Annotated in this window: 51 protein-coding genes (2 of these 51 running past the window's edge); 24 read left to right on the forward strand and 27 right to left on the reverse strand. The window is 43.1% G+C overall.

Features of this window, described 5'->3' with window-relative positions; translation table 11 throughout:
• The 5 genes from QV280_RS04825 to QV280_RS04845 all read right to left on the reverse strand — a co-directional run.
• Nucleotides 1-143, reverse strand: partial view of a multidrug effflux MFS transporter gene (locus tag QV280_RS04825; RefSeq protein WP_023404075.1) — the 5' end (the start) only. The gene continues 1054 nt to the left of window position 1, outside the view; 143 of the gene's 1197 nt are visible here — the first part of the coding sequence; its start codon is at nucleotides 141-143; its stop codon lies beyond the left edge, outside the window.
• A 191-nt stretch (nucleotides 144-334) separates the two neighbouring features.
• The gene (locus tag QV280_RS04830; RefSeq protein WP_152821989.1) at nucleotides 335-1723 is read right to left on the reverse strand and encodes a sensor histidine kinase; all 1389 of its coding nucleotides are present in this window, start codon (nucleotides 1721-1723) and stop codon (nucleotides 335-337) included.
• Entirely contained in the window at nucleotides 1720-2406 is a 687-nt protein-coding gene (locus tag QV280_RS04835) for a winged helix-turn-helix domain-containing protein (RefSeq protein ID WP_367869613.1), read from the reverse strand. Before QV280_RS04835 ends, QV280_RS04830 begins: the two co-directional genes overlap by 4 nt.
• A gap of 13 nt (nucleotides 2407-2419) precedes the next feature.
• Complete coding sequence (locus QV280_RS04840) at nucleotides 2420-3001, reverse strand: hypothetical protein (RefSeq protein ID WP_023404072.1); 582 nt, start codon at nucleotides 2999-3001, stop codon at nucleotides 2420-2422.
• Nucleotides 3002-3152: 151 nt separating this feature from the next.
• On the reverse strand, nucleotides 3153-4055 hold the full coding sequence (locus tag QV280_RS04845) for a 1,4-dihydroxy-2-naphthoyl-CoA synthase (protein WP_023404071.1): 903 nt from the start codon (nucleotides 4053-4055) through the stop codon (nucleotides 3153-3155).
• Nucleotides 4056-4276: 221 nt separating this feature from the next.
• Between QV280_RS04845 and QV280_RS04850 the strand changes: the two genes are divergently transcribed.
• Nucleotides 4277-5713, forward strand: coding sequence for a M48 family metalloprotease (locus QV280_RS04850; protein ID WP_023404070.1), 1437 nt, complete (start codon nucleotides 4277-4279; stop codon nucleotides 5711-5713).
• 93 nt (nucleotides 5714-5806) lie between these two features.
• Here QV280_RS04850 and QV280_RS04855 read toward each other — a convergent pair whose 3' ends face one another.
• From QV280_RS04855 to QV280_RS04865, 3 genes are read right to left on the reverse strand one after another with little or no spacing between them, the layout of a single operon-like run.
• Nucleotides 5807-6838 carry a DUF2955 domain-containing protein gene (locus QV280_RS04855; RefSeq protein ID WP_023404069.1) on the reverse strand — a complete coding sequence of 344 codons (1032 nt, stop codon included), beginning with the start codon at nucleotides 6836-6838 and terminating at the stop codon, nucleotides 5807-5809.
• On the reverse strand, nucleotides 6828-8018 hold the full coding sequence (locus QV280_RS04860) for an HlyD family secretion protein (RefSeq protein ID WP_152821991.1): 1191 nt from the start codon (nucleotides 8016-8018) through the stop codon (nucleotides 6828-6830). The genes QV280_RS04855 and QV280_RS04860 overlap by 11 nt, the downstream gene beginning before the upstream one ends.
• 44 nt (nucleotides 8019-8062) lie before the next feature.
• Complete coding sequence (locus tag QV280_RS04865) at nucleotides 8063-9292, reverse strand: DUF481 domain-containing protein (RefSeq protein ID WP_240432736.1); 1230 nt, start codon at nucleotides 9290-9292, stop codon at nucleotides 8063-8065.
• A 355-nt stretch (nucleotides 9293-9647) separates the two neighbouring features.
• Here QV280_RS04865 and QV280_RS04870 point away from each other — a divergent pair, with 355 nt between their 5' ends.
• Both QV280_RS04870 and udp read left to right on the forward strand, forming a co-directional pair.
• Nucleotides 9648-10064 (forward strand): CBS domain-containing protein, encoded by a 417-nt coding sequence (locus QV280_RS04870; protein WP_023404066.1) that lies wholly within the window; start codon nucleotides 9648-9650, stop codon nucleotides 10062-10064.
• Between the two features lie 273 nt (nucleotides 10065-10337).
• Nucleotides 10338-11105 carry a uridine phosphorylase gene (udp, locus tag QV280_RS04875; RefSeq protein ID WP_023404065.1) on the forward strand — a complete coding sequence of 256 codons (768 nt, stop codon included), beginning with the start codon at nucleotides 10338-10340 and terminating at the stop codon, nucleotides 11103-11105.
• 264 nt (nucleotides 11106-11369) lie between these two features.
• Here udp and QV280_RS04880 read toward each other — a convergent pair whose 3' ends face one another.
• The gene (locus QV280_RS04880; RefSeq protein WP_023404064.1) at nucleotides 11370-12530 is read right to left on the reverse strand and encodes a Card1-like endonuclease domain-containing protein; all 1161 of its coding nucleotides are present in this window, start codon (nucleotides 12528-12530) and stop codon (nucleotides 11370-11372) included.
• Nucleotides 12531-12750: 220 nt separating this feature from the next.
• Here QV280_RS04880 and hinT point away from each other — a divergent pair, with 220 nt between their 5' ends.
• The 6 genes from hinT (at nucleotide 12751) to QV280_RS04910 (ending at nucleotide 17893) form a co-directional block, all read left to right on the forward strand.
• Nucleotides 12751-13101 (forward strand): purine nucleoside phosphoramidase, encoded by a 351-nt coding sequence (hinT, locus tag QV280_RS04885; protein ID WP_152821993.1) that lies wholly within the window; start codon nucleotides 12751-12753, stop codon nucleotides 13099-13101.
• Between the two features lie 26 nt (nucleotides 13102-13127).
• On the forward strand, nucleotides 13128-14504 hold the full coding sequence (locus QV280_RS04890) for a COG3014 family protein (RefSeq protein ID WP_172972835.1): 1377 nt from the start codon (nucleotides 13128-13130) through the stop codon (nucleotides 14502-14504).
• Complete coding sequence (locus QV280_RS04895) at nucleotides 14504-14893, forward strand: YcfL family protein (protein WP_023404061.1); 390 nt, start codon at nucleotides 14504-14506, stop codon at nucleotides 14891-14893. The genes QV280_RS04890 and QV280_RS04895 overlap by 1 nt, the downstream gene beginning before the upstream one ends.
• 9 nt (nucleotides 14894-14902) lie before the next feature.
• Entirely contained in the window at nucleotides 14903-15493 is a 591-nt protein-coding gene (gene lpoB, locus QV280_RS04900; RefSeq protein ID WP_021712989.1) for a penicillin-binding protein activator LpoB, read from the forward strand.
• 240 nt (nucleotides 15494-15733) lie between these two features.
• On the forward strand, nucleotides 15734-16276 hold the full coding sequence (gene ycfP / locus QV280_RS04905; protein WP_023404060.1) for an alpha/beta hydrolase YcfP: 543 nt from the start codon (nucleotides 15734-15736) through the stop codon (nucleotides 16274-16276).
• Between the two features lie 327 nt (nucleotides 16277-16603).
• Entirely contained in the window at nucleotides 16604-17893 is a 1290-nt protein-coding gene (locus QV280_RS04910; protein WP_023404059.1) for an NAD(P)/FAD-dependent oxidoreductase, read from the forward strand.
• A gap of 255 nt (nucleotides 17894-18148) precedes the next feature.
• Here QV280_RS04910 and QV280_RS04915 read toward each other — a convergent pair whose 3' ends face one another.
• Together QV280_RS04915 and QV280_RS04920 are read right to left on the reverse strand one after the other, a co-directional pair.
• Nucleotides 18149-19081, reverse strand: a complete 933-nt coding sequence (locus QV280_RS04915) for an IS3 family transposase (protein ID WP_156916982.1) — start codon at nucleotides 19079-19081, stop codon at nucleotides 18149-18151.
• Nucleotides 18988-19497 (reverse strand): helix-turn-helix domain-containing protein, encoded by a 510-nt coding sequence (locus QV280_RS04920; RefSeq protein WP_039971417.1) that lies wholly within the window; start codon nucleotides 19495-19497, stop codon nucleotides 18988-18990. The genes QV280_RS04915 and QV280_RS04920 overlap by 94 nt, the downstream gene beginning before the upstream one ends.
• 203 nt (nucleotides 19498-19700) lie before the next feature.
• Between QV280_RS04920 and QV280_RS04925 the strand changes: the two genes are divergently transcribed.
• The gene (locus tag QV280_RS04925; protein WP_152821204.1) at nucleotides 19701-20582 is read left to right on the forward strand and encodes an amidohydrolase family protein; all 882 of its coding nucleotides are present in this window, start codon (nucleotides 19701-19703) and stop codon (nucleotides 20580-20582) included.
• A gap of 76 nt (nucleotides 20583-20658) precedes the next feature.
• Here the strand turns inward: QV280_RS04925 and QV280_RS04930 are convergent, their stop codons facing one another.
• Both QV280_RS04930 and mfd read right to left on the reverse strand, forming a co-directional pair.
• Complete coding sequence (locus QV280_RS04930) at nucleotides 20659-21441, reverse strand: peptidoglycan binding protein CsiV (protein WP_023404057.1); 783 nt, start codon at nucleotides 21439-21441, stop codon at nucleotides 20659-20661.
• A 164-nt stretch (nucleotides 21442-21605) separates the two neighbouring features.
• Nucleotides 21606-25061 (reverse strand): transcription-repair coupling factor, encoded by a 3456-nt coding sequence (gene mfd / locus QV280_RS04935; protein ID WP_152821202.1) that lies wholly within the window; start codon nucleotides 25059-25061, stop codon nucleotides 21606-21608.
• A gap of 228 nt (nucleotides 25062-25289) precedes the next feature.
• On the opposite strand from mfd, the gene lolC reads away from it, so the two are divergent.
• The 3 genes from lolC to lolE are packed head-to-tail and all read left to right on the forward strand — an operon-like array spanning nucleotide 25290 to nucleotide 28445.
• On the forward strand, nucleotides 25290-26498 hold the full coding sequence (lolC, locus tag QV280_RS04940) for a lipoprotein-releasing ABC transporter permease subunit LolC (RefSeq protein WP_152821199.1): 1209 nt from the start codon (nucleotides 25290-25292) through the stop codon (nucleotides 26496-26498).
• Complete coding sequence (lolD, locus tag QV280_RS04945) at nucleotides 26491-27204, forward strand: lipoprotein-releasing ABC transporter ATP-binding protein LolD (RefSeq protein WP_152821196.1); 714 nt, start codon at nucleotides 26491-26493, stop codon at nucleotides 27202-27204. Before lolC ends, lolD begins: the two co-directional genes overlap by 8 nt.
• Nucleotides 27201-28445: a lipoprotein-releasing ABC transporter permease subunit LolE gene (lolE, locus tag QV280_RS04950; protein ID WP_367869590.1), complete on the forward strand. Its 1245-nt coding sequence runs from the start codon at nucleotides 27201-27203 to the stop codon at nucleotides 28443-28445. The genes lolD and lolE overlap by 4 nt, the downstream gene beginning before the upstream one ends.
• 123 nt (nucleotides 28446-28568) lie before the next feature.
• Here lolE and QV280_RS04955 read toward each other — a convergent pair whose 3' ends face one another.
• Nucleotides 28569-29096 carry a DUF2062 domain-containing protein gene (locus QV280_RS04955; RefSeq protein WP_023404052.1) on the reverse strand — a complete coding sequence of 176 codons (528 nt, stop codon included), beginning with the start codon at nucleotides 29094-29096 and terminating at the stop codon, nucleotides 28569-28571.
• An 8-nt stretch (nucleotides 29097-29104) separates the two neighbouring features.
• On the opposite strand from QV280_RS04955, the gene QV280_RS04960 reads away from it, so the two are divergent.
• Genes QV280_RS04960 through kdsB form a run of 5 tightly spaced genes read left to right on the forward strand, consistent with a single transcriptional unit; the run spans nucleotide 29105 to nucleotide 35102 of the window.
• A complete protein-coding gene (locus QV280_RS04960) occupies nucleotides 29105-31393 on the forward strand; it encodes a DNA internalization-related competence protein ComEC/Rec2 (protein ID WP_253912576.1) in 2289 nt (762 codons plus the stop codon).
• A 32-nt stretch (nucleotides 31394-31425) separates the two neighbouring features.
• On the forward strand, nucleotides 31426-33174 hold the full coding sequence (msbA, locus tag QV280_RS04965; protein WP_152821194.1) for a lipid A ABC transporter ATP-binding protein/permease MsbA: 1749 nt from the start codon (nucleotides 31426-31428) through the stop codon (nucleotides 33172-33174).
• A gap of 3 nt (nucleotides 33175-33177) precedes the next feature.
• Complete coding sequence (lpxK, locus tag QV280_RS04970; protein ID WP_023404049.1) at nucleotides 33178-34176, forward strand: tetraacyldisaccharide 4'-kinase; 999 nt, start codon at nucleotides 33178-33180, stop codon at nucleotides 34174-34176.
• Nucleotides 34166-34345, forward strand: a complete 180-nt coding sequence (locus QV280_RS04975; protein ID WP_023404048.1) for a Trm112 family protein — start codon at nucleotides 34166-34168, stop codon at nucleotides 34343-34345. The genes lpxK and QV280_RS04975 overlap by 11 nt, the downstream gene beginning before the upstream one ends.
• A gap of 1 nt (nucleotide 34346) precedes the next feature.
• A complete protein-coding gene (kdsB, locus tag QV280_RS04980) occupies nucleotides 34347-35102 on the forward strand; it encodes a 3-deoxy-manno-octulosonate cytidylyltransferase (RefSeq protein ID WP_152821193.1) in 756 nt (251 codons plus the stop codon).
• A 76-nt stretch (nucleotides 35103-35178) separates the two neighbouring features.
• On the opposite strand, the gene QV280_RS04985 is transcribed toward kdsB, so the two are convergent.
• The 3 genes from QV280_RS04985 to QV280_RS04995 all read right to left on the reverse strand — a co-directional run bounded on the left by QV280_RS04985 (nucleotide 35179) and on the right by QV280_RS04995 (nucleotide 40093).
• Nucleotides 35179-36705, reverse strand: coding sequence for a SpoVR family protein (locus QV280_RS04985; protein WP_152821191.1), 1527 nt, complete (start codon nucleotides 36703-36705; stop codon nucleotides 35179-35181).
• 23 nt (nucleotides 36706-36728) lie between these two features.
• On the reverse strand, nucleotides 36729-38003 hold the full coding sequence (locus tag QV280_RS04990) for a YeaH/YhbH family protein (protein ID WP_023404045.1): 1275 nt from the start codon (nucleotides 38001-38003) through the stop codon (nucleotides 36729-36731).
• A 155-nt stretch (nucleotides 38004-38158) separates the two neighbouring features.
• Nucleotides 38159-40093, reverse strand: coding sequence for a PrkA family serine protein kinase (locus QV280_RS04995; RefSeq protein WP_023404044.1), 1935 nt, complete (start codon nucleotides 40091-40093; stop codon nucleotides 38159-38161).
• 255 nt (nucleotides 40094-40348) lie between these two features.
• Here QV280_RS04995 and QV280_RS05000 point away from each other — a divergent pair, with 255 nt between their 5' ends.
• On the forward strand, nucleotides 40349-41038 hold the full coding sequence (locus QV280_RS05000) for a MipA/OmpV family protein (protein ID WP_119006066.1): 690 nt from the start codon (nucleotides 40349-40351) through the stop codon (nucleotides 41036-41038).
• A gap of 54 nt (nucleotides 41039-41092) precedes the next feature.
• On the opposite strand, the gene QV280_RS05005 is transcribed toward QV280_RS05000, so the two are convergent.
• The 5 genes from QV280_RS05005 to QV280_RS05025 form a co-directional block, all read right to left on the reverse strand.
• On the reverse strand, nucleotides 41093-41593 hold the full coding sequence (locus tag QV280_RS05005; protein WP_023404042.1) for a YfbU family protein: 501 nt from the start codon (nucleotides 41591-41593) through the stop codon (nucleotides 41093-41095).
• 89 nt (nucleotides 41594-41682) lie between these two features.
• On the reverse strand, nucleotides 41683-42417 hold the full coding sequence (pflA, locus tag QV280_RS05010; RefSeq protein ID WP_023404041.1) for a pyruvate formate lyase 1-activating protein: 735 nt from the start codon (nucleotides 42415-42417) through the stop codon (nucleotides 41683-41685).
• A 127-nt stretch (nucleotides 42418-42544) separates the two neighbouring features.
• Entirely contained in the window at nucleotides 42545-43549 is a 1005-nt protein-coding gene (locus QV280_RS05015; RefSeq protein WP_152821189.1) for a lipid A deacylase LpxR family protein, read from the reverse strand.
• 607 nt (nucleotides 43550-44156) lie between these two features.
• Nucleotides 44157-46433 carry a formate C-acetyltransferase gene (gene pflB, locus QV280_RS05020; RefSeq protein ID WP_152821187.1) on the reverse strand — a complete coding sequence of 759 codons (2277 nt, stop codon included), beginning with the start codon at nucleotides 46431-46433 and terminating at the stop codon, nucleotides 44157-44159.
• Between the two features lie 332 nt (nucleotides 46434-46765).
• Nucleotides 46766-48307 carry a DUF3360 family protein gene (locus QV280_RS05025; protein ID WP_023405551.1) on the reverse strand — a complete coding sequence of 514 codons (1542 nt, stop codon included), beginning with the start codon at nucleotides 48305-48307 and terminating at the stop codon, nucleotides 46766-46768.
• 607 nt (nucleotides 48308-48914) lie between these two features.
• Between QV280_RS05025 and QV280_RS05030 the strand changes: the two genes are divergently transcribed.
• From QV280_RS05030 to QV280_RS05045, 4 genes are all read left to right on the forward strand, one after another.
• Nucleotides 48915-49685 carry an ABC transporter ATP-binding protein gene (locus QV280_RS05030; protein WP_023405550.1) on the forward strand — a complete coding sequence of 257 codons (771 nt, stop codon included), beginning with the start codon at nucleotides 48915-48917 and terminating at the stop codon, nucleotides 49683-49685.
• 65 nt (nucleotides 49686-49750) lie between these two features.
• A complete protein-coding gene (locus QV280_RS05035; protein ID WP_023405549.1) occupies nucleotides 49751-50527 on the forward strand; it encodes an ABC transporter substrate-binding protein in 777 nt (258 codons plus the stop codon).
• A gap of 249 nt (nucleotides 50528-50776) precedes the next feature.
• Entirely contained in the window at nucleotides 50777-51517 is a 741-nt protein-coding gene (locus QV280_RS05040) for an ABC transporter permease (RefSeq protein ID WP_152821184.1), read from the forward strand.
• 5 nt (nucleotides 51518-51522) lie between these two features.
• Complete coding sequence (locus tag QV280_RS05045; protein ID WP_367869589.1) at nucleotides 51523-52206, forward strand: ABC transporter permease; 684 nt, start codon at nucleotides 51523-51525, stop codon at nucleotides 52204-52206.
• Nucleotides 52207-52300: 94 nt separating this feature from the next.
• Here the strand turns inward: QV280_RS05045 and xthA are convergent, their stop codons facing one another.
• Genes xthA through dinG form a run of 5 tightly spaced genes read right to left on the reverse strand, consistent with a single transcriptional unit; the run spans nucleotide 52301 to nucleotide 56723 of the window.
• Nucleotides 52301-53107, reverse strand: coding sequence for an exodeoxyribonuclease III (xthA, locus tag QV280_RS05050; protein ID WP_152821182.1), 807 nt, complete (start codon nucleotides 53105-53107; stop codon nucleotides 52301-52303).
• Nucleotides 53108-53136: 29 nt separating this feature from the next.
• The gene (gene rsmS, locus QV280_RS05055) at nucleotides 53137-53298 is read right to left on the reverse strand and encodes a pleiotropic regulatory protein RsmS (protein WP_023405545.1); all 162 of its coding nucleotides are present in this window, start codon (nucleotides 53296-53298) and stop codon (nucleotides 53137-53139) included.
• Nucleotides 53298-53846, reverse strand: a complete 549-nt coding sequence (locus QV280_RS05060; protein ID WP_023405544.1) for a primosomal replication protein — start codon at nucleotides 53844-53846, stop codon at nucleotides 53298-53300. Before QV280_RS05060 ends, rsmS begins: the two co-directional genes overlap by 1 nt.
• 10 nt (nucleotides 53847-53856) lie before the next feature.
• Nucleotides 53857-54636 (reverse strand): sulfite exporter TauE/SafE family protein, encoded by a 780-nt coding sequence (locus QV280_RS05065; protein WP_023405543.1) that lies wholly within the window; start codon nucleotides 54634-54636, stop codon nucleotides 53857-53859.
• 17 nt (nucleotides 54637-54653) lie between these two features.
• The gene (gene dinG, locus QV280_RS05070) at nucleotides 54654-56723 is read right to left on the reverse strand and encodes an ATP-dependent DNA helicase DinG (RefSeq protein WP_152821179.1); all 2070 of its coding nucleotides are present in this window, start codon (nucleotides 56721-56723) and stop codon (nucleotides 54654-54656) included.
• Nucleotides 56724-57266: 543 nt separating this feature from the next.
• Here dinG and QV280_RS05075 point away from each other — a divergent pair.
• Nucleotides 57267-57671, forward strand: partial view of a porin gene (locus QV280_RS05075; RefSeq protein WP_152821178.1) — the 5' end (the start) only. 645 nt of this gene lie beyond the right edge of the window; the window shows 405 of its 1050 coding nt (coding positions 1-405); its start codon is at nucleotides 57267-57269; its stop codon lies beyond the right edge, outside the window.

Genomic DNA, 57671 nt, shown 5'->3' on the forward strand with positions numbered 1-57671 from the left:
AGCAGCTGAGCTTGGTCTAGAGAGATGGAGAAATCTTTGGCAATCCAGGGCAGTGAAGGATAGACCAGTCCCATACTCAATTGACCAATACTAATGATGATGCATGCCAGTAAGATAGGTTTTTTTCGAAATGCTTGAGTCATGAATGTCCGGTTTGGTTTTATACCCATAATGGTGATGACTGTGATGGGTATTCGATAGCCAATACGGTGTGCACAGATTAGTGTCGCGCCGAAAATGAAGTTGAACCAATAATTGAAGCCATAACATCTAAAACGATGAATTTAAAACAGTGGTTCAGCGCACAAGTATAACAATTTTACTTAGCTTTGACTCACACTTTTATGGTTGAGAGGTGTAAGACTATTTTAAAACCTGTTGCAGCTTGTGGATGAGTAAATTGAACATCAATATGCATGCCGTGCAGTTGTGCGACAACCGCGACTAATGGTAAACCCAGTCCAAAACCGGGGGTAGTGCGAGATTTATCGGCGCGATACAAACGTTGGAAAATCTTTTGTTGTTGATCGGCGCTGACTCCAGGCCCATCATCTTCTATGATCAATGCATTTTGCGTAAGATACAGCCGAACTTGTGTGTTTTCATCGCAATATTTGTGCGCATTATCCAGTAGGTTATACACCAAGCGAAACAGTAGCGAAGGCTCGCCTTTAAACGGCACCTTTTCAAGCTGTGTTATTAGTGATTGCTGCTTATCTTCAAATTGAGGCTCTATTAAATCAATAGCATCGGTAATGATGCGTGAGAGTTCGATATCGACAAAGCGACTGATGTCATTACCTGATTCTAATTTGCTCAGTTCAAGCATGGCATTGAAGGTCTGCAGTAATCGGTCAAAGTCATCTTGCAGTTGCTGGATTTGCTCACTGGGTAAAGGGTGTTGCTGTGATTGGTGTTGTAAGGTGGTCATTCGATTTTTTATCCGCGTCAAAGGCGTACGTAAATCGTGAGCGATGGCATCAGTGACACTTTGAATCTGGGTAATAGAGGACTCTATTTTATCCAACATGGCGTTGATGTAGTGCGCAATATTGTCCCACTCATCATGTGAATTATTGGTGTGGATACGTCCATTGAAATGACCTTGCTCAATTTGTGATACCACAGAATGTATGCCAGATAACTGTAATTTCATTTTTCGGCGTATGATCCAACTTGGGATCAGGGCGATAAAAAAGGTACAGATCAGCACTACAATGGCAGCATTTTCAAAGTTATCTTGTACTTGCCATAGATATTCACTGTCGGTCGCCATCAATACTGAATAACCTTTTATATCAAACTGACAGCCTTCTAATAATACAATGTTAGTGCCGTGGCCTCTTATTACAGGGAAGGGGGCAAGGTTAGGACATTGCGGTAATGAACTAGGAAAGTGATTAAGCGATCCATAGAGTTGTCCGCCATCGCTGCGCAAAACAGTGATGATGCCTTGCGGGCTGTAAAGGGTATCATCGAGAATATGCGGCAGTGTATTGGTGGAATTGGTTTCACTGGCGCTTTGCAGTTGCTGAGCATGTTGCAACAAGATTTGCTGGCGAGATTGAATTAACGGCTGAATACTTAACTGATAAATAGTGAACAGAGCCACAGCAACGGCGAGCCACAGCATAGCCGCAATGGATAGAGAAAGACGCCACAAGGAGTGACGACGCCATAAGCCGATGAGTTGCTGTTTGCTTTTATTAAGCAAGGAATTCATGCCACTTTAACCATTCGATAACCCGCACCGCGTACCGTTTCAATTAAATTGGGTTGACCTTCTGTTTCCAGTTTTTTTCTCAGCCGAGCAATATGCACATCAATAACATTGGTTTGCGGATCAAAGTTGTAATCCCATACTGCTTCAAACAACAGCGAGCGAGTCACCACTTGTCCTGCATGCTCAATCAGATAACGCAGTAGTTTAAACTCTTTGGCTTGCACCAATACTTTTTTTGAGTCAACCAGCACTTCTTGTGACAACAGATCTAACTGAATATGCCCGTTACGTAATTGGCTTTGCGCCGCATGGGTATTACTCGAGGTAGCTCGACTGGCCAATATTTCCACTCGCGCAATTAGCTCGGCAAGTGCAAAGGGTTTGGTGAGATAATCATCACCACCGTGTTTTAACCCTTTCACTCGCTCATCGACACTATCGAGAGCACTGAGTATCAACACTCGTGCTACGTTATTGGCGGCTCTAAGGGTTGAAAGTACGGTCAATCCATCGAGGGCGGGTAACATGCGATCTAGGATTATGACCTGATAGTCACCCTCTAGAGCTAAAAATAACCCATCTTGGCCATTATCAGCGCTATCGACTTCCCAACTTTGTTGCTTAAGGGACTGACACAGATACTCGCGGGTCTCTTTGTCGTCCTCTATGACCAGTACTTTCACTTAGTGGCTTACCTTATTTATGACTTTGACGATGCATCACTGGGATTTCTTCTCCAGTGGCGACGTTGATCAGCAGTTTTTGCATACCACGCTCTGTACTTGCTAACTCGACTTCATAAAAAACGACGCCTTTTTTGCTTTCCAGTTCCGCTTCTAGTGTTTTTGCTGAATATTTTGTCTCAAGTTCAATCAACTTTTTCACGATATCAAACTGTGCTTTTTCAACTTGTTCGATAGCGTTGCGATCTTCTCTATCTAAATCACTAAAGCCTAATGTACTTAGATTTTCAGATTTTTCTCTTAGTAAACTACCATCATTAATGGCATAGGTAAGTTTGAATTTTTTACCTGCTTTCGTATCGATAACTTTAAATTTATACGCGATTTGCGTGTCTTTGTAGTCATCAAGCTCTATTTCTGTGATAACGCCAGTAGATACAGTACGTACTTGAGGTGCCAGAGTGGTGATAGTGGCAGAACCAGAATTAAGTGCCATTAGGCCGATGGCCGCATCTTGTTGATCATTGGCATGAGCGATGGGCATAGTGATAAGAACTGCGCTCAATAGTCCGATGGTAGGTAGTGTCAGTTTCATTGGGTGATTTCCATGTTTATCAAGATGTAACCACTATAACTTGGCAAGGTAAACTCAAGATGGAGAGAAGATTAAATTTAGTTAATCTTCTCTCCATTCGTTTAATGACTTTTTTAGTAACCTGGCTCGTTTTTACTGACTTAGGTTTTGTTTAGTAGTGCCAAGGGAACTTAGTAAAGTCTTTGGCGCGTTTTTCTAAGAACGCATCACGGCCTTCTTGCGCTTCGTCAGTGCCATAGGCTAGGCGAGTCGCTTCTCCGGCAAACAGTTGTTGTCCAACCAAACCATCGTCAGGTAGGTTAAAGCCGTACTTGAGCATACGCATTGCTGTTGGCGATTTGCTATTGATTTCTTTTGCCCAGCGCAGAGCTTCGGTTTCTAAGTCAGCGTGCTCTATGACCTTATTGACCATACCCATATCAAAAGCTTCTTGAGCGGTGTAATCAAAGCCACAGAAGAAAATTTCTCGGGCACGTTTTTGACCTATCATTTTCGCTAAATATGCCGAGCCGTAGCCTGAATCAAAGGAAGCAACATCAGGGTCGGTTTGTTTGAAGACTGCATGCTCTTTTGAGGCTAGAGTTAAATCACAAACAACGTGTAAGCTGTGACCGCCACCTACCGCCCAGCCCGGTACAACGGCAATTACCACCTTAGGCATGAAGCGGATTAAGCGTTGCACTTCAAGAATATGCAAACGTCCCATACGCGCTACATCAGCAACGTTTTCACCATCACCTTCGTATTTGTAACCATCTTTACCGCGAATACGCTGATCGCCACCAGAAGAAAACGACCATTGGCCTTTTTTCGATGGACCATTCCCAGTCAGTAATACACAACCTACATCCGACCACTGACGAGCATGATCTAAAGCGGTATACAGTTCATCGACAGTGCGGGGACGAAAAGCATTTAAACAGTCAGGACGGTCAAAAGCGATACGTACCGTTCCCTGAGTTTTGCTTCTATGATAAGTAATATCTTCAAAGTCAAAGCCAGGTACAAGGTCCCATAAATCAGCGTCAAATATATCTTGGTTAGTGTCGGTCATGATAAATCTCATTAGGTGTTTCTTTTAGGCTAGGAATTTGCGCAGTGTGAGTCAACACGCGCCTATGAATTGTTAGATCTTTTTATCATTACGGTCGTTTATTTGTGCAATTTGATGGCATTTAAAGCGGACTTGGAAAAATAGTGCGTTGATTAACTATTTGAAAGCTGTAGTTTTGTTATCATTGATGCATATGCGATAAGTTTTAAGTCAAGGATGATATGAAAAAGGACATAACAAAAAATACCCTGCGAAACGGTATTTTAACGGTACTCAGTTTAGGTTTAACTGCTTGTAGTGTGAGCACTGATTACGATAAACAGATTGGTGCTGAGAACGCGGCGCTAGTAGAAGTGCAAATGGGCACTTACGACAAACATAAAATGGAAGCCTACGTGCAGCAAATTGGTGCACGTTTGGTCAGCCATATCGACAATCCTGAATTTGAATTTCATTTTAAAATTGTCGATGACGCTACGCCAAATGCCTTTGCGTTGCCGGGCGGTTATATCTTTGTCTCTCGCGGCTTACTTAGCCTAGTTAATAGTGAAGATGAACTGGCCTGTGTAATGGCGCATGAAATTATCCATGTCACCGAACGTCATGGCGTGAAGCAGATGAAATCAGGGATCTTACCGGGCATTGTGGAACTGCCGGGCAATATTGTCGGTGGCGTTATCAATGAAGATTTGGGTAATCTTATTAATGCTCCTATCTCAGCAGGCAACCATTTGTTGATGGCAGGCTACAGTCGCAGTCATGAAAGTGACGCGGATAGATTAGGCATAGATTTAGCAGCAAAAGCGGGCTATGAACCGTTAGCGATGAACAGTATTTTAGAGCGCTTAAATCGAACCGTAGAGATACAAACTAAAAAAGCCTCAGAGCGCAGTTATTTTGATTCTCACCCGTACACGCCCGATCGTATAGCGGATGTAAACAAAGAAGCTAAAAAGCTAACCGTTGCGCAAATCTCACCGATTCACAAAGACTTTGTTTCGCAAATTGATGGATTATTAGTGGGGCAAAACCCGAGTAAAGGTGTGTTTCGTGAGCAACTGTTTTTGCAACCGGATCTGAAGTTTGCCATTGATTTCCCTGAGCAATGGACGACGTTAAATCAAGCTTCTATCGTGGCTGCGGTCGATAAAGAACAAGATGCAGCTGTGGTATTCAGCCTTGCATCCAATGAGTTTAGCGCCAAAGAACATGCCATACGCTTTCAAAACGAGCTGAAACGACGCTACCAAATGGAGCTTAGTATTGACGAGCAACCATTAGCGTGGGGGCACTCTATCTATAGCGTAACCTTGACCAATGATAAAAAAGATCAAAAAAGCTATATGACTCGAGGTTGGGTCAACTTAGGTGTAGATACCTACCAGATAGTGACTATTGCCAGTGAGGATAAGAAAAAATCAGCCGATAATAGCGCGTACTCTTTTCGCCCTATAACCAAGCAAGAGCTTGCTTCTATGACACAACTCGAGCTGAAAGTAGTTAAGGCGAAAGAGGGGCAAACCTTAGAAGCACTGCTGGCTGAAAATCACAGTAAACGTTCTATTGAACTATTGGCGGTGATGAACGCACTGGATGAAAATCAACGTCTTACAAACAACGAGCAAGTTAAGGTGGTGGTAGAAGCGCCTTATCAATAACACTCTGTTTTGAGTTCTTCTTTAGTAAAAAACGAATAGAACAGCAACAGACAAAGGCTCTTTGTTTGTTGCTGCTGTTGTTCTAGCGGTGCTTTATGCTTTTTGCTTAAACCAAAAAGTATCAAGTACCCGCAGCGCAACCACGATGTACAGTATGGCTAATGAGATAAATAGAATCCTTGATACTAAGGCGCTCATAAAGTCAGAATCCGCCCCCATATTGCCATTAATCAACACGATAATGCAGGTCATTGCTGAGCCGTAATATTGACCTCGTGGGTTTGCCGAAAAGATATTCATGCCCATGAATAACGCAATGCCAAACATCAACAAGATAAAGAACACAAATAAAGGCGTAGCCACTAACGCCCAATAAAAGACTAAGGCCACAACGCCGCCTAATATTGTCGAAATTAGAGAATTTCTCCCCGCTTCTTTACCTGCGCTTAGTTCTGGTTTCATGGTAAACATGGCGGCAAACACCATAGTGAGCAGTAAATCTGTACGAGCAAACGAAATACAAAACGCGGCAATAGGAAAGGCTACTAAGGTGCTTTTTAGTGCTAGCTTGGCGGCGATTGGCACGTAACTGTTGTTTAATTTTGCTGGTGGCGGAAACGGCGCTTTATTGGGGTCAGGCAATACATAATGTATGCTGAAAACAAACAAAATGGCCGCCCAGGCTGAGGCGACAAAGCCCAAAGAAAAGCCGATCGCCAGACCTTCTGACATAGTGCTGAGCATGGGCAGTATGAGCATGGATAACATCAGCATTAACGTTAGCCAAAATGAACCGCCACGGTTTAGGTAGTAATAAATATAAAACAGCGAAATAAACAGCAACAGTAAAAATATAATCGGAAACTTGATCAGTAAAACCGAAAATAACAAACCGAAACAAAAGCCTTTAACGGTATTAAATAGGGCATTGACCAAAGCTATTGGCGTCATTTGTGGCAAAGGCATAGACAGTAATAGAGTGGTGAATATGGGGAACAAAAATGCCAATGGCCAGTTAAAGGTGTAAGCAAGGGTGGCAGAGGCGGCAACCCCTACCGCAAAGCGCAATTGCCGCACCATAGCTGGATTATGTTTGAGGGTAAGAAACGCGCTGCTAGTAAACATACGACAGCCAGCTAATTAGGTTAATGTACCCTTTCGCAATGCCGTTGAGTAGCAGGTTATCACTGGTATAAAACTGCACATCGGCTTGTCCTCCTACGCGACGTAACCCTTGCGGGATATCTTCTTCAAAGGAAATAGTGACAGGGAAACGCTGTGGATCTCTTAACCAACCAGAGGTGGATTTGACGGAGACCAAACCGCCGATGGCATCATTTGAACCACTGGCAACGGCAAAGCCAATGCTACGCACGCTGCCTTTATAGATTTTCCCCGGAGTAATATCCAGTGAGATGTCGACCGGGTCGCCGATGTTGAGGTTAGCTAAGTTGTTTTCTTTGAGGTTGGCTTCAATCCATATGTCGTCGGCATCAACAAAAGTCATGATAGGTGAGCCTGCTTTGGCGTAATGCCCAATATCAATTTGTAAGTTGGTGATTCCGCCCGTTGTTGGAGCAAAAATTTCGGTGCGGCTGAGATCAAGCTGTGCCTGCCTTAACTTCGCCATAGCCGTCCTGACTCTTGGGTTAGCTTCACCTTCTGCGCCGAGCGATTGCTTTGCTTTGTCTAGGTTGGCTTCTGCAATTCGTAACTGCGCTCTAGCTTGCTTGATGGCGGCGCGCGCCTTATCGCCATCAGATTTTGAATAGAGCTTGCGCTGCTCTAGCTCAAATACGCGCGCACTTTGCACGTTGACGTGCTCTAAGTTGGTTTGCGCTTCTACTAAACTTGCTTGAGCGGTGACCACATTCGCCATACCTGCGCCAATTTCTTGCCCAGCAATTTCCACTTCAGATTGAGCCAGTTCTACATTCAGCTCATAGTCAGAAGGGTCAATTTTAAATAAGGAAGTGCCACGTTGTACAATTTGGTCTTGAGCTACATTGACATCTAGTATTCTGCCGGGGACTTGAGCGGCAATCGGGATCACATAGGCTTGCACGCGAGCTTGGTCAGTCCATGGCGTATGTCTATCGGCAAATAGGTACCAAGTAAAGATTAGTGCCACCAAAGTAAATACGTAACGAGTGAGCTTTCTCACTGGATCGTGTGGTTCGCTAGTGTCGGGCTCTACGGGATCATTTTTGCTGTTATCCGCACTGCTGTCTTGTTTTGCCACTTCAGTTGGTGGGCTGTTTTCAATTGGCTCTTCGTTGTCCGTTTCGGTTTTCTGGTTAGTCATGATTACCTCATAAATCCATTTTAGGTAAGTTTAAATTGGTTTGTTTAAAATTCGTATTCAATACCAACGGTAAATAAAACATCCGTTGATTGTGGCTGCACACCCTCTTCATTCGCAATCGGGTTGGCGGTGTTATCGATAACGGCGATCAGCGCCAAGTCAAAATCGTTAATCAGTTCAATATCAAAGCCTGATTCAATGCGTTGAATAAATTGACCACTTTGTTCGTTGACCACTTTGGCGTCATAGATAAATACGTATTCAATATCCGAGGTGATGTCATATTCAAAATCTAAACCAAAGGCTAGAGCAGGAGAGAGTACGTTTCGTTCTTCGCCGGGCTCGACATTGATAAATTGTGTCCTTTGAATACTCGGGCCCATATACACTTCAAGATCCATGCCTTTGATATCGATCACTTCATAGCCTGCGGCCACCCCGATAGAGGTTTGATATTTGATGTTACGAAATTCATCTAAAATCAAGTCGTAGTTAGGCAGAGTAAAGTAGAGCTTGTGTGAATAAAAATAGTCGTATTTGGCGGTAAATCTATGGTTATCTTCGGTGGTAATGGTTTGCTCTGTGTTGGCGTCGCGCACTTCTTCGTAAATGCCACGATAGGTCACCTGAAAACGGCCAGTGGTGATTAAGTAGCGCAGGTCAGCGCTGGCGTAATAATCGAAACTCTCGGTATTGCCTGACTTAAAGTTAAGTCCGGCACTGATTTCGCCTATCCATAAACTGTCACCACTTTTAATTGAGGGGGTGATGGAAAGAATATTTTCTCTAGGGTAAGTAATGGCCGGTTGCTCGCGCACATAGACACTTTTTTCATCAATTACGATGTGACCTTCAATAATCGCGCCACTGAGAAAACGCACTTGCATGATGTGTTTGGTGCGTAATTCTCGAATGTCAGACATTTTGATTTTATGGATACCTACTTCATCACTATCAAATTCAACGCGCTCGTCGTACATCGCTATGATATCGCCGCCTAACACTTCTCCTTTGTTTACTACAATCCAATCAAATCTCGAGGAATCCATAGGGATTTCAACCCACCATCTGCCGGAACTTTGCTTTACGGTGTCGTTCGGGCTTGTCTGTGGCACAGTGGTTTCTGCATTGTCTATTGGCGATGAGATGGATTCTCGATCAGGTAATTGAATAGGAAGAGGTTCAGAGGCAAGCACTGCTTCATCAGCACTGCTAGGAAAAGCCCACATAGCGCTAATAAGGAAACTAAGTATTAAGAGTGAAGTTCTTGTCATAACCAAAACAAATCCGTTTGCTTCATTAAAAAGTAGTCGATTTTTCTTTAAAAAACAGTGGCTTTGAGGTTTTTTAACAAAAAATGTAATCTGAAGCAGCAAATTAAGTCTTGAGGTGGGTTTACTGCGTATAAAGGGAGGTTATGTATTCGCGTTGGGCTAAGGCTTTTTAATATGGAGACAGAATTTGTGGCTATTTTTTTGCAAATTGACCTAGGAAATATCAATGACAATAGGCAATAGAGGCATTGATTGGAATATCTGATTGATGAAATAGAGAAAAACAATTTAGTAAATTTGCAAATATGGTCGACACTTAAAGCATAGCGTGGCATTACCTGTTAAGGAGTACAGTATGCAGCCATTAAAAGTTAAAGATTATATGGATCATCAATCGGTGACCTTCACCCCGGATATGTCGTTATCGGTCGCATTAAAAAAAGTATTAAATTCTGCTCATCTAGGTGGGCCTGTGATTGACAGTAATGAACAAGTAGTCGGGTTTTTATCAGAGCAAGATTTGCTCGATAAACTGATTAAGGTCAGCTATCACTGTCAAGACACACACATCGTCAGTGATTGTATGTACAAAGAGGTGCTGTCGGTTTCACCAGATACTTCTATTATTGCACTGGCAGATATGATGAAGGTAGGCAAACCTAAAGTTTATCCGGTGATTGATAACGGTAAGCTGGTGGGCATAATTTCTCGTAGTGATGTTTTGAGGGCTGTGGGTGCATCCATTGATGCATGCTTTAAAAATCCGATATAACGCTTTTTACTTTATTACCATCGTGTACTTTCATCACATGGCTTATTTTATAAAGTGACATGCTGCTAGCCTCGACTTGTTCGAGGCTTTTGTTTGTAAGCCATTTACAAATGAAATAGCACTTAGTGTGATGGCAATCGTTTAACCTTGAAACGGCTAGGGTTTGCAACGTAAAACATGTGAATCCAATCACAATAGGCTAGAGTGACTTTATTTACAGTGAATCACTATAAGAGTGACCCTTAACTGTGACGGCATTAGAAGGATATTTTCATGACAACTGAACAAAACGTATTTCATCTTGGTGTAAATAAGAATGACCTGCAGGGCGCAACATTAGCGATTATCCCCGGAGACCCTGATCGTGTGAAGCGCATTGCTGAAGGTATGCAAAATCCTCAATTTCTTGCCAGTCACCGTGAGTACACTGTGTATTTAGCCGAGCTTGCAGGACACAAGGTTGTGGTGTGTTCAACGGGTATCGGCGGCCCATCTACCTCTATTGCAGTTGAAGAATTAGCCCAGCTTGGCGTGGACACCTTTTTGCGCGTAGGCACCACAGGGGCGATTCAGCCTGATGTAAATGTCGGCGATATGATAGTGACCACAGCATCGGTGCGTTTAGATGGTGCGAGTTTGCACTTTGCGCCTATGGAGTTTCCTGCGGTGTCTGATTTTAATATCGCGTTAGCCATGAAAGAAGCGGCGGTAAGTGAAAACGCCACCGTCCATACTGGGGTAACCGCATCGAGCGATACTTTTTATCCGGGCCAAGAGCGTTACGATACCTTTAGCGGACGCGTCGTGAAGCGATTCCAAGGTTCCATGCAGGAATGGCAAGATATGGGTGTGCTTAATTTTGAAATGGAATCAGCAACCTTATTAACCATGTGTGCTAGTTCTGGTTTGCGAGCGGGCTGTGTTGCCGGTGTGATCATTAATCGTACGCAGCAAGAAATCCCTGAGCAAAGCAAAATGAAAGAAATTGAAGCTTTGTCTATCCGCACGGTTATTGAAGCGGCGCGACGTGTCTTGAGCTAGTAATACCAATCGTACTAAATAACTGGTCATTCTAGCTTGTTAAAATGCTCGATAACGGCGTTAGAATTTTTGATTGTAGAATAACTACTTATCGAAAAATTCTGCCTTGTTCTCGAGCATTTTTCCTACGCCAGTTCTGATCACTTACTTAGTGTGATTGGTATAAGATCAATATTGAATCATTAAAAAACCCCAGCTAAAGTTCCAGCTGGGGTTTTTATTTACGGGTGTTTGGTCAACTTATTTGGCCAATAAAGTTATTGATTAAATAACGTCGATGCCACCGGCTTGAATCAACCACTCTTTCAAGTGTCGTTTCAAATCTTTCAGCTCTTCAGGGCCAATCAATCCTAGCCCTAAATCCATTGCGCGAGTGATATCGTTGTAACGTAGCGGTCTAAAGCTTACCAGCATGGCTCTTGCTTGCAATCCACCAAGTAAGTCGCGAAGAGATTCTAGTTTGTACAGAGTATCGTCGCCATCGTCACGCATGCCTTTGGTTTTACACTCAATGATGTGCAGTTTGTTGTTCACCACAGTGGCCACATCAAGCTCATTTCGCACTTCTTTTTCACCAATTTTACGTGTGACTTGTACGTTCAAAGAACAATCTTGAATGGTGCTAAGCTCTTTTTCTACCGACTTGATTTGGGTGTGCACGTAAGACTCAAGCCATTCGCCGTTGGAGAAGCGACGAGCTTGCTCTGAGCGAAACACTAAGATGCCGTCATGGTAGGTTGCCAGTTCTGCATCCACCAAATCTTGTAGCAAAATATTCAGCTCTCGATAGCCTTGTTGTTTTTCAGACAGGGCAACATCAAGTTTTTGTTCTTTACGGCAAGTAGTGGCTAAGAAGTTTAAGGTAGCAAGGCCTGGACCTAATTCAAGCGCGTGACTGGCCCATTTTTCACAGATTTTCAGCAATGAACTGTCAATTTGAATCGCTTCATTAGGATCAGGGAATTGTGCTTGAGCGCCAAAAATAGTGAGATAATCAGCAATCGTGATGCGGTCTTGAACTTGCACGTCTTGCAGGCTATTTGGATACAGCCAACTTAATCTATCGCTGTTAGGCTCAACCACAAAAATTGGCCACTTGTAGCTGCGTACAACTTCATAAACTGAGAGTAAACGGTGGCGAAGGCCGCAGCTGGCATTAAGTTTTATTTCTTCACCAGAGACAACAAGACGCTCGGCTAACTGATTGATTTCTCTTTTTATTATCGCAGTATCTGAAACATTTGAGATTTCAAAAAACTCGCTTTTGATGCCTCGCATATCAAGTACTATGCTGAGCTTATCGAACATAGGTTTTTGTGTTGAGTCGCCGATAAATATACTGTGGCGACATGAAGCTCTATCATCGAGTAAAGGGGTAACGAGTCTGATCGGATCTTTATCGATAATACCAAGTTGAATTGGCATACAGTGTCCTTCTTGTTCACTTTTAGAGTTCGTAGATACGAATGCGCTTGATATCTTATCTCTTAAAGATGAGGCGGGCGTCTAAAAATTGTGGTTGTTTGAACTAATATTAGTTTTCATTTTTAAAATTACATTCTTTATTTTTAAGCATTTAGAACGTTGCATTTGTGCAGGTCATGATGCAATCTTTAACTATCTATAAAACAGACCAGAGTAAACCATGGCTGAAGAAACTATTTTTAGTAAAATCATACGTCAAGAGATAGAAACGGACCTTGTTTATCAAGATGATCTTGTGACTGCATTTCGCGATATCAACCCTCGTGCTCCATCACATATCCTAATTATTCCAAATCATGTTATCCCTACGGTTAATGATGCTACCGAAGCCGATGAGCGTGCCTTAGGTCGCCTTTTTACTGTAGCGGCTAAACTGGCGAAAGAAGAAGGCATTGCAGAAGACGGCTATCGCTTGATCGTCAATTGTAATTCTTTTGGTGGACAGGAGGTTTACCATATTCATATGCACCTTGTGGGTGGAAAGCCGCTAGGTCCAATGCTGGTCGATTAATGTTATCAGTCAATAAAACGTGCCGTATGGCATTGGTAGTGATGGGCAGTGTGGTGATTACCGCCTGTTCTTCGCTATCTGCAGGTAATCTGTTTAGTACCTATAGCGCACAAAATAAACCTGTTTATCAAGAAGTTAAGCAAGGTAATTACGTCGAAGCTCAGCAAAAGCTACCGGATTATCAAGCGGGCGACATCCTAGATAATATGGAAAAAGGGCGAGTGAACTTCCTTGCCTCGGCTTATCCTGCCAGTAAAACCTCTTTTGAACTCAGTGATAAAGCGGTGCGTAAGTGGCAAGATCAACCGCTTATCTCAGTCAGTGAATCCGCCACCAGTGCGGGAGCGTTAGCGGTAAATGATAATCTCACCGCTTATCAACCGGCTGACTATGAGCTGGGCTTTTTACACCTTTATCTTGGTTTGAACTACATTAAAATTAATAGCTTGGAAGGGGCATTAGTTGAAATGCGCCGTGCTAACCAAGTGCAAGAGCGTGCCCGTAAAGCCAGAGAAGCGGAATTGAAGTCCGCTGAAACTGATATGCGTAAAAGCGGTCTAAGTCCTAACTTAGGTAGCGTATTGTCGCGCTATCCTGATGCAGGAGATAAGTTAAAAGCGGTGCAAAACGGTTATCTACTGTATTTGTCGGCGCTACTTTACGAGACGCAAGGCGATCCTAACAGTGCTTATGTGGATTATCGACGCGCTTTAGCAGTAGCACCCGATAACAAACAAGTTATCGACGGCACTTTGCGCGTGGCAACGTTACTTGGAATGCGTCAAGATTTAGCGTTACTGACTAAACAATATGGTCCTTATAAGCCTTTGCCAAAAGGTGAAGGTCGAGTCATCATTATTGATGAGCGTGGCGTAGTAAAAGCAATGGATGACTGGCAATTGACCATTCCTGTCAATGACAGTCGTGGCGACTTAGCTTTATATTCCGTGTCACTTCCTTATTATCACGACAACGAGGCGCAACGCTTTGGCGCATTGCAACTTGATGGTCGAGGTATCAGTGGTGATGAGCTGGTGGACGTCAATTTGATGGCAAGTAACCAACTGACTGAAAAAATGCCAAGTATTTTATTACGACAAGTTTTACGGGTCGTAACAAAAGATCTGGTGCGCAAAGAGACCACTAAAGGTAATGATGTAGGCAGCATATTGTTTAGTGTGCTGAATACGTTAACGGAACAGGCCGATACCCGCAGTTGGCAGTCGCTTCCTGAAAAGGTCTACAGTTCAGGTGCTACACTTGAGGCAGGCACACACGAATTAGTGGCGGGTTCAAAGGTGTATCCGTTTGATGTTCGAGATGGAGAAACCACTTTAGTATGGCTTTCTAGACAAGGAAGCAGCGTGACAATATGGCATAAACAATTGGGAGCGATAGAATAATGAAAAAACTGGCGTTACTCCTAGTCACACTGGTGGCGATAGCTGGTTGTTCTCAAAATACAGCAGGCTTAGGAATAGACGGTAAAAGCCAAAAAGTGCTTTTTGGTGACAATGTTTTGGGTAGCCGTTTGATCGTTGATGATATTGCAACGGTAGAAAAAGAAGGCCGAACCCGAGGCGTGGTGACGGTAAGTAGCCATTACAAAGGTGATCTACGCATTCAATACCGATTCTATTGGTACGATGACAGTGGGTTGGAAGTGAATGCGAAACCGTCGGCATGGCGACAAGATATTGTGCGCGGGCTTGAAACGAGAACATTCTCAGAAGTTTCAATCAACCCAGAAGGCACCCAATTTAGAGTTCAAATCCGAGAGTCGGACAACTAAGGAAATAAAATGAAAAAAAGTGTAATTGCGTTACTGGGCTTAGCTGTCATTTTAGGTGGCTGTTCAAATAAAGTGAACTATGGTGATGCGCAAGCTGTAGAAACAACAACAGTTGATTTCGGTTCTACGGATCTGCAAAAAATTGCAGCGGAAATGGTAGATAGCATGCTTAGCTCTGGCTCTGTAGGTGCAATCACCCAAAATCAGCGTCCGATTGTTTTTGTTGAGCGTATTAAAAACAAAACCAGTGAGCACATTGATACAGAGTCTATTACCGATTCTGTAAGCACTAAGATGCTAAATTCAGGTAAGTTCCGTTTTGTTGATATGGACCGTGTTGAGTCTGTACGCAAACAACTTAACTTCCAAAACAATGACGAGCTAGTTGACCAAAGCAGCGCGATTCAGTTTGGTAACATGGTCGGCGCGCAATACATGTTGTACGGCAACCTATCTAGCATCGTTAAAGAAGACGGTAGCGACAAAGATGTGTACTACAAAATGACCATGCGTTTAATGGATCTTAAAACGGGCTTACTTGAGTGGGCTGATGAAACAGAGATTCGTAAACAACAGTCTAAAAGTCTGTTAGGACTGTAATTTTAGTCTATAAGTAAAAAGGCCAGTCGTTACTGGCCTTTTTAATAGAATCTAAATACGCTTGGATAACGCTCAACAATTTATTCAATACTTGATGTGGCTCAACAAAAGCTGACTACAAATATTGCCGGAAAACTTCTTATTGCTCAAATACGTGTTAAATTTAAATGAGTAGTAACGATTCTAGGCAGCAACAAAAAGTCTCAACTACTGGCTGCCAGTATTTACAAGGAAAGTTTCATGATTATCTATCTTCACGGCTTTGATTCGACTAGCCCTGGTAACCACGAGAAGGTGATGCAGCTTCAATTCATTGACGAAGACGTGCGTTTTATTAACTACAGCACCTTGCATCCTAAGCACGATATGGCGCATCTTCTAAAAGAAGTTCATAGAGCGATTGAGTGCTCAAATGATCCAAACCCTATTATATGCGGAGTTGGCTTAGGCGGATTTTGGTCTGAACGTATCGGATTTTTATGTGGCATTAAACAAGTGATCTTGAATCCTAATCTTCATCCTGAATTAACGATGCAAGGACGAATCGACCGACCAGAAGAGTACGTTGATATCGCAACTAAATGCGTAGAACAGTACCGCATCAAAAACAAAGATCGCTGCATGGTGATATTGTCTAGAAACGACGATGTGCATGATAATCAAGTCACGGCTGAAACACTTGAAGACTATTACCAAATCGTTTGGGATGAACACGAACCGCATAAATTTAAAAAGATTTCGCAACACTTACAAAGCATTAAAGCATTTAAAAACGCTGAGTAAAGTATTCATATAGCTGAATTTTCAAACAACCCATTTGCTAAAACCTGCCTTGTGCAGGTTTTTTTTCGCCTATATTCCCTCTATCTTTGCAATATCAGCAATTTAATTAAGGTTATTTCGTTATTGCAGGTTGCTCAGTAAGACGATTTGGATATAATGCGGTTAATAAATTGATTTAGATCAAAGAAAAATGAGAAGCGAAGTAAAATCGCTCCAAGAAACTTAGAACGTGGACAGTAAGAGTTTTCGATACTCACTAAATTCTCACAAGATGGCGTAAGCGGTCTTGCAACAAAAAATTTATTATTTGAATCAAGGAGTGTTGAAATGGCACGAATTATTATTGTAGGCGGCGGCGCCGGTGGACTAGAGCTCGCAACTAAAATGGGGCGTAAGTTCAGACGTAACCAGAACCACAGTGTGACATTGGTTGACCGCAAAGCGAGTCACTTATGGAAACCGTTACTGCACGAAGTAGCAACAGGTTCTCTAGACGCAGGTGTAGATGCACTTAGCTATCGCGCACATGCTAAAAACCACGGTTTTGAATTCCAAATGGGTAGCCTGAGCGACATTGATCGTGAACGTAAGGTGATCATTTTAGAAGAGCTAAAAGACGCCGCTGGCGAACTGTTGATCCCACAACGTGAGTTAGAATACGACTACCTAGTAATGGCTATTGGTTCTACTTCAAACGATTTTAATACTCCTGGCGTTCGTGATAACTGTATTTTCCTTGATAGCCCAGAGCAAGCGCACCGTTTCCGTGAAGAGATGAACAACCAGTTTTTAAAACTGCACGCACACTCTGGTGAAGGTCAGGTTGATATCGCAATTGTAGGTGCAGGCGCAACAGGGGTTGAGCTATCTGCTGAACTGCACAATGCCATTAAAGAGCTGCGTAACTACGGTTTTGGTGACCTAGATTCAAGCAAATTGAATGTTAGCCTTGTGGAAGCAGGTGAGCGCATTCTACCGGCTTTACCACCGCGTATTTCACAATCGGCTCATCACGAATTGACTAAGCTTGGCGTTAATGTACGCACCGCGACTATGGTGACTTTAGCCGATGAAACCGGCTTAACAACCAAAGATGGCGAGAAGATCCCAGCACAAATCATGGTGTGGGCGGCTGGCATTAAAGCCCCTGACTTTATCAAAGATATTGCCGGCTTAGAAACCAACCGTATTAATCAGTTGGTGGTTAAAGATACGCTACAAACTACGCGTGATGATCATATCTTCGTGATTGGTGATTTGGCGCAATGCACGCAAAAAGACGGTAAGTTTGTACCGCCTCGCGCACAAGCAGCGCACCAAATGTCGAGCCATGCCTTTAAAAATATTTTGGCGATGATGAACAACAAAGCCTTGTCTGCTTATGAATATAAAGACCACGGCTCTTTGGTTTCGTTAAGTAACTTCTCAACCGTAGGAAGCTTGATGGGTAACCTGACTAAAGGCTCTATGATGGTTGAAGGTCGCATTGCTCGCGTGGTGTATATTTCACTGTACCGCATGCACCAGATGGCGCTACACGGCATGTTTAAAACTGCGTTAATGATGCTAGTCGGCCGCATTAACCGAGCACTACGTCCAAACCTAAAACTGCACTAAGCATCGGCTCGTTTTATTAACATCAGAATCAATGATAGGAGAGGAGCTTTATGCTCCTCTTTTTTATGACATGTTCTTTTTAGCTTATCTCCAAGCCTTAATTTCTGTGATTGATACAATACCAATCGTACTAAATAACTGCTCATTCTAGCTTGTTAAAATACTCGATAACGGCGTTAGAATTTTTGATCGTAGAATAACTACTTATCGAAAAATCCTGCCTTTGAAGTGACCCCTTAAAGTTGGACATTTCTGTTAAGCTGCTTTCAAGGCCTGATTTCGATACTCTATCGGAGTCAGGCCTTTTAATTTCACTTTAATTCGTTTGGTATTGTAGTACTCGATGTATTCGTCAATATGAGCTATCAGATCATCGGCATCTTCAAAGTACTGGTTGTGGTACATTTCTGTTTTCAGCAAGGCAAAGAAATTCTCTGCAACTGCATTATCTAGACAGTTTCCTTTCCGTGACATGCTCTGCGTTAAGCCACTTTCAGATAGTTTTTTCTGATATTTCTTATGCCTATATTGCCACCCTTGATCGCTATGAACGATTGGTTTAGCGTTTTCATCTAAAGTCGCAACCGCATCTGTCAACATGTCAGTTACCAGAGGTAGACGTACATTTTTTGCGACCTTATAAGCCACAACTTCCTGTGTGAACAGATCAACGATGGGTGATAGATAGACTTTCTGCTGTTTAACTTTAAACTCAGTGACATCCGTTACCCACTTCTCATCTGGCTTCGTCGCTTCAAAGTCTCGTTCAAGAACATTAGGGGCCACAGTCCCCACTTCTCCTTTGTAAGAGCTGTACCGTTTTGGTCTGACGGTAGACTTCAAGCCTAGTTGACCCATGAGCCGTTGAACCGTTTTGTGGTTAAGCATAACACCCTGTCTTCGTAGCTCTAAGTGAATACGACGATACCCATACCTGCCTTTATGCTCATGGTAAATTTGCCCTATTAGATCCTTTTCATCTTGATACTGTTCGGTGTCGTTATCTGCCTTAGCATGATAATAGAAAATACTTCTCGCTAATTTTAAGGCATGCAAGAGGTATTTTAGTGGATAACGGCTTTTAAGAGCTAGAGCTACGTTCGCTTTTTCTTTGTTCGGCGATGCTTTTCCTGCTCCAGCTCCTCTAACTTTTTTAGAACAGCATTCTCGGCTCGTAAGTAGGCTAATTCCTCTTTTAGCTCCTCTAGCGTCTTTTCATCATCACTTTTTTGTTTGATAAAAGGGTGCTTACTCATTGGTGGTTGTCCTCTGCTACGTTCAAGCCCCTGAATACCATATTGTTTGTACTGTTTAAGCCAAACGGAGAGTGTTCCAGGGGAGGAAAAATTTAATACCGCACTAGTGTGGTTAATAGACCAGCCATTCGTCCACATTTTTTTTAACGCATGCAACTTGGTTTGAGCATTTTTAGCAAAATCATGAGGCTTAAACGAATCAGAACCATGAATCTCAAACACTTTTCCCCAGTAACGTATTATGGGTGGTGCAATGGAGTAGGTGTGAGAAAGATCGTGAGATGAACACTCACCCAGTAAAAATTGTTTAGCGACCGCACACTTGAATGCTCGGCTATATTTGGACATAAAAAGACCCCCAATAATCGGTGTCCAACTATTGGGGGTCAGTTCACTTGTTCTCGAGCATTTTTCCTGCGCTATTTATGATCATTTACTTAGTGTGATTGATATAAGAATAAAATCAGTAATTTACAGCCAATCGTATAAAATTGAACTATACATATTCGTATAGTTAACGATGGATCTAGCAAACTGGAGTATTCTAAGTAATGACGCATACCATCCCTGCGCAAGTGCCTTATTCAACAGGAAGAAACCTTCCACAATTGTCTATTCCCGCCGGAGCGTGTGATACTCACCATCATATTTTTGATCCAGTAAAGTTTGAGTATCGCAAAAGTGATACCAGCAATATGCCACCTGCAACCGTAGCGTGTTACAGGATGCTAAAAAAGCGTTTTGGCTTTGATAGAAACGTTATCGTGACGCCTTCGGCCTATGGAAGTGACAATCGCTGTACTTTAGATGCGTTGGCTCATATGGGCAGCAGTGCAAGGGCGGTGATTGCGATCAGTAGCTTGCCTAGTCGAGAAGAGTTGCAGTTAATGCATCGACTGGGAGTACGTGGGATTCGTTTTGCGGTGTCCTGTAGTGACGATTTTGAAGAGAATTTTATTCGTCAATGCGCTAAAGCTTTAGCCTTGCTAGGGTGGCATATCTGTTTTTGGATCAAAGCAGATCTTATCGTTCAATTTAAATCTGTGCTAGAAAGCTTGCCGTGCCAAATTGTGTTTGATCATCGTGGGCAACTGCCTGCTGATAATGGCATTTTGCATCCTGCTTTTGAGATAATGAGCGCATTAATGCAACAAGATAGAGCTTGGGTAAAAATCTCTTCCGCATACCAAGACTCAATCATTGGTGCGCCGCACTATAGTGACAATATCGCCATTGGTAAAGCTCTGGTGGAGGCGCGAGCGACCCGCATTTTGTGGGGCTCAGATTGGCCGCATCCGAGTGAATACATCAATAAGCGAGAAATGCCCAATGATGTGAGTATGCTAGATTTATTGGCAGAGCAAGCAACAAACGCGCAATTAGTTGAACAAATATTGGTACAAAACCCCGCTAAGCTCTACGGGTTTGATTGATAGTTTATGGCCTAGAATTAAAAATGGCTTCCTAAACAGGAAGCCATTTTTGCATTATATGAATGGATATCATGGATTATTGCGCGACGCGTCTCACCTGAATAATCATGCCCATTAACGGGTTATCCAAATAGTGGATTTCGCCACTGCGCATACGACGTTTCTGATCCATACGATAGCTTTTCAAGAAGGTCTCTTCGACTTTCTTCGGTGATACTTGTTCCAGATTACCGGCTTGAACATTGGCATCCGCGGTTTCTGTATCCGCTAATACGGAAAAGTTTTCGCTGTCTTTTAATTGCTCCGGTGTTTTTTCAGTAAAGGTGATACTGCGAACACTCGGCGCATGTAAATCAAGTTGCGTCTCTAGGAATAAGTAGTGTTGTACATAAACCTGCAGTTTACCGTCTAGCTCATACAGCGGAGTTTTCATATCCACTCTTGGATGATCGGCATCGATTTGCGAACCATCAGCATTGAAGGTGTTGGCGTAACTTTTACCCGCCTGAACATGAAAGACGGGCGCACTGGCTTTGCCGTGATCGCCTTGACGCCATGCTTTATGAAACAAGACTTCAAATCCGGCGTGACTTTTCAGTACATCACGCTCTTTTAGCAACTTATAGTGATCATAAGAAAGCATTTGTACGCCTTTTTTATGTCTGTAATTGGCATCACTAAAAGGTGCACTACCTTGTAAATCAATTTTAGTCAGCTCATTTGGCCATGATTCTGCGGTTGTTTCTGGATCAATTGAACGCTTGAAAATCAAGACTTCAACATCAAATTCTCTCTTTTGAGCTTGTGCTAAGTTAGGAATCAGCAAAAGCATCATCAATAGAGGAATAATTTTTTTCATTCTGGCTCCATGGCTATCAAAGGCCGTTTATCTTTATGAATACTTAAAGGTTATCGCTGTGAATATGACAAGGTTACTATGAGTAAAACTATCATGAAAGAGCAATATTCCTTAGATTTACGCAGTATAGCAGATATCATTTTAATGCTACTGCAAGTGGTTGTTTATGCGACTCTATTTTTAGCAAACTCTTCTATTAAGTCAGTTACATAAGAGATACGGTCACGGCGGTCAACTAAACTGTGCATGAACTTAATTTTCGTTGGCCCGTCCATGGCAAATTTGTTGGGCTGACTTTGCAGTAGTTTAACCAAGTACATAGGATTAATGTCCGCGTCAGGATAAAACTCAATGAAACCGCCTTTATCATGCGCTTCGACCTTATCGACCTTAATGGCGGCAGCCGCCAGTCTGATTTGTGCTACTTGCAGTAAGTTTTTTGTTGCATCTGGTAGTGGCCCAAAGCGATCGATGAGCTCAACTTTCATTTCGCTTAGCTGACGATCATCACTGACACTGGCGATACGCTTATATAAAGACAAGCGAGTGCTGATATCTGGGATATAATCGTCAGGCAGCAAAGCCGGAAGACGCAGTTCGACTTCGGTTTGTTCGCGCAGAAGATCATCAAGAGAAGGCTCTTTGCCTTCTTTTAGTGCCTCAACAGCTTGCTCCAGCATTTCCATGTATAAGGTGAAACCTATGGTATGGATTTGACCGCTTTGTTCATCACCCAGCAATTCACCGGCGCCGCGAATTTCCAGATCGTGCGTGGCTAAGGTAAAGCCTGCTCCCAAATCTTCAAGTGAGGCAATCGCTTCAAGGCGTTTGGCCGCATCTTTAGAAATGGCTTTCGGATGAGGCGTGAGTAAATAAGCATAAGCTTGATGGTGCGAGCGACCCACACGACCACGCAACTGGTGAAGCTGGGCTAAACCAAGATTATCAGCGCGGTTCATAATGATGGTATTGGCAGTGGGTACGTCAATGCCCGTTTCAATAATGGTGGTACACACTAGCAGGTTAAAGCGTTGGTGATAGAAATCATTCATCACTGCTTCCAGTTCACGTTCACGCATTTGTCCGTGAGCGGTGGTGATACGTGCTTCTGGGACTAATTTAGCCAAATCTTCGGCCACTTTGTGTATGGTATCGACTTGGTTATGTAGGAAGTACACCTGACCACCACGCATGATTTCACGTAAAATCGCTTCACGCACAATGGCATCATCACTTTGACGGACAAAGGTTTTTATCGCCAGTCGTCTAGCCGGTGGCGTCGCAATGATGGATAAATCGCGCATGCCACTCATTGCCATATTTAGCGTACGTGGGATTGGCGTTGCAGTCAGAGTCAAAATATCAACATCAGCACGCATCGCTTTCATCTTCTCTTTTTGTCTTACGCCAAATCTGTGCTCTTCATCGACAATTAACAAACCTAAATCGGCAAACTTAATGTCGTCTTGCAGCAGTTTATGCGTGCCGACAATAATATCGACTTTGCCATCGGCAACATCCGCCAAAATCTGTTTTTGCTCTTTGGCACTTTTAAAGCGTGAGAGCACTTCAACGCGAATGGGTAGATTGGCAAAACGGTCTCTAAAGTTTTCAAAATGCTGCTGCGCAAGAAGGGTAGTCGGCACTAACACCGCCACTTGTTTGGCATTATCGGTACAAACGAAGGCGGCGCGTAATGCCACTTCGGTTTTACCAAAACCTACGTCACCACACACCAAGCGGTCCATGGCTTTGGCTTGACACATGTCAGAGAGCACCGCATTGATGGCTTGGTTTTGATCATCGGTCTCTTCAAATGGGAAGCCGGCTTTAAATTGTGCGTACTGCTCGCGGTCGAGCTTAAATTTATGACCGGGCTTAATTTCACGCTTGGCATACACATCGAGCAATTCAGCGGCCACATCGCGCACTTTCTCAGCCGCTTTACGGCGAGCTTTAGTCCATGACTCACTGCCTAATTTATGCAGTGGCGCGCTTTCTTCAGCGCCGCCTGAGTAACGGCTAATGAGGTTAAGCGAAGACACCGGCACATATAGCTTGGACTCATTGAGGTATTCAAGGGTCACGTATTCTGTGGTGATGCCGCCCGCTTCAAGTGTTTGCAACCCTAAGTAACGGCCGATGCCGTGATCTAAATGCACGACAGGTTGCCCAGGTTTAAGCTCGGCTAGGTGGCGAATAACGGTATCGCTGTTGACGGCTCGTTTGTCTTTTTTGCGTCGCTGTATAACGCGATCGCCAAGTAGGTCGCTTTCACACACTAAAGCAAAATCGGGCGCATGGTGGATAAAGCCGTGCTCTGATGAGCCTAAGATGAGGTTGAACTTATCTTTACTGGCGAGAGCTTGGTCTAAATTTGCTACCGCTTTGGGTAATATTTTAACGGGCGCTAATAATTCGATTAATGCTTCGCGGCGACCTTCAGATTCAACCGAGAATACCACTTTACCTGCGTAATTTTCGCTAAATTGTCGCAAGGCCGACATCGGCTCTTTGGTTTGTGGAGCCGCCGCTAGTGCTGGCAGTGCCTCAATGTGTAAATTGACTCGGCCTGCCTTTTCGTCAATGGTCTCTTTATTCAGTTTAACTTGCGGCCATTGCTTGATGGAGGCGAACAGTTCGTCTTTTTTCATCCACAATTCGGCAGGTTCAAGTAGCGGGCGCAAAGGGTCAATTTTGCGCTGATCGTAGCGATAATCCACATCAGTAAGGAAGGTATCAATAGCCGACTCAATATCACCGACTGATAACAGCAGTGCGTGCTGTGGCAGATAATCAAATAAGGTTTCGGTATGATCAAAGAACAGCGGCTGCCAATATTCTATGCCGGCAGGCCAAGTGCCTTTAGAGACCTGCATATAAACAGATTCTGGCTCGCGACGCGCATCAAATTTTTGTCTCCAGCGGATACGAAAATCTTCAATGGCTTCGTTATCGGTTGGGAATTCATGCGCAGGTAGCAGCCTGATCTCGTTCACATCAGAGATAGAACGCTGATTTTCAGGATCAAAAGTGCGTATGGTGTCTATTTCGTCATCGAAAAAGTCCACGCGGAATGGGTCACTGCTGCCCATAGGGAATAAATCTAAAATAGAACCGCGACTGGCGTACTCACCCGGCCCAAAAACTTGGTCAACGTTGCGATAGCCGGATTTTTCTAGCTGTAATCTGAGTTTATCTAATGAGAACAAATCACCGGTTTTCACCATCAAGGTATGTTGCAGTAAAAACTCTCGCGGAGATTGTCTTTGCAATAGCGTGCTGATTGGCACAATCACAATACCTTGGCTTAACGTTGGCAGTTGATACAAGGTTGCAATGCGATCAGAGATAATATCTTGGTGCGGAGAAAAGTTGTCGTAGGGTAAGGTTTCCCAATCTGGAAATACCGAGATAGGAACCGGGCTAAATTGCTCTAGTTCCATTTGTAGCTTTATTGCTGTTTGCGGATCACTGACGATTAATAGTATCGGATTTTGATGCTGTTTGGCGAGTTGCGCCACAGCAATAGACAGTGATGCACCTTGTAGGTTACCTAGCTGTTTTCTATCGCCCGAAGTGGACGCTATAGGTAAAGCAAAAAGCGAGTGGTTATCCATAAGACTGTGAGATTCCAAGATAAAATGATCTGCGTAGTAATGTACCTGATTATCGTAAACCCTAGGGCGTTTATCTATTAATAACTGATGAAAAAAGGCGGAATTGTGGTGTGATTGGTCAATTATTGACGTTTTGTGAATGATTCTGCTTAAAAATAGAATCAAACACTACTCGAAGCCTTAATTAGTGGTTACATTAATGGCACTGTAATTATTATTCGGTTGGTTATGTTTCGACCCATTTCACTTTATGTTGGTTTGCGTTATTTAAGAGGACGCTCAGGAGATCGATTTAGTCGGTTTGTGTCCTATATGTCGACCGCAGGTATTACTATCGGCGTATTATCTTTGATCACTGTATTGTCGGTGATGAATGGTTTTGAAGGGCAGTTAAAAGGGCGCATTTTAGGCGTGCTTCCTCAAGCTATTGTCAGTGACGTATCCGGTAAAACCGTGCGCACTGAGCATCCTCCCGAGTTTATTGCCAATTTACCACACCTAGTTAAAAGTGTGCCTGTGGTGTCTAGCGAAGCGGTATTGCAAAGCCCTGATCATCTTGCCGCTGGGCAGTTGGTTGGCATTGAAGGTAGCCGTGATGAACCGCTGCGCCAGTTTATGTTGTCGGGCAGTGTCGACTCCCTTGAACAAGGGAAATATCACTTATTGATTGGGCACTCTTTAGCACGCACTCTGCAAGTGAAAAAGGGTGACAAAGTACGTTTGATGGTCACCAGCACCAGCCAATATTCACCGATAGGCCGCATTCCTAGTCAACGAAACTTTACCGTATCGGGCATTTTCAATACCGGCTCAGATGTGGATGGTCAGCTAATGGTGGCCAATATTGATGATGCGGGACGTTTACTAAAAATGAACAGTAAGCAGATGAGTGGTTGGCGTCTGTATTTGGACGATCCTTTTGCGGTGAGTCAGCTCGCGACTATGCCATTGGATGAGGGTTGGACATGGCAAGATTGGCGAGCTCAACGAGGCGAGCTATTTCAAGCGGTCAAAATGGAAAAAAGCATGATGGGCTTAATGTTAGGGCTTATTGTGGGTGTAGCTGCCTTTAATATTATTTCGGCGCTGATCATGGTCGTGATGGAAAAACAAGCTGAAGTGGCTATTTTGAAAACTCAAGGTATGACCAAGCAGCAAGTCATGGGCATTTTTGTGGTGCAAGGAGCAAGCAGTGGCGTTGTCGGCGCGGTGTTTGGCGGGATACTTGGCGTAGTTTTGGCCAGTAATTTAAACAGTATTTTGCAAGCGCTTGGCGTGTCTTTGTATACCTATGGCGGACAATTGCCAATTTTAATTGAATATCAACAAGTACTATTAGTGGTGGGCCTAGCGGTTTGCTTGAGCGTCGTTGCTACCCTTTATCCTTCCTACCGAGCTGCATCGGTTAAACCCGCTGAGGCGTTAAGATATGAGTAATTTATTAGAGTGTCACAATTTATTAGAGTGCCACAATGTACAAAAAACCTACCTTGAAGGGAATGTTGATACTCAAGTTCTGCGTGGAGTGAGTTTTACCATTGCCCACAACGAATTGGTCTCTATTGTTGGCAGTTCAGGCTCAGGTAAAAGTACCTTGCTGCATATTTTAGGTGCGTTGGATGATGCCACCGTTGGTGATGTGCATTTTAACGGTCAAGATTTAGGGAAATTAAGCAGTAATCAACAAGCCAAATTGCGTAATCAACATCTTGGTTTTGTGTATCAGTTCCACCATTTGTTAGCGGATTTCTCGGCGCTAGAAAATGTGGCAATGCCTCTGCTAATTGGTGGTGAAAAGCCACATAAAGCCAAGCAAGCGGCGCGTGAGTTGTTAACCCGAGTCGGTTTAGAACACCGCCTTGAACATCGACCATCAGAGCTCTCTGGTGGCGAAAGACAAAGGGTGGCTATAGCCAGAGCGTTAGTGAATAAGCCATCGCTAGTGCTTGCTGATGAACCCACTGGCAACCTTGATCACACTACCGCGTTAGGCATCTATGACTTAATGCGTGAGCTTAATCAGAAATCAGGCACTGCGTTTCTGGTGGTCACTCACGACAGTGAATTAGCTGAGAAAATGGACAGACAAATGCACATGAAAGATGGGCTGTTGGTGCAAGTAAATGAAGAGGTTGTCGAGTGATTAACTCTCTATCGCTTTTTATTGGTGGTCGTTTTAGTCGCGCTAAGCAGCGTAATAAGATGGTTTCCTTTATCTCTTTGTCTTCCACGCTAGGCATCATGGTTGGCGTCGCGGTGATTATTATTGGCTTATCGGCGATGAATGGTTTTGAGCGTGAGTTAGAAAATCGCGTTTTGTCTGTGGTCCCACATGGCGATTTCACCTCGGTGAATAAACCGTTAGCCGATTGGCCGCAATTAGTGCAGCTGATTGAGAATCAGCCACAAGCGCAAGCCGCTGCCCCTTTTGTCACTTTTACTGCTCTTGCTGAGAAAGGTAAGCATTTAAAAGCGCTACAGGTGAGAGGCGTTGACCCGAAACTTGAAAGCCAAGTGACCAAATTATCACAATTTATACAAGGTGATGCGTGGCAACATTTTACGGCTGGATCAAATCAGGTAATACTCGGACAGGGCATTGCTAAGCAATTGGGCGTGGCTGTGGGTGATGGTATCTCGTTAATGATTCCAGTCGCGGCAAAAAATGGTCGCACTCAAGCACCTAAGCGAGTTCGATTAAAGGTGAGCGGTATTTTTGCCTTAGGTGGACAGCTTGATCATGGATTGGCGTTGATTCCGCTTCAAGATGCGCAGTCGTATTTGGCGATGGGTGATAGCGTAACGGGCATTTCGGTGAAAACCACCGATGTGTTTAATGCGTCAAATTTGATGCGCTCGATTGGTAATCGCTTACCTGTGTACGTGTATATCAATAGCTGGAAACAAGAGTTTGGCTTTATTTACCGTGATATTCAGATGGTGCGCACCATTATGTACTTGGTGATGGTACTGGTGATTGGTGTAGCCTGTTTTAATATCGTCTCTACGCTAATGATGGCAGTAAAAGATCGCGCCGCAGAGGTGGCTATTTTGCGCACTATGGGCGCGCAAGACTCGCTGATTAAAGCCATATTTATGTGGCAGGGCGTGTTATCTGGAGTACTAGGTTCATTGGCAGGGAGTGCGTTGGGTTTACTAGTGGCGTTAAATCTGACTTCAATTGTACAGTTAATCGAGCGTATTATTGGGCATAAGTTCTTGTCTGGGGATGTGTATTTTGTGAACTTTTTGCCTTCGCAGGTAAACCCTATGGATGTATTGCTAGTATCAGGCACCGCAATTATATTGAGTTTATTAGCTACATGGTATCCTGCTAGCAAGGCAAGTCAGCTGAATCCGGCTAGCGTCTTGAGTGCAAAATAGCGGTTATAAGTCATGCTGATGTGTGTTTGAAGCGAAATCTGGTATGAATAAAGAATTAAAAAAGCGTTGCTGAGTAAGCAACGCTTTTTTTATGTCTATTTTTTAACAGTGAGTCTGTTTTGATTATTTAGCAAAAAGATTCAGCTTTAACTTTCTTTTTTGCCAACTGCGAACCACAGAGTATCGCCATAGGGCACGAATACCAAAGTAACCGGTAATAGAAAGTACGACAGAACAAATCGCGCAACCTAATAAAAATGGAGGACCTATGGTCGACATTTGTGAGATTAGGTAGTCCCATGACAGTTCGAAGTGGAACGATTGGGTGGGCAATTGCATGACCCATGCCCCTAATTTATATGCCAGATAAAACATAATTGGCATGGTAATTGGGTTACTGATCCACACTAATGCGACAGATAACGGAAGGTTCACTCCAAATGCGATGGCCAATCCTGCAGCCATAATCATTTGGCTTGGAAGTGGTACAAAGCACATGAATAGCCCCACAGCAAATGCACCAGATGCTGAGCGGCGATTCAAAACCCACAAGTTAGGGTTATAGAGAACATTTCCAAATATCCTAAGCGCTTTTTGACGTTTAATCAGTTCATGGTCTGGCATGAAGCGTTGAATAAATTTTCTAGGCATAAGGGAAAATGGCTCTCTTACTAGGTAACTGGAATCTAATTTCATTTTCAGCGACGATTGTCGCGGCAATGCACTGGCACACTCTTTATGAGTTAGCTTGGCTTGTTCCAATACTTGCAACGATATTGCTCTGTTGCCGAGTCAAAATGTACAGAGGAGCTCTGGGCATTTTGTTGGCATCAGTGATTAGTCTAGTACAGAGTTATGCTTTTGTACGAGACGCCAATACGTTGTTCGATTGTACTGAGAATCTTACCATAGATATTCAGATAGACAGCACGCTTAGATCAAATCTTTATTTTGCAAATTCAGTAGTTAACATATTAAAAATTTATGCATGTGATACGGATTTTAGCGGAAAAGTGCTGTTAAAAGTGCCCGTTGAACAGGCCTCACAAATGCAACTTGGTGAGATATGGCGGGTATCTGTCGACATCAAGCCGATACATGGGGTATTAAACGAAGCGGGCTTTGATGCGCAGCGATATTATTTTTCGCAGCGAGTGTTAGCGCAAGCCAAAGTCACTAAGGTGTTACAACGGATTTCAGCACCTGATCTTAGAGGGAAATGGTTTGCCGATATTTACCGACAAACCTTGGATTTTAAGTCACAACCTTTAATGTTGGCTTTGCTGTTTGGTGAGCGTTCACTTATCGATAAACAGCAGTGGCATAACTTAAAGCAGACAGGACTTGCTCATCTGATTGCGATTTCGGGATTGCATATTGGGCTTGCGTATATGGTGGGCTGGTGGCTTGGGCATATCTTGCGTATTGGCATGCCTAAATTGATATGGCTACCGTTATTTAGCGCAGTGGCAGTGGCGTGTTTTTATGCTTGGCTCGCAGGATTTAGCTTGCCTACCCAGCGCGCTTTTATTATGTGTGTGATTGCGTCCTTGATGCTTTTGCTTGGCATACGCATAAGTCGTTGGCGGGTATTGTGGCTGACGCTAGCAATTGTGTTGATGATCTCTCCAATGTCAGCGGTGTCGAGTAGTTTGTGGTTAAGTGTTGGTGCGGTTGCGCTCATTTTACTTGCTCTTGATCATATAGCGCCAGCAAATGAGGCATCGCTTGATGGGCAAAATAAAGAGACAAATACCCAGCGTAAGTTCGGTATCTGGCTGCGGGTACAGCTATATTTGAGTTTAGGTCTTGCGCCGATTTCTGCGCTGGCGTTAGGCGGCGTAGCTTGGTTATCCTTTTTATTTAATGCGGTCGCCATACCTTTAGTTTCTTTTTATGTTGTGCCTTTATTGCTAGCCGGCATTATTGGCAATGCGTTTTCAATCTGGCTTGGCTCTGCGTTATTTGCTTTGGCGGATAAAGGGCTTAACCTTTTACAATATTGGGTCTTGCTGGCTCAGCCGTATTCATTGCTATGGGTTCAAGCCTCTAGCGTACAAATTCTATGTATGTTGACGCTCTTTAGTGGCGCGTGTTTAAGAGGCGCGCTGAGAAGTTTGGCTTTGTGCATTGTGCTGGGGGTTATGGCGGTTAATTACGCTCCTTTCATGCCGTCTATGAATAAACCTCACTGGCAAGTGGACGTATTAGACGTTGGGCATGGGCTTGCCATATTAATTGAATCGGATGGGCGAGCGTTACTTTACGATACCGGAAGTGGCTGGGAAGAGGGCAGCATTGCGGAGTCTATTATTACACCGATTTTGATGCGTCGCGGCGTCAGTTTAGATGCGCTATTTATCAGTCATTGGGATAACGATCATCAAGGGGGTATGGAAGATATTATCCAGCAGTTTTCACCCCCGTTGATATTTAGCCCGCAACGCGATGGTCGCGCAATGCCTTGCGTACGTGGGCAGTTTTGGTGGTGGCAAGGTTTAAGTTTTGCCATGGTGTGGCCGCCAAAGTCGGTTTCTCGGGCATTTAATCCTCATTCTTGTGTGATTCGTGTATCTGATGGGCAACATTCACTGCTATTAACTGGGGATATCGACGCGGTTGCGGAATATCATTTAGCATACTCAGATTTACAATCTGAGGTGATGATAGTGCCTCATCATGGCAGCAATACCTCGTCAACCACGTCATTTATTGAGCAGGTTGGCGCAGATATCGCCATAGTATCGGTTGCTAAGCAAGGTCGCTGGTCACTTCCTAGTCAAAAAGTGGTCGATAGATATAAACGTTTCGCGACTAAGTGGTTTGAAACTGGGACTCATGGGCAGGTCACTGTGCAATTTTTGAGTGAAAAAGTACAGGTTAGTACAATACGTCACCGACAAACTGATGCTTGGTATAGGCAGATTTTGCGGAACAGAGTAGAATAGTAATTAACTGAATAAAAAATAAAGCAATTCTTATGACACAACTTGATGACGAGTCGACATGGAAAACCTTTAAACGACTGTGGAAGTACGTTCGTTTATATAAACTAGGGCTCGTGGTTGCTGCGATAGCACTTATTGTGAATGCGGCGGCTGACACCTATATGATCTCTTTATTGAAGCCACTACTTGATGAAGGCTTTGGTGATATTGAGTCAAATTTCTTAAAAATCCTGCCATTTATTATTTTCGGCATGATTATTATCCGAGGCCTATCTGGCTTTGTTTCTACCTATTGTTTGAGTTGGGTATCCGGCAACGTTGTCATGCTAATGAGACGCGCTATATTCAATCACTTCATGCACATGCCCGTGCCATTTTTTGACCGTGAATCTACCGGTGGCTTATTGTCTCGTATTACTTACGACAGTGAGCAAGTGGCAGCTGCAACCAGTAAAGCTTTGGTGAGCCTAGTACGTGAAGGCGCCAGCATTATTGGCTTGCTGGTTCTGATGTTTTGGAACAGCTGGCAGTTGTCTTTGGTTTTATTGGTAGTGGCACCGCTAGTGGCGTTTGCTATTCGTGTGGTATCGAAGCGTTTTCGTAAAATCAGTAAAAATATGCAAACCGCGATGGGGAGTGTAACTTCATCAGCGGAGCAAATGCTCAAAGGGCACAAGGTTGTTCTAAGCTACGGCGGTCAAAAGATAGAAGAAGAACGTTTTGACCAAGTCAGCAATAAAATGCGTCAACAATCGATGAAAATGGTGACTGCGCAAGCAGCAGCTAACCCTATCGTGCAGTTGATTGCCTCTTTTGCATTGGTGACGGTGTTATACCTAGCCAGTTTTGATCAAGTACGAGCAGACCTTACTCCAGGTGCCTTTACGGTTATCTTTACCGCCATGTTTGGCATGATGAGACCGCTTAAATCTTTGACCAATGTGACTTCTGAATTCCAAAGAGGTATGGCGGCGGCACAAACGCTATTCTCATTGATGGATTTAAAAACCGAACAAGATACCGGTAGCATTGAGATTGAACGAGCTAACGGTCTGGTTGAAGTAAAAGACGTAACCTTTAGCTATCAAGGAAAAGAAAAAGCCGCCTTGTCGCATGTCAGTTTTACCATTCCGCAAGGTAAAACCGTCGCCTTGGTTGGGCGGTCGGGCTCAGGTAAGAGTACCATTGCCAACCTGTTTACCCGTTTTTATGAGGTAGATGATGGTGAGATTTGTTTAGATGGCGAGAACATCAATCAGTATAAACTGACTAATCTACGTGAGCAGTTTGGTTTGGTTTCGCAAAATGTGCATCTATTTAACGACACCATAGCTAATAATATTGCTTACGCCGCTGAGGGTGAATATACCCGAGAGCAAATTGAGCACGCTGCTAAGTTGGCGCACGCATTAGAGTTTACCAAGAACATGCCAGATGGTTTAGATACTATGATTGGCGAAAACGGTGCTAGCCTGTCTGGCGGTCAACGCCAACGTGTGGCTATTGCTCGTGCACTGCTACGCGATGCGCCTGTACTTATCTTGGATGAGGCGACTTCGGCGTTAGATACTGAGTCTGAACGAGCAATTCAATCAGCCCTAGATGAGCTACAAAAAGATAAAACGGTACTGGTCATTGCCCACAGACTGTCCACCATTGAAAACGCAGATGAAATTCTAGTTGTCGACGATGGTGAAATTATTGAACGTGGTACACATGCCGAGCTACTTGCTCTGGGTGAAGCGTACGCACAACTTCATAAAATCCAGTTTGGTGACTAGAACTTGATACACATATTATGGTTTAGTCGCAATCCGTTACGCTGGTTATTTTGGCCACTGCTGTGGCCATTGAGTAAGCTGTTTACTTGGATTAGCCAAAGTCGCAAGCAGGCGTATTTACAAGGTCACAAACCAAGCTATAAAGCGCCTGTGCCGGTTGTAGTTGTAGGGAACATAACCGCTGGTGGTAATGGCAAAACGCCCGTGGTGGTGTGGCTAGTGGAGAGCTTGCAAGCATTGGGGCTTAAGGTTGGTGTGGTATCACGTGGATATGGCGCTAAAGCCCCTTGTTATCCATTACTCGTGACAGATGATACTCCGACTCAATATTGCGGTGATGAACCAAAACTCATTGCCCAGCGCACCGGCGCTGTGGTTGCTGTCGATCCAATAAGATCTAACGCTGTACAACATTTGTTGCAATACAATGTGGATATAGTGGTTACCGATGACGGTTTACAGCATTACGCCTTACAACGAGATATCGAGTTTATCGTTATCGACGGTAAACGCCGCTTTGGTAATCAAAGCTTGATTCCTTTAGGGCCTTTGCGTGAGGGTATGCAGCGCCTTAATGAAGTGGATTTTTTGATTACGAACGGTGGCCAAGCTAAAACCAATGAAATTGCGATGACACTGCAACCGTCGTTGGCTGTGAATTTGGTGACGGGTGAGCAAAAGTCGGTAGCCGAATTAGGCCCGTTAAGTGCAATTGCCGGTATTGGTCATCCACCACGATTTTTTGATACGTTGAACACATTGCACGCACAGCTAAATAAGTGTACTGGATTTGCCGATCACAAAGCCTTATTAAAACCAGATTTAGTGTCATTGTTGGCCGATGGTGAACAATTGATTATGACCGAAAAAGATGCGGTGAAATGCCGTGAATTTGCTGACGATAATTGGTGGTATTTACCTGTATCTGCGCAAATTAGCGATGACAATCGCCAAAAAATAATGAATAAAATTCAAGAGGTATTAAAGGAATATGGATCATAGATTGTTAGAGATCGTTGCTTGCCCAGTGTGTAAAGGGAAGCTGACTTTTGATAAAGACAAGAACGAGCTAGTGTGCAAATTAGATCGATTAGCTTACCCTATCAAAGAGGGAATTCCAGTGCTTCTTGAGCCAGAGGCTCGCACTATGTCTATGGATGAGGGGCGTTAAAATGGCTTTCACTGTCATCATTCCTGCGCGCTATCAATCGACTCGTTTGCCGGGTAAACCGTTAGCCGATATCTGTGGTAAACCTATGATTGAACACGTTTACCAACAAGCGATTCAATCGGGCGCAGAGCAAGTGATTGTGGCGATAGACGATGAGCGTGTTGCCGAGATAGTTAAAGGCTTTGGTGGCCAAGTTTGTATGACTTCACCTAGCCATGAGTCGGGCACTGAGCGTTTAGCGGAAGTGGTCGAGAAAATGGGCATTGCCGATGATAAAATCGTGGTCAATGTTCAAGGTGATGAGCCGTTAATTCCACCGTTGGTTATTGCGCAAGTGGCTGATAACTTAGCGGCCTCTACTGCGCCAATGGCAACTTTAGGCGTTGCCATTGAAGAGGCTGAAGAAGCCTTTAACCCTAATGCCGTTAAAGTGGTGACGGATCAACAAGGCTATGCTTTGTACTTTAGTCGCGCTAGTATCCCTTGGGATCGAGATCAATTTGCCAATGATAAATCAGTGCTAAAACAGCCATTGATGAGGCACATAGGTATCTATGCGTATCGCGCAGGCTTTATTAATCGTTATATCAATTGGGCGCCAACGGCGCTGGAGAAAATCGAGAGCTTAGAGCAATTGCGAGTGCTGTGGTATGGCGAGAAAATCCATGTTGCGCTAGCAAAACAAACACCGCCACCGGGCGTCGATACCTTAGAAGATTTAGAAGCGGTTAGAGCCTTTTTAAACCAAACTAAATGATAAAGATTAAGTGATAAGCTTAATGAGAAAGGGAAGCCATTTGGGCTTCCCTTTCTATTTGTGGTGATGATTACGATTAAATGTTGGTGCCCAAATTACTGCGTTGCGGACAAGTAGCCAGAATGTCTCTATGTCCGGATTCTTTAAGTTCTTCTAAGATGACGTCAAAGCCCCAGAGTCGGTAAAGGTGCTTAAGTACATCATCATAACTTTTATCGAGCGGTACCCTCTGGTGTGGGATATGTTGCAAGGTAAGAGAGCGATCGCCTCTCACATCTACGTTCCATACTTGGATATTAGGTTCTAAGTTGCTCAGATTATATTGAGCGGCCAGTTTCTCTCTTATTTCTTTATACCCGCTCTCATCGTGGATAGCATCTATTTCTATGTAGTTCTTTCGATCGTCATCTTTTACCGCAAACAGTTTAAATTCTCGAATCAACTTGGGCGATAAATACTGGCTGATAAAACTCTCATCTTTGAAGTTCTGCATCGCAAAATGCACCGCAGGTAGCCAGTCGCTGCCAGCCAGATCTGGGAACCATTCTCGGTCTTCATCGGTGGGTTGCTCACAGATTCGGCGGATGTCTTGAAACATGGCAAAGCCCAGAGCATATGGGTTAATGCCACTAAAGTAGGGGCTATTGTAGGCAGGTTGTGCAACCACACTAGTGTGGCTGTGCAGAAACTCTAGCATAAACTTATCCGATACTATTCCCTCATCATAAAGATGATTGAGGATGGTGTAGTGCCAAAATGTTGCCCATCCTTCATTCATAACTTGAGTTTGTTTTTGTGGATAAAAATACTGGCTGACCTTACGCACGATACGCACTATTTCTCGTTGCCATGACTCTAAAAGTGGGGCGTGTTTCTCGATAAAGTAAAGAATATTCTCTTGTGGCTCTGAAGGAAAACGCTTTTTCTGACTGCTGGCATGTTCGCTATTTTGGGGAACCGTACGCCACAGTTCATTCACTTGAGATTGTAGATATTGCTCGCGCTCTTGTTGGCGAATGGTCTCTTCAGTAATGGATATTTTTTCAGGTCGTTTGTACCTATCTACGCCGTAGTTCATTAGTGCATGGCAGGAGTCAAGCAGTTTTTCGACTTCATCAACACCATGTTTTTCTTCACATTGGCTAATGTAATTACGGGCAAAGATAAGGTAATCAATAATGGAATTAGCATCGGTCCATGTCTTGAATAGATAATTACCTTTAAAGAAAGAGTTATGACCATAGCTGGCATGCGCCATCACTAACGCCTGCATGGTGACGGTGTTTTCTTCCATCAAATAGGCAATACAAGGGTCAGAGTTGATGACGATTTCATAGGCAAGCCCCATTTGCCCATGCTTATAATTTTGTTCGGTCTGAATGAATTTCTTGCCAAATGACCAGTGGTGATAGTTGATAGGCATACCAATACTGGAATAAGCATCCATCATCTGCTCTGCGGTGATAACTTCGATTTGGTTGGGATAAGTGTCAAGGCGATAGTGTTTCGCCACACGCTTAATTTGCTGGTGGTATTCTTCTAATAAACTGAACGTCCAATCCGGTCCATCGGGAAGTGTTTTAGATTTGGTTTCTGCTGACATAACGTATCCTTACTTGTATTCCCTTAACTGTGCTCTTTTTGAAACAGCTCTCTAAATACAGGGAAGATGTCCTCTACCGTTCGAATATTTTTCATTGCAAAACTGTCATATTCATTTTGCAGTTTTTCGTATTCATGCCATAGCGATTGATGACTTCTGCGCGTGATTTCTATGTACGAGTAATATTGGCAAATAGGCAATATATCTTCGGTTAGAATTTTTTTGCATCGAGGAGAATCATCAGCCCAATTATCGCCATCTGATGCTTGCGCAGCATAGATGTTCCATTGATTGGTCGGGTAACGTTCCTTGACTATTTCGTCCATTAACTTCAAGGCACTAGATACAATTGTGCCACCGGTTTCTTGAGAGTAGAAAAACTCATGTTCGTCCACCTCTTTAGCTTGTGTGTGGTGGCGAATAAACACTACTTCGACGTTTTCATAAGTGCGATTTAAGAACATATACAACAATACGTAAAAACGTTTGGCGATGTCTTTAGTGGCTTGATCCATTGAGCCAGATACGTCCATCAAACAGAAAATAACGGCTTGGCTAGAAGGAATAGGGCGTTTTTCGTAGTTTTTGTATCTTAAATCGAAGGTATCAATAAAGGGTACGCGTTTAATATTTTGGCGAAGCTCTTCGATTTGCACCTTAATGTCTTTTTCTTCTAAAGGCTTGGCGGGTTCATTTTCTTTTAATCCAGCCAACTCTTGTTCAAGTTCTTTCAATAGACGTTTCTTACCGGCGGACATGGCGGTACGTCTTGCTAGCGATTGCCTTAAGGAACGAATGACCGAAATATTGGATGGAATACCTGCGGTTTGATAACCGGCGCGATGGGTTTTCCATTCAGTAATACGATTGACTTGCTTTTTTTGCAGATTAGGAAGAGCAAGATCTTCAAATAAGATGTCGAGATATTCATCTTTAGAAATTTGAAAGATGAACTCGTCTGCACCTTCACCATCTGCGCTGGCGTCACCTTGACCTGAACCGCCCTTTCCGCCACCACCGCCGGGTGGGCGCTCGACTTTATCGCCGCGAATAAATTGATCATTGCCAGGGTGGACTTTTTCCCTTAGTCCACCTTGCCCTTGATGAAAACCCGGTTCAGAGATGTCACTTTTAGGCAGAGTGATATCTTCCCCGTTTTCGGTATCTGTGATTGAACGACGATTTACCGCATCCGACACCGCTTCTTTTATCTTTTGTTTATGGCGACGAATAAAGCGCTGTCGATTAACAGTACTTTTATTTTTACCATTCAGTCTTCGGTCAATAAATTGAGCCATGCGCTACCCCTATCACTCCTGCTAAGGAATGGCTTGTAATATTAAGAGCTACAAGCCTCCCTAAACTACAGCAAGTTGCTGTGGTTCTTACCTTTGCCGCTTATGCCAGTGACTCGTTTTTGCTGGTATAGCAACGCAGGTACGCCGATTTACGTTTATGACGATTTACGTACTCGTAGATACCATTCGGAGAGTAAGCGCACTTGTTTCTCTGTATAGCCTTTCTCCATCATTCTAGCGACAAAATCGTCGTGTTTTTTCTGATCGTCGGTGGATGTTTTCGCGTTAAATGAGATTACTGGTAATAGTTCTTCGGTATTGGAGAACATTTTCTTCTCAATCACAGTGCGTAGCTTCTCATAACTGGTCCAGAGTGGGTTAGTGCCACCATTGTTTGCTCTAGCACGCAGTACAAAGTTGACGATTTCGTTACGGAAATCTTTAGGGTTACTAATACCAGCTGTTTTCTCGATTTTTTCCAGTTCACCGTTTAGTGAAGCGCGATCAAACAATTGGCCTGTTTCGGGATCGCGATATTCTTGATCTTGAATCCAGAAATCAGCATAGGTGACGTAGCGATCGAAGATGTTTTGTCCGTACTCTGAGTAAGACTCCAAATAGGCCGTTTGAATTTCTTTGCCGATGAACTCGACATAACGAGGCACTAAGAAGCCTTTAAGAAACTCTAGGTAGCGCTCTGCTTGTTCGGCAGGAAATTGCTCGCGCTCTACTTGCTGTTCAATCACATAAAAGAGGTGTACTGGGTTGGCGGCGACTTCGGTTTGATCGAAGTTAAAGACGCGCGATAGGATCTTAAAGGCAAAACGAGTGGAAAGCCCTGACATGCCTTCGTCCATGCCGGCAAAGTCTTTATACTCTTGGTGACTTTTCGCTTTCGGGTCTGTGTCTTTGAGCGTTTCACCGTCGTAAACGCGCATCTTACTGAAAATAGAAGAGTTTTCTGGTTCTTTTAAACGAGAAAGAATACTAAATTGCGCGAGCATGTCTAAGGTGCTTGGTGCACAAGGGGCGTTAGAGAGCTCACTGTTTTCTAATAGTTTGTCGTAGATTTTCACTTCTTCTGATACGCGAAGACAATATGGGACTTTAACGATGTACACCCTATCTAAAAAGGCTTCGTTATTTTTATTGTTGCGGAAAGTCTGCCACTCCGATTCATTAGAGTGCGCTAAAATCATGCCGTCAAAGGGCAGGGCAGAGAGCCCTTCTGTGCCGTTAAAGTTGCCTTCTTGAGTGGCAGTAAGCAAGGGATGCAGCACTTTAATTGGCGCTTTGAACATCTCTACAAATTCCATCAGACCTTGGTTAGCTTTACACAATGCGCCGGAGTAACTGTACGCATCAGGGTCGTCTTGTGAATAATGTTCCAACTTGCGGATATCGACTTTACCGACCAGTGAGGAAATGTCTTGGTTGTTTTCATCACCCGGTTCAGTTTTAGCAATGCCGGTTTGATCTAAAATAGAAGGGCGCAGTTTTATTACTTTGAATTTAGCAATGTCGCCACCAAATTCATGCAGGCGTTTAGCCGCCCATGGAGACATGATGGAGCGCAAGTAGCGTTTATCTATGCCATATTCACTACGTAAAACCTCAGCATCTTCGATGGGATCAAACAGACAAAATGGGTGGTCATTAACCGGGCTACGTTCACCATTAGCCGACAGCACATAAATAGGTTGCTGCTGCATTAATGCTTTGAGTTTTTCCGCAATTGAGGATTTACCACCGCCAACAGGGCCAAGTAGATAAAGGATCTGCTTTCTTTCTTCTAAGCCTTGCGCGGCATGTTTAAGATAAGAGACGATTTGTTCTATCGCATCTTCCATGCCATAGAAGTCTTTAAAAGTATCATATCGAGCAATTACACGGTTGGAGAAAATACGGCTCAGGTGTGGGTCGAGTGCGGTATCGACCAGTTCAGGTGTGCCAATGGCATGCAAAAGACGCTCAGCAGAGTTGGCATACGCCATTTTATCTTCACGACATAAAGATAAAAACTCTTGGATGGATAGCTCTTCTTCCTTTGCAGCTTCGTATCTGTGCTGAAAATGCTCAAAAATACTCATAACAAAAATCCCCTTTAAACTGTTATAAGACTCACGTCAATCAATACGCTTACCCCATTTATAAGATTAGTCATGAAAAAGAGATTTGCTTGAAATATAAAAACTTTTTTGTTTGTCAGTAAAAAAATAACCCTTCGTAAGTACGTATGGTAATGTAATAGTTCATGGATGAAGTAAAACGAAAAGCAAAAGGAAAAGCGAGTGAAATGGTTGAAGTTATCGATATGGCTAGCTTTGTTCACCCCGAGTGTTGCAATGGCCAGCTGGTCTTTAGGGGTAGGAGCGTCCTATTCTCCTGTCGTTTATAAAGACACACCATCAAATAAAGTCGTCATCCCTATCATAGGATATGAAGGCGAACATCTGTATTTAAGAGGGTTTACTGCAGGTTATAGAGTATGGAAACGACGCTCACCGCATAATTTAGTATTCCGTCTTGCCTATGATCCAAGAACTCTGCAACCGTCGGATTCTGACGACCCTATTATTCGCCAAGTGGATAAAAGAAAAAGCACGGCATTAGGTGGCGTAAGCTACCAATATTCCAATCGTTCTATTGGTCAGATTGAAGTGACTTTTGCCGGTGATGTTCTTGGTGTACACGATGGTTTATACGCTGAAACTGTGTATCGAATCCCTTTTCGTGGCCCGCGTTGGTTGTTGAGCCCATCGGTAGGGTATTCGTGGAATTCATCGAAATTAAATAACCACTTGTACGGTGTCTCCCAACAAGAAGCGGATCGAATTGCAGGCTTAGAAGCTTTTTCTCCCGATGGTGATGGGCAATTCTTCTTAGGTTTACGCGGCGTATTCAAATTTACCGAGCGTATTGTGGGGACAGCGGGTGTGCGTTATACAAATTTGGAAGGGGATTTAGAAAAGAGCCCGTTACTAGATAGTACGGACTCTTTTAATGTAAACGCAGGGCTTGTGTATACCTTTTAAAATATCGGGGTTCTGCCAAGACATTGTGGTAGGCAGAACCGGATATTGACCTCTTTATGCGTTAAAAATCTGAGTGATTTCAGTAGCGCATAGGTGGTATTGGCGAGGACAGTTACGCCATGTTGTTAGCATACGGATGTATTTTTCTAACATAGGCATTTGGCTGTTAAAGTGATGATTCGCTTTATCAAACTGAGGGTATAGACCTTCAGAGTCAGTTAGGAAGCGAACATAATTCACAAGGCTTGCTTCTGTTGCGATATCAAAGCCTAAGAACATTAGACGACGTTTATCAACGTTGGCTTGCTCAGAAGCCTGCAGCATTTTGAAAGACTCCTGCATTGCGTGATACATCTCCATGATGTCGATAACATCACGACAGCCACTTTCGCTGATAGAGCCAAAGTCCTTGTCTAGTTCACGCATTTGTAAGCCATAGCCACGTTCTACAATAGTTTGTAGACGTTCGTACTTGTCTTGGTTTTCAGGTGAAAGCTTTGACATTAAGTAGTATTGGTTCGAAAGGATCAAACGCTGTGCGTTAGTCATTTCCATAAATAGTTTCCTTTATATCTTTGATATTTGCTTTTTTCTAACCAACAAACTTAAGCTCTTAAAAACCAGTTTGTTGGATAGGAGCAAGATTAATATTTAACTATGTCGGTATATTGTTCTAGAACGCTAACAATCTCATCCATTGTTTCTTTTGAAGGTGGTTCTGTACCCTCTAATGGATAGTCATAACCAAGAGCTTCCCATTTGTGCGCACCAAGCTTGTGGTACGGCAAAAGTTCTACTTTTTCAATGTTATCCATATCTTTGATAAAGTCGCCCAGCATGTGCACAGCTTCCATATCATCGGTATAGCCTGGAACGACAACATAACGAATCCATGTTTTCTTTCCAATTTTGTGTAGGTAACGTGCAAAATCAAGAGTACGTCTGTTCGATACACCGATGAAATCTTGGTGAATCTCGTCCTTCATATGCTTGATATCAAGCATGACTAAGTCAGTAGCTTCTAATACTTCGTCAATAAGATCTGTGTGCTTACGAACGTAACCATTGGTATCTAGACAAGTGTGGATGCCTTCAGCTTGAGCTGCGCGGAATAAGTCGCGTACAAACTCAGGTTGTAGCATAGCTTCGCCACCAGAGCAGGTAATACCACCACCAGATGCATTCATAAAGTGACGATAAGACTTCGCTTCTGTAATGAGTTCCTCAACAGAAACTTCTTTGCCACCATGAGTATCCCATGTGTCACGGTTGTGGCAGTACATACAACGCATCATACAACCTTGTAGGAATACAATAAAACGGATTCCAGGACCATCAACTGTTCCACATGACTCGAATGAGTGAATTTTACCTTTCATAGACGCTCTCAATTCTAACGTTTAAGACTGGGATAAGTGTATTACAAACAAAGGGTATAACCTAGGCAAGAGTTTACATAAAGGCTTTCTAATTGTCAGAACTGCACAAAATAACAGCAAGACCACGCTAAAATAGCCAGAAAAAAGCAAACGAGCCGTTGGTATGTACTGAGTTTTGGTCTTCTTTGTAATCACTACTCTTAGTCGAGAGGGCTAAACTGGCGCCCCATCCATGGTAATACCCAGTCACACCAATAGTGGCTGTGCCTTGAAAATGTTCAACTTCATCGGCGGTAATTCCTTCATCAGGACGATCGCCATCGATAGTAATATCGTTAAATCGAATTCGGCCTTCTATTCCTGAAAAAAGATACCAACCGGTGTTACCACGGACAATAAGGCTAGGATCTAGGGTTGATTCGTTGCTTACTCGTGCGCTTCCAAAACTATGATTTAACTCGCGGCCCCAACGCCACATGAGACCCGTCGCCAACTCACTTTTATAGTTCCCGATTAGTAGTCGAGTAGGGGTACTGACTTCATGCGTTGTAGAACCACTAAAATCCGATTGGTACCATTTATCAACTCGTTGATAACCAAGATTAAAGACGAATTGATTGCTGATCTGATGATCCCAACCTTTAGGGTCGGCGGACTTTATTATGCCATGCACGTATTTTTGTGACTCTTCTGCATAGGCGTTCGGGCCAACGGTACCAATGAGCAAGCGATAACTGTTGATGACCGAGGGTGCGATAGAATACAAAGTTGAAGAAAGATAGAGTAAGCCAGCATAGGGCCTATCATTTGCAATTGGATCTGGGTTTTCTATATCTGCAGGGGTCCACATTTGTTGTCCAATCTCAATGTTGTATTTACGAATGAGATTGTCATTTGAGGCTGCGCTAAATTGAGTTCCGGGAAGAGAATCAAGAAATCCATCGGGCTTGATCTGAAAATGGTCGGAATAAGTTAAAAACAAACCATTGGTGTAATCTTTGTCGGTGGTCACTATGCCATCATTATCAATACCTAAGTTAATAGAGCTGTTTAGTTTTGCTATCGACATGTGTGGGATTATCGCGATGAGACTAGGGATAACCCAGCGTGTTATCGGTAAGAAATTGGTCATACTACTCCATATATATATCAACATCCTGTTGTGACAACTTATACCAAGCATAACAATACTCATTGCAGTAATTAACTTGTCGTTTCCGTTCTCAGGCATTGTCCTATGCTAATACCAATCGTACTAAATAACTGGTCATTCTAGCTTGTTAAAATGCTCGATAACGGCGTTAGAATTTTTGATTGTAGAATAACTACTTATCGAAAAATTCTGCCTTATTCTCGAGCATTTTTCCTGCGCTAGTTCTGATCACTTACTTAGTGTGATTGGTATAACTCTGATCACTTTATGACTGTTATTGCTATCAATTGGGCTTTCGGTATTGCTAGAGAGACTCAGCAGGTTGTCATATACCAATTTTGGGACATATGACGAGTGTAAACGTCATAAAGCCACACTTCAGTATAGATTTAAATGTTTGTTTTTGTATGGATTTTTAAGAATATCTTGTAAAGAAAAGTAAGGAAATAAAGTGTAAAGCTTACACGTTCATTTAGATCTAAATCATGATTCGCTTGAGGTGTGATTGAGCGAAAGGTTAAACAAAAAAACCTCGCCGAAGCGAGGTTTCAATATTAGCAGTACTTAGTATATGAAGTAATTAAACTTACATAGACTCAGTAAATGTACGAGCGATAACGTCTGCTTGTTGTTCAGCTGTTAGAGAGTTAAAACGTACAGCGTAACCCGATACACGGATAGTTAGCTGAGGGTATTTCTCTGGGTGCTTAACTGCGTCTTGTAGAGTTTCGCGGTTAAGAACGTTAACGTTAAGGTGTTGACCACCTTCAACAGCAGTTTCATGGTGGAAGTAACCATCCATTAGACCAGCAAGGTTAGCACGTTGGCTGCTTTCTTCTTTACCTAGAGCGTTAGGAACGATAGAGAAAGTGTAAGAGATACCGTCTTGTGCATCAGCAAATGGTAGTTTACCAACTGAAGTTAGAGACGCTACAGCACCTTTCTCGTCACGACCGTGCATTGGGTTAGCACCAGGAGCAAAAGGAGCACCTGCTTGACGACCATCTGGAGTGTTACCAGTTTTCTTACCGTATACCACGTTTGAAGTGATAGTAAGAATAGACTGAGTAGGGATAGCATCACGGTAAGTGTTAAGCTTACGGATTTTGTTCATGAATGTAGTAACAAGTTCACATGCGATGTCATCAACACGTGCATCGTTGTTACCAAATTTAGGGTAGTCGCCTTCGATTTCGAAGTCGATAGCTACGCCATTTTCGTCACGAACTGGTTTAACTGTAGCGTATTTGATTGCTGATAGTGAGTCAGCTGCAACAGAAAGACCTGCGATACCACATGCCATAGTACGTTTAACGTCACGGTCATGAAGAGCCATAAGAGCTGCTTCATAGCTGTATTTGTCATGTGAGTAGTGAATTGCGTTTAGTGCAGTCACGTATTGTGTAGCCAACCAATCCATGAAGTGGTCCATACGATCCATTAGGTCATCGTAGTCTAGAACTTCTTCAGTGATTTTAGGCATTACAGGGCCAACTTGAGCTTTAGACTTCTCATCGATACCACCGTTGATAGTGTAAAGCATAGTTTTAGCAAGGTTAGCACGAGCACCGAAGAACTGCATTTGCTTACCAACAACCATTGGAGATACACAACAAGCGATCGCGTAGTCATCAGACTCAAGGTCAGGACGCATTAGGTCATCGTTTTCGTACTGGATAGAAGAAGTATCGATAGATACTTTAGCACAGAAACGTTTGAAGCCGTCAGGTAGTTTCTCAGACCAAAGAACAGTGATGTTTGGCTCTGGAGAAGGACCCATAGTGTATAGGCTGTTTAGGAAACGGAAGTTAGTACGTGTAACTAGTGTACGTCCGTCAAGACCCATACCACCCATTGATTCTGTTGCCCAGATTGGGTCACCAGAGAACAATTCATCGTATTCAGGAGTACGTAGGAAACGAACCATACGTAGCTTCATTACGAAGTGGTCAATCATTTCTTGAGCTTGTACTTCAGTGATTTTGCCAGCAGCAATGTCACGCTCGATGAAGATATCAAGGAAAGATGAAGTACGACCAAGAGACATAGCCGCGCCGTTTTGAGATTTAACAGCTGCTAGGTAACCGAAGTAAGTCCATTGGATTGCTTCTTGTGCAGTTTGTGCTGGCTCAGAGATATCACAGCCGTAAGTTGCTGCCATTTCTTTGATTTGACCTAGAGCACGATGTTGCTCTGCAAGTTCTTCACGAAGTTGCATAGTCATTTGAAGGTCTTCGCCCTTTTCCATTTTCTCTTGTAGAGAAGTGAATTGAGCTTTTTTGTCCTTCATTAGGAAGTCAATACCGTATAGAGCAATACGACGGTAGTCACCAATGATACGACCACGGCCGTAAGCATCTGGAAGACCAGTTAGAACACCTGATTTACGACAAGCTAGGATTGAAGGAGTGTAGATATCGAAAACACCAGCATTGTGTGTTTTACGGTATTCACTGTAGATTTTTTTAACTTCAGGATCTAGAACGCGATCGTAAGCTTTACAAGAACCCTCGATCATGCGGATACCGCCGTTCGGGATTAGAGCACGCTTAAGAGGAGCTTCAGTTTGAAGACCAACGATTGTTTCAAGATCTTTGTTGATGTAACCAGCGTCATGAGACGTGATGGTAGAGATAACAGAAGTATCGAAATCTACAGGAGCGTGGGTGCTGTTCTCTTGCTTGATGCCTTCCATAACTTTAGCCCAAAGCGTGTTAGTTGCTTCAGTACCTTCAGTTACAAGAAAAGACTCGTCGCCTTCAAACGGGGTGTAGTTCTTTTGAATGAATTCACGAACGTTAACTTCGGTTTGCCATTGACCTTCAGCGAAACCTTCCCAAGCTTTAGCAAATTGCTCTGCCATGATGTACCTACCTTATTAGTAGCAAAAATACGTGCCGTCCCACTACCCAAAATTGGCTAGCTAAGTGTCAATGTTGACACAGCACTCTTAAGATTAATAACAATGTGAATAAGTTCACTATCAAATGATGCTTATTCATATTGTCACTTATATCCCTCAAAAATAATTATAAGTTTTAAACTAAATTAATAAAAGGGTTTTTTTGAAATCTTTGTAACCAAAATCTGATCGTTTTTCCAAAAGGCTCAATGATATTTAGTCGAATATGGGAAAGTAATCAAACTTCAAAGTAAAAAAAAGGGTAGTGCGTAAGCACTACCCAAAAATTTCGATTAAAGGAACGCTTTTAAACCGTATTGCGGTTCAAGCATACCTACTGCCAGCATAGCCACTAGACAGATAACAAATACACTGACTGGAATGATGATCTTATCAACAAATGATAGGCGTGCAGCACGCTCTTTATCACCAATTAGGCCATTGTTATCTAGGAACATGGTTAGTGCCCAAGCCAGTACTGGGTTAGTCACGATAGCAGCAAAGATACAGATACCTGCAGCTTGTGAATCTTTCGTTTCACGAACCATTTGCATACCCGCTTCAAGTAGCGGTAGGAATACACCTACTAGCAGAGCGATACGCATTACTGGAGGCCATACTGCGATATCCATAGGGAAACCTAGGATTGCAACCACAATACACATTAGACCAAGTAGGATTGCACCACCTGGGATAGGGCGTTTCGCGATAGCCGCAGGAATCATGTACGTACCCCAAGAAGAAGTGATGTTACCACCACCAACAGCAGTACCTACCATCTGACGGATAGAACACATAGTCATAGTGTCATCAACGTCCATAAGTACTTTTTCAGTTTTCTTCGGATAGTTTAATTCTTGGAAGATACGGTGACCTAAGAAATCAGGAGACCACATAGCAACCGCTAGAATTGCAAACGGTAGTGATGCAATAAAGTGTTCTACGTTAGGAAGACCTAATTGCCAACCTTGCTCAGTGCTGCCCCACCAGTAAACAGGGTTTAGGTTTGGTATACCCATGTGTGTTTCGAAGGTTAAGTCGAAGCCAGCGCCTAGACCTAGCGCAATGATCAATCCAGCAATAGCACAAACCGGAATCGCTAACCAACGCATGCCAATTTTTGCAAGGTATGCATAAATAGCAATGTTAACGCCTAGTACCACTAAACCAACATAACCAAGACTACCCGCAGCAACGTGCGCTGATTCAAGACCTACAGCCCAAGATTGGATATCACCAATCTGACTTACGGTCCCGGAGAAGCCGAGGAACATTAATAAGCCACCGGCGGTACCTTCCGAGGTCAAGTTGACCAGTTTGGAACCCCCTTTAAGGAAGCTCAGAATAAGACCGAACACACCAATTAAGATTGCTAGTGCTAGTGGGTGAGCACCCGCTAGTGCGATAGAACCAATCAATGGAATCATTGGACCGTGGTTACCAGCCAAGTTGGCACGTGGATTCACAAACCCAGAAGCAAGAACACAAAATAGAAGGGCAGGAATTAGCATTTCAACACGAGCAACTTCAATAGCAAACTCTTTGCCTAAATGAACGTGATCCCATGCTTGTGTTAGGCCATCAGCCCAAGACATCATAACTGCAGAGTACATTGCAATGATGCCAATCGTACCTGCTAGTGCTGGAACTAAATCTTCCAGTTCGAAGCGAAAATCACGACCAGGAAGGTTTAAACCAAAGCGGCGTGGCTTCATAATTTGAAGTTCGTGATCTAAATAGTCAGATCGAGTTGCGAATTCTGAGGCTGGTTTATGCAGTTCTGAATAGCTTTTTTCTTCAGTATCAGACTGCTTGTTGTTGGCAGCGTCGGACATAAAATCCTCGTTAGGTATTGGATAAAAATTAATCTAGTCTAGATGAACATTTTGCGCGTATTGTTTCGCGACGTGCTAATTTCGCATATTTATGGCGATGTAGCACGTGAATATCGGAAATTAATTAAGCAAAATTTTTAAAAATACTAATTAAATTTGAATTGTCGGCAGAGTGTAACAAGGGTACCCCCCTGAACAATTGATCTTGATCAGTTAATGAAAACTACTGTTACAAAAGTCTCAGTGGGCTCAGATTATAGGGAATGTATGTTCCGTTATTCTTTGTTGCATATCAATTTCGGTTGAGATCTAGAAGTTGTCAGTTTAAAAATGCGAACAAGATTCACGATAAATAGCACTGGATTTGTTGCTTAGTTGTAAATATTTAGTGACTTTTCGGTATTTTCATTTACATTTGTAGTTAAGTAAGACGTTGTTATTAGTACATTTATCTGACTTATAATATACAAGATAGATATATAGGCATAAGTTGTGACTAAATATCCTGAAAAGTCACACAGTTAGGTCATTGCTAAACGGTTTTGCAAATGATACCTTTCTTTCATCAACACAGGCTGACACTAGGATTATAGGGAGAACCCAGCGCATGACGGATGTATCCGCGCTTACTATTAACAATCTGCATAAAACTTTTGGACAAAATGACGTGCTAAAAGGCATCTCACTTGAAGCACACAAAGGTGATGTAATCTCTATAATTGGCAGTTCTGGTTCAGGGAAAAGTACTTTTCTTCGTTGCATTAATTTACTCGAAACTCCAACAAAAGGAGAAATTTGGGTAAATGGTGAATTGATCGAGATGAAAAACAACCGTCTTGGCGAAGCATACCCTTCTAACGCAAAACAAGTTCAGCGTATTCGTTCACGTTTAGCGATGGTGTTCCAAGGCTTTAACCTTTGGTCGCACTTAACTGTTCTTGAAAATGTCATCGAAGCACCTGTGCACGTTCTAGGTGTCCCTAAAGCGCAAGCGATAGAAAAAGCGAAACAGCTCTTACAAAAAGTAGGGCTATACGAAAGAAAAGACTATTACCCAGGTCACCTCTCGGGTGGACAGCAGCAACGAGCGGCAATTGCTCGTGCGTTAGCGGTCGACCCAGAAGTCATGCTATTTGACGAACCGACCTCAGCACTTGATCCAGAATTAGTGGGTGAAGTACTAGGCGTTATGCGCGATCTTGCTGAAGAAGGCCGCACTATGCTTGTGGTAACGCACGAAATGGCGTTTGCACGAGACGTCTCAAATCACGTGATGTTCTTACATCAAGGATTAGTAGAAGAGCAAGGGGATCCGGCTCAATTGTTTACTAATCCAGAGTCTGAACGACTACAACAATTTATCTCATCAATTTACTAACCGAAGTGCTTTAAAGCGCTCACTTAAACACAACACAAAAACACCGAAATCACAGGAGTATGGATATGAAAAAGTGGTTACTAGCCGCAACACTGGCGGCAACAGCACTTTCAGGTTTTGCACAAGCCAAGGAATGGAAACAAGTCCGCTTTGCTATTGAAGGAGCTTATCCTCCATTTAGCAAAACAGAAGCAGACGGGTCACTAAGTGGTTTTGATGTGGATATGGCACACGCTCTTTGTAAAGAGATGCAAGTGAAATGTGTCCTTGTTGCTCAAGATTGGGATGGCATGATTCCTTCTCTTCTAGCACGTAAATACGATGCGATCATCGCCGCAATGTCGATTACTGAAGAACGTAAGAAGAAAATCGACTTTACCCACAAATACGCTCTTGTTCCAAATAAATTCATTGCTAAAAAAGGCGAAAACCTAGATTTCTCTAAAGCAGGTCTAAAAGGCGTGAAAATCGGTGTGCAACGTGCCACTACGCACGATAAGTACCTAACGGACAACTACGGCGGCGAAGTTGAAATCGTACGTTACGGCTCTTTCGATGAAGCTTACCTAGATCTTGCTAACGGTCGTATTTCTGCAGTATTAGGCGATGCAACAGCACTTGAAGAAGGCGTACTTAATGCCGCTGAGGGCGATAAGTATGAGTTCGTAGGTCCTACGCTAACCGATCCAAAATGGTTTGGTGAAGGCTTTGGTATTGCAACTCGTAAACAAGATAAAGATCTTACTGAGAAGCTGAACAAAGCCATTGATGCAGTACGTGCTAACGGCACTTACAAACAAGTACAAGACAAATACTTCGACTTTGACGTATACGGACAATAAGTCACTTTAAATAAATACGATAGCCCGAGAGAACCGTTCTCTCGGGCTATCGACATTACTTTTACTCATAATGTTTTGCGCCTACTTTTTTAAGTTATACCAATTACACTAAGTAAGTGATCAGAGCTAGAGCATTTTAACAAGCTAGAATGACCAGTTATTTAGTACGATTGGTATTAAAGCATTATGAACAAAAAACATGTCATCAATGGGGTGATGGAATAACCATGATAGAGTTTAAAAATAATTATGTTTGATTTGCAGGGTTATGAAGCCTCAATTTTAAGTGGAGCTTGGCTAACGTTGCAGGTAGCTTTGCTATCGCTATTGTTTGCTGTTGTGCTGGGTATGTTAGGTGCATTGGCAAAGCTGTCTTCATTTCGAGTTTTGCGTGGCGTCGCAACGCTTTACACCACCATCATCCGTGGTATCCCCGATCTCGTGTTAATGATGCTTATCTTCTTTGGTGGACAAATACTACTTAACAATAGTTTGTATGCGGTGAACGAATGGCTGAATAACTACTTCACTGCCAGTGATCCAAGCCATGAGTGGGTGTCTTATCTTCCAGACTATATTGATGTGAGCCCTTATATTGCCGGTATTTTGACCATTGGCTTTATTTTTGGTGCTTATATGGCTGAAACCTTCCGCGGCGCGATTATGGCGGTGGACAGTGGTGAACTAGAAGCGGGTAAAGCGTATGGCATGAGTCCAGTTTTAGCATTTCGACGAATCCTTTTGCCGCAGATGATAAGACACGCCTTACCAGGCTTTGGTAATAACTGGTTAGTGTTATTAAAAACCACCGCTTTGGTTTCTATTATTGGCTTGGAAGATATGGTGCGCGTCAGCTCTCTGGCCGCAGGCACCACTAAAATGCCGTTTACTTTTTATATGGCCGTTTCCATCATCTTCTTAATATTCACCGCAGTATCGACAGGTTTACTCAAACTTGTTGAACGCAAATTTAGCATTCAAGCGAGGTAATAAGCGTGGATTTCTCTGTTATCCTCGATAGTATCGATGTCTATATCGAAGGCTTATACACAACCGCATGGTTGGTAAGCTTGTCGCTAATTATGGGCATCTGTATTGCGATCCCATTAGCCATCGCCAGAAACAGTAAAAATTGGTTTTTGGTTGCGCCAACATGGTCATTTATTTACTTTTTCCGTGGCACGCCACTGTTAGTTCAGTTGTATCTTATTTATTACGGTATGGATCAGTTTTACCCAGTAAAAGACACGTTATGGGAAAACGCCTGGTTCTGTGCGTTAATCGCGTTTGTATTGAACACTTCCGCTTATACCTCTGAAATTATCCGTGGTGCGATTAATGGCTTGCCAAAAGGGGAAGTAGAAGCGGCTAAGGCGTATGGCATGAGCCCATTTGCTACTTATCGTCGCATCATATTGCCAAGTGCATTACGTCGTGCATTGCCTGCTTACAGTAACGAAGTGATCTTTATGCTACATGGCTCTGCAGTGGCAGGTATCATTACCATTTTGGATTTAACTGGTGCAGCTCGCTTGGTTAACTCTCGCTATTATGCACCGTTTGAAGCATTCTTAACCGCTGGCCTGTTTTATATGTGCCTTAGCTTTATCATCCTGTTTACGTTTAAAAATCTGGAAAAACGTTTCTTAGCCTATTTAAGGCCTCTTGAATCAAAGTGATGTGATGGATAACGCAGGTTACGTATAGCAAATAAAAAACCGAATCTTTGAAGATTCGGTTTTTTATTTTTATCCATTAATGACAACGTCCGTATTACTTAAATGTTGCCCATATTGGCGCGTGATCCGATGGTTTTTCTATACCGCGCAGCTCGTAATCTACTTCTGATTCGATACATTTGGCCGCTAAGCTTGGCGTGGCGAGTACTACATCAATACGCAGACCTCGGTTATCAGGGAAGCCCTTAGAGCGATAGTCAAACCATGAGAAGCGATCATTTACCTCTGGTTGCAGTTTTCTGAAGGTGTCTTCAAAACCCCAATCCATCAGTGTTTTTAGCCATTCACGTTCTTCAGGTTGGAATGAACACTTACCTGTTTTCAGCCAGCGTTTACGGTTAGGTTCACCAATGCCAATGTCTAAATCGATTGGGCTAATATTAATATCACCCATAACCACTACTTGCTCATCATTGTTGTGATAAGTCGTGAGGTAGTTCATGAGATCTTTGTAAAACTGACGCTTATATGGGTATTTAGTCTCATGAGCGATATTGTCGCCTTGTGGGAAATAACCATTAAGAATGGTCACAGGTTGACCTGCTTCGTCTTCAACCGTCACCATAATCATACGTTTTTGATGATCTTCATTATCGGTCGGAAAGCCTTTTTGCACTGAAATCGGTTCTTTCTTACATAGCATGGCAACACCATAGTGCGCCTTTTGACCATGGTGATAGACCTTGTATCCCATCGCTTCGACATCTTCGATAGGGAAGGCTTCATCGTGAACTTTGATTTCTTGTAAACCGATCACATCTGGTTGATGTTTGTCGATAATGGCTTGCAGTTGGTGAAGTCGGGCTCTAAGGCCGTTGATGTTGAAACTAATGATTTTCATTCTGTCATTCCATGAATCTAAGGTCTAATTTAAGTTTGCTGTTGCTTGCTGAGTAGGTCGTTTTTGACCATTTCTAAAGCCGACAACGCGGTTTCAATATCCACCTCGTTGGACTCGAGTAAATAGATAAGATCAACCGCCAGTTTTACATCGTCAGGTGCATTGTCTAAAGGAGATGTGGGTTCACTCATTATTGATGCTGCTCCTTGTAGGTAATCTGTTTTTCAATTCTAATGATGGCTTCTCGACATCGTTGTAGGCGCTGTTCAGCGGTCAATAGTGCTTGTTGAGCTTGTCCTTGATTAAAACCTAAAGCGCTATCTAAGGCGTTTTGGCGATCGATAACCATTTCCATCAACTGGCGTTCCCACTCTTTATGCTTGGCTAAATCTTGATAGAAAGCATTAATCGGTTTTCGATAATAACTTTTGTGTTTAGGCTCGTCTTTGCGAAAATGCGCTGTCGATAATTCTCGGGTAATGGCGCTGATTTGTGCCAATAAACGCTCTGATAAGTATTCTGCTCGCTCTTTGGTTAAGCGCCCATGTTGTTGTTCACGCAAGATCGACTCGTAAGTCTGTGTGGTTTCAACCACACAAGGGTGTAATAACTTAGAGCGACAATGAAACAAGCTACTATCGAATAGGGCTTGGTGATGTTCACCACGCTGTTTATCTAATTGGGTAGCGCTGTGAGACATTTGAGCAAGTTTTTCTTTTAACTGGGAAATCTGACTCATGTATATAGCCTTATAGAGCAACAAACCAAGCGTTATAAGCCAGCTTGACCGCTAGGATAGTCACCACAGTAATAAATACCGGTCGAATGAACTTAGCGCCAAAACGAATGGCTGAATGAGCGCCAAAGTAAGCGCCTAACATTAAGCAAAATCCCATCGTAAGCCCAAGCAACCAGTCAATATGTCCAAGGTAGGCAAACATTAATAAAGAGGTGAAATTACTGGTAAAGTTCATCGCTTTTGCCAACCCTGAGGCAAGCAATATGTTAAGACGGTACAGCGCCATACTACTGACGGTCCAAAAAGCGCCGGTTCCAGGGCCGGCCATACCGTCATAGAAACCTAAACTAAAGCCTTGGGTAACTTGAGCGACATTGTGCTTAGTGCTGGGGTCTGGCATGGCATTTTTATTTGCATCAGGTGTTTTATAAAAAATTGTGTACAGTGCAGCTGCTAAAATAATCAGCGGTAAGCCTTTTTCTAGCCATTCAGTGGAAATGGAATCAACGAATAAGGTGCCGCAAGTTGCGCCTATTAAGGTGGCAATAAATGTGGGCAGCCATAGCTTTGGTTTAAACAGTTTTTTCTTATAGTAAGTAAATGCTGCGGTTGACGAGGCAAATGAGGCCGCCAATTTATTGGTGCCTAACGCAATATGCGGAGGCAGTCCTATAGACAGCAGTGCAGGGACGGTCAACATTCCGCCGCCACCTGCCACCGCATCAATAAAGCCTGCTACAAAAGCAACGATTGCTAATATGAGCAACATGCTTGGTTCTATATATTCCATTGAGTCGTGAACTTATCCTAATCGATGCGCCGTTTAAAAGGGGGTAATGAGTCTAATAATGCTTTGCCGTAGCGTTTTGTCACGAGACGACGGTCAAAAATGACGACTCTACCAGAATCTTGTTCTTTACGCAGTAATCTACCCACTGATTGGATGAGCTTCTTGCTCGCTTCAGGCACCGCAATTTGCATAAATGGGTTTCCGCCACGGCTTTCAATATACTCTGCGTGCGCTTCTTCGACTGGAGAGGTCGGAACCGCAAACGGGATCTTAGTGATCACCAAGTTTTCCAATAAGTTACCCGGTAAGTCTAGACCTTCAGAGAAGCTACCGGTACCAAATAAAATACTGGTTTTACCTTTTTCAATCGCTTTCTTGTGGTTTTTGATGATTTCTATACGAGAACTGTCACCTTGTACCTGCAATTGCCAACCTTTTTTGGTGAGTTCGGTTTGCATTGCATCAGCGACTTGGTTCATTTGCCAATAGGAAGCAAACAAAACCAAATTTGCTTTATCCGCTACCAGCCAATTAATCAGCTCTTTGCTTAAGTAATCGGTAAATTCAGGTGCTTGAGGTTCGTACTTTGTTTTTGGGACGATAAGCTCAGCATTAGCTTGATAGTCAAAGGGAGAAGCCAATGCTAAAAATTGAGTGCCGTCTTCTTGGGCGTAACTTACGCCACTTTGCTGACAAAAGAAGTTAAACGAGTTTAATGCTCTCAATGTTGCCGAGGTTAATACCGCACCTACGCATTTGCTCCATAGTTGCTGATCAAGAGACCAACCTACTTCTAAAGGAGAGACACTGACTACGAAATCAAGCTCTCGCTCGGGATTGGTTTCAATCCAGCGGGCAAGGGGAGCTCCTTTGTCACGTGAGGGTTCGGCCATTAAATGCCAAACCTTGGCTAAATTCTCGAGTCTTTGTAAAAAGAAGCCGGCTTCGGCAAGAGCAGGTTCTGCTAGGCGAGGGGATACTTCGCCATCTTTTATTCTTTCACTGATTAGGTCGGTTATCTTAGCCAGTGCTTGAGCCGCTTTAGTACAAACGGTTTTTAGCTCTTTACTTTGTTCTACTAACCATTGCGGTAATTCACCGTGTTCAAAGCGCAATCGGTTCTCTTTAAAACCGGCGGGGTCTAATTGACGCGCGACATTATTTAAACTTGGGATGATCTCAGCAATTGAGTTCTGCAACTCAGTAAGAAAACGGTCGACACGTTTTGCATCGGCTAGCGAGGCGATTTTAGAGCTGCTTTTATTGAGCGTTTCTAGCCATGCGGCTGCGCCTTTTAAACTGGCAGATGCCGAAGAGTGATCGCGTGCCACTTTAGGTAAATGATGCGCTTCATCAAATACATAAATGGTATTTTCAGGCTCCGAGAGAATGACGCCTCCACCAAGATCTAAATCGGCCATGACTAAACTGTGGTTAGCGATAACTACATCGGCTTTATCCAGTTCTGAGCGTGCTTTTTGAAATGGACAGCCTCTATGTGCGGGCAGACCGTTATTACAACTGTGTTTGTCACTGACAATACTTTGCCATACATCATCTTTGATGGGTTTTGGCCAAGAGTCTCGGTCGCCATCCCATTTGTTTTCAGACAAGGCTTTGTACATTCTTTCTAGTAGGTCGATGTCTGATTTTTTTGGCTTAGTCTCAAACATGGCAATTTGGCTATCATCGGCACCTGATGCTGCTGCCAGTTTCTCTGCGCAGCAATAACGCTGACGCCCTTTGGCCAAAATAAACGAAAACTCGAAATCCACCAAGCGACGGTATAAGGGTAAATCTTTGTTTATAAGCTGTTCTTGTAGGGCAACTGTGGCTGTAGAAATAACCACTTTACGGTTGTTAAATTTTGCCACAGGAATAGCCGCCATCAAATAGGCGAGGGATTTACCTATCCCTGTACCCGCTTCAGCAACAATTAAACGATTACTTTTGTGGTATTCACCACAAAGGGTTTTAGTGATCTCTGCTACTAAGTAATTTTGGGCTCGACGGGGAATAAAATTATCCAATTGGTCATGCAGATTCTTGTAACTGTGGCGTATTGCTTGTTGGATTTTTGGGTTCATTTTTAATCAGACAGTGACATGCTGTCGCCATAATAACACATCTATAACGGCGAGATCGCCCGTAGAAGAATGTAGTCCAATAAAGAATTTACGTGATCTTAGTCACAAAAGCATCATCTGAAATGGCAAACTTTAAATCTTCATACTCCATGTCCTATTACTTCCCTTGTAGATATAAATACTTTCACTGTGAAACTAAGGGCTTATTGCTTGGCTGAATATTCTGGTCTCTATTCCATATTTGGAATTTTATTTTGATAAAAGTGCAATTAAAAGAGTTGTTAAGTCTGTGCTTCGTAAATGTATAAAAATGTGAATTGACGACTTGAATGTGTCTATCTTATTGTTTTTAAAGTGTTTTTAGTTTTATTTTTGTTCTTTTAGCTCGTGTTGACACTGCTTTATAAAAATTGCAATGTAGCAACACTTTCAGAGGGGAAGCAGATACGAAGAGATCTCGCCTTCTGGATGATTATAAAAATAACTAAATAAACTAAAGAATCACATAGGGTTCGAGTTAAAGGAATAAGGACGTAAATTAACATGAAAAAAACACTATTAGCACTAGCGGTTGCTTCACTAGCTGCAACTTCTGTTAACGCTGCAGAAATCTATAAAGCTGAAGATGGCGCAGTAGACTTCTACGGTCAACTTCGCCAAGAGCTTGAATTTAAAGACGATAAAGACCATAAAGCAGACCTTAGTTCTGGTTCATCACGAGCGGGTATTAAAGGTCACTACGCTATTTCTGATTCAGTAGATGTAGTTGGTTTGGTTGAGCTTGGTGTTGCTGACAGCGATATAACTAACCGTCTTCATTACGTAGGTTTCAGTTCAGATCTTGGTACTCTAACTTTCGGTAAGCAGTGGGTTGTAGCGGATGACGTATACGGCGCAGATTACTCATATTTCTTTGGTGGTTCAGCTCTTCGTTATTCAACGATTTCT

The sequence above is a fragment of the Vibrio sp. B1Z05 genome, from assembly GCF_052955985.1.

Coding starts and splice junctions, on each gene's coding strand:
- QV280_RS05025 (WP_023405551.1), bottom strand. CDS start 48,307: ATGTCCGACGCTGCCAACAACAAGCAGTCTGATACTGAAGAAAAAAGC.
- QV280_RS04910 (WP_023404059.1), top strand. CDS start 16,604: ATGGCACGAATTATTATTGTAGGCGGCGGCGCCGGTGGACTAGAGCTC.
- QV280_RS04830 (WP_152821989.1), bottom strand. CDS start 1,723: ATGAATTCCTTGCTTAATAAAAGCAAACAGCAACTCATCGGCTTATGG.
- QV280_RS04960 (WP_253912576.1), top strand. CDS start 29,105: ATGGCTCTCTTACTAGGTAACTGGAATCTAATTTCATTTTCAGCGACG.
- QV280_RS04930 (WP_023404057.1), bottom strand. CDS start 21,441: ATGAAAAAAATTATTCCTCTATTGATGATGCTTTTGCTGATTCCTAAC.
- QV280_RS05035 (WP_023405549.1), top strand. CDS start 49,751: ATGAAAAAGTGGTTACTAGCCGCAACACTGGCGGCAACAGCACTTTCA.
- QV280_RS04990 (WP_023404045.1), bottom strand. CDS start 38,003: ATGGCTCAATTTATTGACCGAAGACTGAATGGTAAAAATAAAAGTACT.
- QV280_RS04840 (WP_023404072.1), bottom strand. CDS start 3,001: ATGAAACTGACACTACCTACCATCGGACTATTGAGCGCAGTTCTTATC.
- QV280_RS04890 (WP_172972835.1), top strand. CDS start 13,128: ATGGCATTGGTAGTGATGGGCAGTGTGGTGATTACCGCCTGTTCTTCG.
- QV280_RS04895 (WP_023404061.1), top strand. CDS start 14,504: ATGAAAAAACTGGCGTTACTCCTAGTCACACTGGTGGCGATAGCTGGT.
- QV280_RS05040 (WP_152821184.1), top strand. CDS start 50,777: ATGTTTGATTTGCAGGGTTATGAAGCCTCAATTTTAAGTGGAGCTTGG.
- QV280_RS05015 (WP_152821189.1), bottom strand. CDS start 43,549: ATGACCAATTTCTTACCGATAACACGCTGGGTTATCCCTAGTCTCATC.
- QV280_RS04880 (WP_023404064.1), bottom strand. CDS start 12,530: ATGCCAATTCAACTTGGTATTATCGATAAAGATCCGATCAGACTCGTT.
- dinG (WP_152821179.1), bottom strand. CDS start 56,723: ATGAACCCAAAAATCCAACAAGCAATACGCCACAGTTACAAGAATCTG.
- QV280_RS04925 (WP_152821204.1), top strand. CDS start 19,701: ATGACGCATACCATCCCTGCGCAAGTGCCTTATTCAACAGGAAGAAAC.
- QV280_RS04920 (WP_039971417.1), bottom strand. CDS start 19,497: ATGTCCAAATATAGCCGAGCATTCAAGTGTGCGGTCGCTAAACAATTT.
- pflB (WP_152821187.1), bottom strand. CDS start 46,433: ATGGCAGAGCAATTTGCTAAAGCTTGGGAAGGTTTCGCTGAAGGTCAA.
- QV280_RS05060 (WP_023405544.1), bottom strand. CDS start 53,846: ATGAGTCAGATTTCCCAGTTAAAAGAAAAACTTGCTCAAATGTCTCAC.
- QV280_RS04845 (WP_023404071.1), bottom strand. CDS start 4,055: ATGACCGACACTAACCAAGATATATTTGACGCTGATTTATGGGACCTT.
- QV280_RS04985 (WP_152821191.1), bottom strand. CDS start 36,705: ATGTCAGCAGAAACCAAATCTAAAACACTTCCCGATGGACCGGATTGG.
- QV280_RS04975 (WP_023404048.1), top strand. CDS start 34,166: ATGGATCATAGATTGTTAGAGATCGTTGCTTGCCCAGTGTGTAAAGGG.
- QV280_RS04860 (WP_152821991.1), bottom strand. CDS start 8,018: ATGACTAACCAGAAAACCGAAACGGACAACGAAGAGCCAATTGAAAAC.
- lolC (WP_152821199.1), top strand. CDS start 25,290: ATGTTTCGACCCATTTCACTTTATGTTGGTTTGCGTTATTTAAGAGGA.
- QV280_RS05005 (WP_023404042.1), bottom strand. CDS start 41,593: ATGGAAATGACTAACGCACAGCGTTTGATCCTTTCGAACCAATACTAC.
- udp (WP_023404065.1), top strand. CDS start 10,338: ATGACAACTGAACAAAACGTATTTCATCTTGGTGTAAATAAGAATGAC.
- mfd (WP_152821202.1), bottom strand. CDS start 25,061: ATGGATAACCACTCGCTTTTTGCTTTACCTATAGCGTCCACTTCGGGC.
- QV280_RS04865 (WP_240432736.1), bottom strand. CDS start 9,292: ATGACAAGAACTTCACTCTTAATACTTAGTTTCCTTATTAGCGCTATG.
- QV280_RS04850 (WP_023404070.1), top strand. CDS start 4,277: ATGAAAAAGGACATAACAAAAAATACCCTGCGAAACGGTATTTTAACG.
- QV280_RS04870 (WP_023404066.1), top strand. CDS start 9,648: ATGCAGCCATTAAAAGTTAAAGATTATATGGATCATCAATCGGTGACC.
- msbA (WP_152821194.1), top strand. CDS start 31,426: ATGACACAACTTGATGACGAGTCGACATGGAAAACCTTTAAACGACTG.
- xthA (WP_152821182.1), bottom strand. CDS start 53,107: ATGAAAATCATTAGTTTCAACATCAACGGCCTTAGAGCCCGACTTCAC.
- hinT (WP_152821993.1), top strand. CDS start 12,751: ATGGCTGAAGAAACTATTTTTAGTAAAATCATACGTCAAGAGATAGAA.
- pflA (WP_023404041.1), bottom strand. CDS start 42,417: ATGAAAGGTAAAATTCACTCATTCGAGTCATGTGGAACAGTTGATGGT.
- kdsB (WP_152821193.1), top strand. CDS start 34,347: ATGGCTTTCACTGTCATCATTCCTGCGCGCTATCAATCGACTCGTTTG.
- lolD (WP_152821196.1), top strand. CDS start 26,491: ATGAGTAATTTATTAGAGTGTCACAATTTATTAGAGTGCCACAATGTA.
- QV280_RS05065 (WP_023405543.1), bottom strand. CDS start 54,636: ATGGAATATATAGAACCAAGCATGTTGCTCATATTAGCAATCGTTGCT.
- rsmS (WP_023405545.1), bottom strand. CDS start 53,298: ATGAGTGAACCCACATCTCCTTTAGACAATGCACCTGACGATGTAAAA.
- ycfP (WP_023404060.1), top strand. CDS start 15,734: ATGATTATCTATCTTCACGGCTTTGATTCGACTAGCCCTGGTAACCAC.
- QV280_RS05030 (WP_023405550.1), top strand. CDS start 48,915: ATGACGGATGTATCCGCGCTTACTATTAACAATCTGCATAAAACTTTT.
- QV280_RS04955 (WP_023404052.1), bottom strand. CDS start 29,096: ATGCCTAGAAAATTTATTCAACGCTTCATGCCAGACCATGAACTGATT.
- QV280_RS04995 (WP_023404044.1), bottom strand. CDS start 40,093: ATGAGTATTTTTGAGCATTTTCAGCACAGATACGAAGCTGCAAAGGAA.
- QV280_RS05000 (WP_119006066.1), top strand. CDS start 40,349: ATGGCCAGCTGGTCTTTAGGGGTAGGAGCGTCCTATTCTCCTGTCGTT.
- lpoB (WP_021712989.1), top strand. CDS start 14,903: ATGAAAAAAAGTGTAATTGCGTTACTGGGCTTAGCTGTCATTTTAGGT.
- QV280_RS04855 (WP_023404069.1), bottom strand. CDS start 6,838: ATGTTTACTAGCAGCGCGTTTCTTACCCTCAAACATAATCCAGCTATG.